Annotated in this window: 45 protein-coding genes and 2 pseudogenes (1 of these 47 running past the window's edge); 30 read left to right on the forward strand and 17 right to left on the reverse strand. The window is 58.1% G+C overall.

Going from position 1 to position 57,671, the window contains the following annotated elements:
- Positions 1–1,489: 1,489 nt before the first annotated feature.
- From BLV07_RS13640 to BLV07_RS13655, 4 genes are all read left to right on the forward strand, one after another.
- Entirely contained in the window at positions 1,490–2,656 is a 1,167-nt protein-coding gene (locus BLV07_RS13640) for an ABC transporter ATP-binding protein (protein WP_091886102.1), read from the forward strand.
- 101 nt (positions 2,657–2,757) lie between these two features.
- Positions 2,758–4,551 (forward strand): ABC transporter permease subunit, encoded by a 1,794-nt coding sequence (locus BLV07_RS13645; protein ID WP_091886105.1) that lies wholly within the window; start codon positions 2,758–2,760, stop codon positions 4,549–4,551.
- A 932-nt stretch (positions 4,552–5,483) separates the two neighbouring features.
- Entirely contained in the window at positions 5,484–5,672 is a 189-nt protein-coding gene (locus tag BLV07_RS46125) for a hypothetical protein (protein ID WP_143035403.1), read from the forward strand.
- Entirely contained in the window at positions 5,669–6,154 is a 486-nt protein-coding gene (locus tag BLV07_RS13655; protein WP_091886484.1) for an amidase family protein, read from the forward strand. Before BLV07_RS46125 ends, BLV07_RS13655 begins: the two co-directional genes overlap by 4 nt.
- Here the strand turns inward: BLV07_RS13655 and BLV07_RS13660 are convergent.
- The 6 genes and pseudogenes from BLV07_RS13660 to BLV07_RS13685 all read right to left on the reverse strand — a co-directional run.
- A pseudogene (locus BLV07_RS13660) lies at positions 6,148–6,435 on the reverse strand (IS66 family transposase); the annotation flags it as partial. The gene BLV07_RS13655 and the pseudogene BLV07_RS13660 sit on opposite strands and share 7 nt — an antisense overlap.
- 1,374 nt (positions 6,436–7,809) lie before the next feature.
- Positions 7,810–10,287, reverse strand: coding sequence for a CaiB/BaiF CoA transferase family protein (locus BLV07_RS13665; RefSeq protein ID WP_091886110.1), 2,478 nt, complete (start codon positions 10,285–10,287; stop codon positions 7,810–7,812).
- Between the two features lie 830 nt (positions 10,288–11,117).
- Positions 11,118–11,888, reverse strand: a complete 771-nt coding sequence (locus tag BLV07_RS13670; RefSeq protein ID WP_244551084.1) for an SDR family oxidoreductase — start codon at positions 11,886–11,888, stop codon at positions 11,118–11,120.
- Between the two features lie 162 nt (positions 11,889–12,050).
- Positions 12,051–13,343, reverse strand: coding sequence for an 8-amino-7-oxononanoate synthase family protein (locus BLV07_RS13675; RefSeq protein ID WP_244551085.1), 1,293 nt, complete (start codon positions 13,341–13,343; stop codon positions 12,051–12,053).
- A gap of 616 nt (positions 13,344–13,959) precedes the next feature.
- A complete protein-coding gene (locus BLV07_RS13680; protein ID WP_244551086.1) occupies positions 13,960–15,255 on the reverse strand; it encodes an aspartate aminotransferase family protein in 1,296 nt (431 codons plus the stop codon).
- 359 nt (positions 15,256–15,614) lie between these two features.
- Entirely contained in the window at positions 15,615–16,307 is a 693-nt protein-coding gene (locus BLV07_RS13685; RefSeq protein ID WP_143035404.1) for a hypothetical protein, read from the reverse strand.
- A gap of 750 nt (positions 16,308–17,057) precedes the next feature.
- On the opposite strand from BLV07_RS13685, the gene BLV07_RS13690 reads away from it, so the two are divergent.
- The gene (locus tag BLV07_RS13690) at positions 17,058–17,762 is read left to right on the forward strand and encodes a mandelate racemase/muconate lactonizing enzyme family protein (protein ID WP_091886121.1); all 705 of its coding nucleotides are present in this window, start codon (positions 17,058–17,060) and stop codon (positions 17,760–17,762) included.
- Between the two features lie 1,335 nt (positions 17,763–19,097).
- Here the strand turns inward: BLV07_RS13690 and BLV07_RS13695 are convergent.
- Positions 19,098–20,264: a M24 family metallopeptidase gene (locus BLV07_RS13695; RefSeq protein WP_091886124.1), complete on the reverse strand. Its 1,167-nt coding sequence runs from the start codon at positions 20,262–20,264 to the stop codon at positions 19,098–19,100.
- Positions 20,265–20,989: 725 nt separating this feature from the next.
- Here BLV07_RS13695 and BLV07_RS13700 point away from each other — a divergent pair.
- The 6 genes from BLV07_RS13700 to BLV07_RS48765 all read left to right on the forward strand — a co-directional run bounded on the left by BLV07_RS13700 (position 20,990) and on the right by BLV07_RS48765 (position 27,753).
- Positions 20,990–23,497 carry a CaiB/BaiF CoA-transferase family protein gene (locus tag BLV07_RS13700; RefSeq protein WP_244551087.1) on the forward strand — a complete coding sequence of 836 codons (2,508 nt, stop codon included), beginning with the start codon at positions 20,990–20,992 and terminating at the stop codon, positions 23,495–23,497.
- Between the two features lie 868 nt (positions 23,498–24,365).
- Complete coding sequence (ectB, locus tag BLV07_RS13705) at positions 24,366–25,619, forward strand: diaminobutyrate--2-oxoglutarate transaminase (RefSeq protein ID WP_091886490.1); 1,254 nt, start codon at positions 24,366–24,368, stop codon at positions 25,617–25,619.
- 55 nt (positions 25,620–25,674) lie between these two features.
- The gene (locus BLV07_RS13710; RefSeq protein WP_091886129.1) at positions 25,675–26,565 is read left to right on the forward strand and encodes a crotonase/enoyl-CoA hydratase family protein; all 891 of its coding nucleotides are present in this window, start codon (positions 25,675–25,677) and stop codon (positions 26,563–26,565) included.
- A 194-nt stretch (positions 26,566–26,759) separates the two neighbouring features.
- On the forward strand, positions 26,760–27,032 hold the full coding sequence (locus tag BLV07_RS49730; RefSeq protein ID WP_283806518.1) for an LLM class flavin-dependent oxidoreductase: 273 nt from the start codon (positions 26,760–26,762) through the stop codon (positions 27,030–27,032).
- Positions 27,033–27,064: 32 nt separating this feature from the next.
- Entirely contained in the window at positions 27,065–27,448 is a 384-nt protein-coding gene (locus BLV07_RS49735) for an LLM class flavin-dependent oxidoreductase (RefSeq protein ID WP_283806520.1), read from the forward strand.
- Positions 27,449–27,513: 65 nt separating this feature from the next.
- Entirely contained in the window at positions 27,514–27,753 is a 240-nt protein-coding gene (locus BLV07_RS48765) for a hypothetical protein (protein ID WP_244551088.1), read from the forward strand.
- Positions 27,754–27,944: 191 nt separating this feature from the next.
- Here BLV07_RS48765 and BLV07_RS13720 read toward each other — a convergent pair whose 3' ends face one another.
- Positions 27,945–28,226, reverse strand: a complete 282-nt coding sequence (locus BLV07_RS13720; RefSeq protein WP_091886132.1) for a helix-turn-helix domain-containing protein — start codon at positions 28,224–28,226, stop codon at positions 27,945–27,947.
- Positions 28,227–28,875: 649 nt separating this feature from the next.
- Here BLV07_RS13720 and BLV07_RS13725 point away from each other — a divergent pair.
- The 3 genes from BLV07_RS13725 to BLV07_RS13735 all read left to right on the forward strand — a co-directional run bounded on the left by BLV07_RS13725 (position 28,876) and on the right by BLV07_RS13735 (position 30,095).
- Entirely contained in the window at positions 28,876–29,148 is a 273-nt protein-coding gene (locus tag BLV07_RS13725) for a DNA -binding domain-containing protein (protein WP_091886135.1), read from the forward strand.
- A gap of 166 nt (positions 29,149–29,314) precedes the next feature.
- Entirely contained in the window at positions 29,315–29,509 is a 195-nt protein-coding gene (locus BLV07_RS48770; protein WP_091886138.1) for a transcriptional regulator domain-containing protein, read from the forward strand.
- 85 nt (positions 29,510–29,594) lie between these two features.
- Positions 29,595–30,095 (forward strand): DUF2285 domain-containing protein, encoded by a 501-nt coding sequence (locus tag BLV07_RS13735; RefSeq protein WP_244551089.1) that lies wholly within the window; start codon positions 29,595–29,597, stop codon positions 30,093–30,095.
- A 247-nt stretch (positions 30,096–30,342) separates the two neighbouring features.
- On the opposite strand, the gene BLV07_RS13740 is transcribed toward BLV07_RS13735, so the two are convergent.
- Entirely contained in the window at positions 30,343–31,251 is a 909-nt protein-coding gene (locus tag BLV07_RS13740; RefSeq protein WP_244551090.1) for a LysR family transcriptional regulator, read from the reverse strand.
- Positions 31,252–31,415: 164 nt separating this feature from the next.
- A complete protein-coding gene (locus BLV07_RS13745; RefSeq protein WP_091886147.1) occupies positions 31,416–31,697 on the reverse strand; it encodes a helix-turn-helix domain-containing protein in 282 nt (93 codons plus the stop codon).
- Between the two features lie 147 nt (positions 31,698–31,844).
- Here BLV07_RS13745 and BLV07_RS47485 point away from each other — a divergent pair, with 147 nt between their 5' ends.
- Positions 31,845–31,988 (forward strand): hypothetical protein, encoded by a 144-nt coding sequence (locus BLV07_RS47485; protein WP_176945521.1) that lies wholly within the window; start codon positions 31,845–31,847, stop codon positions 31,986–31,988.
- A gap of 114 nt (positions 31,989–32,102) precedes the next feature.
- Here BLV07_RS47485 and BLV07_RS13750 read toward each other — a convergent pair whose 3' ends face one another.
- Positions 32,103–32,972: an isocitrate lyase/phosphoenolpyruvate mutase family protein gene (locus BLV07_RS13750; protein ID WP_091886151.1), complete on the reverse strand. Its 870-nt coding sequence runs from the start codon at positions 32,970–32,972 to the stop codon at positions 32,103–32,105.
- 11 nt (positions 32,973–32,983) lie between these two features.
- Complete coding sequence (locus tag BLV07_RS13755; RefSeq protein ID WP_091886154.1) at positions 32,984–34,129, reverse strand: pyridoxal phosphate-dependent aminotransferase; 1,146 nt, start codon at positions 34,127–34,129, stop codon at positions 32,984–32,986.
- Between the two features lie 77 nt (positions 34,130–34,206).
- Between BLV07_RS13755 and BLV07_RS13760 the strand changes: the two genes are divergently transcribed.
- The 10 genes from BLV07_RS13760 (at position 34,207) to BLV07_RS50320 (ending at position 44,528) form a co-directional block, all read left to right on the forward strand.
- Positions 34,207–34,386, forward strand: a complete 180-nt coding sequence (locus BLV07_RS13760; RefSeq protein WP_091886157.1) for a hypothetical protein — start codon at positions 34,207–34,209, stop codon at positions 34,384–34,386.
- A 107-nt stretch (positions 34,387–34,493) separates the two neighbouring features.
- Positions 34,494–36,176, forward strand: coding sequence for an ABC transporter substrate-binding protein (locus BLV07_RS13765; protein WP_244551091.1), 1,683 nt, complete (start codon positions 34,494–34,496; stop codon positions 36,174–36,176).
- A gap of 83 nt (positions 36,177–36,259) precedes the next feature.
- On the forward strand, positions 36,260–36,754 hold the full coding sequence (locus BLV07_RS13770; protein ID WP_143035405.1) for a hypothetical protein: 495 nt from the start codon (positions 36,260–36,262) through the stop codon (positions 36,752–36,754).
- 23 nt (positions 36,755–36,777) lie between these two features.
- Complete coding sequence (locus tag BLV07_RS13775) at positions 36,778–37,764, forward strand: ABC transporter ATP-binding protein (protein WP_502689980.1); 987 nt, start codon at positions 36,778–36,780, stop codon at positions 37,762–37,764.
- Positions 37,761–38,759: an ABC transporter ATP-binding protein gene (locus tag BLV07_RS13780; protein WP_091886167.1), complete on the forward strand. Its 999-nt coding sequence runs from the start codon at positions 37,761–37,763 to the stop codon at positions 38,757–38,759. The genes BLV07_RS13775 and BLV07_RS13780 overlap by 4 nt, the downstream gene beginning before the upstream one ends.
- The gene (locus BLV07_RS13785) at positions 38,759–39,691 is read left to right on the forward strand and encodes an ABC transporter permease (protein WP_091886170.1); all 933 of its coding nucleotides are present in this window, start codon (positions 38,759–38,761) and stop codon (positions 39,689–39,691) included. The genes BLV07_RS13780 and BLV07_RS13785 overlap by 1 nt, the downstream gene beginning before the upstream one ends.
- Positions 39,692–39,733: 42 nt before the next feature.
- Positions 39,734–40,570, forward strand: coding sequence for an ABC transporter permease (locus BLV07_RS13790; protein ID WP_091886173.1), 837 nt, complete (start codon positions 39,734–39,736; stop codon positions 40,568–40,570).
- Between the two features lie 1,238 nt (positions 40,571–41,808).
- Positions 41,809–43,377, forward strand: a complete 1,569-nt coding sequence (locus BLV07_RS13795; protein WP_091886178.1) for a porin — start codon at positions 41,809–41,811, stop codon at positions 43,375–43,377.
- Positions 43,378–43,856: 479 nt separating this feature from the next.
- The gene (locus BLV07_RS46130; RefSeq protein ID WP_143035406.1) at positions 43,857–44,153 is read left to right on the forward strand and encodes a hypothetical protein; all 297 of its coding nucleotides are present in this window, start codon (positions 43,857–43,859) and stop codon (positions 44,151–44,153) included.
- A 117-nt stretch (positions 44,154–44,270) separates the two neighbouring features.
- Positions 44,271–44,528, forward strand: a complete 258-nt coding sequence (locus tag BLV07_RS50320; RefSeq protein ID WP_502689995.1) for a DUF4236 domain-containing protein — start codon at positions 44,271–44,273, stop codon at positions 44,526–44,528.
- A gap of 256 nt (positions 44,529–44,784) precedes the next feature.
- On the opposite strand, the gene BLV07_RS13810 is transcribed toward BLV07_RS50320, so the two are convergent.
- A complete protein-coding gene (locus BLV07_RS13810; protein ID WP_091886187.1) occupies positions 44,785–44,991 on the reverse strand; it encodes a cold-shock protein in 207 nt (68 codons plus the stop codon).
- Positions 44,992–45,706: 715 nt separating this feature from the next.
- On the opposite strand from BLV07_RS13810, the gene BLV07_RS13820 reads away from it, so the two are divergent.
- The 5 genes and pseudogenes from BLV07_RS13820 (at position 45,707) to BLV07_RS13840 (ending at position 53,748) form a co-directional block, all read left to right on the forward strand.
- The gene (locus tag BLV07_RS13820) at positions 45,707–48,436 is read left to right on the forward strand and encodes a DUF5695 domain-containing protein (RefSeq protein WP_244551092.1); all 2,730 of its coding nucleotides are present in this window, start codon (positions 45,707–45,709) and stop codon (positions 48,434–48,436) included.
- Between the two features lie 84 nt (positions 48,437–48,520).
- Positions 48,521–48,622, forward strand: a pseudogene (locus tag BLV07_RS13825) (transposase); the annotation flags it as partial.
- A gap of 1,249 nt (positions 48,623–49,871) precedes the next feature.
- Positions 49,872–51,281 (forward strand): MATE family efflux transporter, encoded by a 1,410-nt coding sequence (locus BLV07_RS13830; RefSeq protein ID WP_502689981.1) that lies wholly within the window; start codon positions 49,872–49,874, stop codon positions 51,279–51,281.
- 449 nt (positions 51,282–51,730) lie between these two features.
- Entirely contained in the window at positions 51,731–51,955 is a 225-nt protein-coding gene (locus tag BLV07_RS13835; RefSeq protein WP_091886192.1) for a hypothetical protein, read from the forward strand.
- A 239-nt stretch (positions 51,956–52,194) separates the two neighbouring features.
- Positions 52,195–53,748 carry an alkaline phosphatase family protein gene (locus tag BLV07_RS13840; RefSeq protein ID WP_244551093.1) on the forward strand — a complete coding sequence of 518 codons (1,554 nt, stop codon included), beginning with the start codon at positions 52,195–52,197 and terminating at the stop codon, positions 53,746–53,748.
- A 160-nt stretch (positions 53,749–53,908) separates the two neighbouring features.
- On the opposite strand, the gene BLV07_RS13845 is transcribed toward BLV07_RS13840, so the two are convergent.
- The 4 genes from BLV07_RS13845 to aepX all read right to left on the reverse strand — a co-directional run.
- Positions 53,909–55,018: a pyridoxal phosphate-dependent aminotransferase gene (locus BLV07_RS13845; protein WP_091886195.1), complete on the reverse strand. Its 1,110-nt coding sequence runs from the start codon at positions 55,016–55,018 to the stop codon at positions 53,909–53,911.
- A 234-nt stretch (positions 55,019–55,252) separates the two neighbouring features.
- Positions 55,253–55,858, reverse strand: coding sequence for a CDP-alcohol phosphatidyltransferase family protein (locus BLV07_RS13850; RefSeq protein WP_091886199.1), 606 nt, complete (start codon positions 55,856–55,858; stop codon positions 55,253–55,255).
- Between the two features lie 7 nt (positions 55,859–55,865).
- Positions 55,866–56,669 carry a phosphocholine cytidylyltransferase family protein gene (locus BLV07_RS13855; RefSeq protein WP_091886202.1) on the reverse strand — a complete coding sequence of 268 codons (804 nt, stop codon included), beginning with the start codon at positions 56,667–56,669 and terminating at the stop codon, positions 55,866–55,868.
- A gap of 361 nt (positions 56,670–57,030) precedes the next feature.
- A protein-coding gene (gene aepX / locus BLV07_RS13860) for a phosphoenolpyruvate mutase (protein ID WP_091886503.1) crosses the window boundary here: on the reverse strand, positions 57,031–57,671 show its 3' portion. Its footprint extends 232 nt past the window's final position; 641 of the gene's 873 nt are visible here — the last part of the coding sequence; its start codon lies beyond the right edge, outside the window — the gene reads right to left on this strand; the stop codon is at positions 57,031–57,033.

Below are 57,671 nucleotides of genomic sequence, written 5' to 3' on the forward strand. Positions count from 1 at the left end.
TGACGCGGGTTTACCCTCGTGAGGAGCCGGGTGCGGGAAATCCGCCCGCCCGGATCTGTGAGGGCGAAAGCCAAATGGCTGAGCTACTCGACCACCATCCATTCGATCCATTCGTGCTAAGCGATTTCCTACTTGGCGAACTATTGCCCGGCCGCGGCATGCTTGGCGGGCCCTGATGAATGGCGGACAGACAGGGACCACTCGCTGACGTGCCGGGAAACTTACACTACAGTGTTGTCACTGCTGAGGGCGAGCGCGCATATGACGACCAGACCCAAGCCGGAATTCGGAAATCCCTCGTCAAACCGGTGCCGCGGGCCGCGATCACTCCTGGGAATCTCCCTTTGGCCATGATGACACGAAAAGCTGGAGCCGCTCTGCGGCAGTTGGTCCGACCGTTGCGAAGCCTGCGCCCGAGACTCAGCTCTTTGTGCTTGCGATGGCTGGGTTGGCTGAAGAAACCGGCGGCACGCCTAGCATGTGAGTTGGCGCGGAGCTTCGGATGGCGCCAGATGGATGGTTGCCCTGTTGCGCTCTCTAGCTTCCGTCTCGCCGATGTTGTGATTGACCGAACCGGCAGCAGCATCTGCGGGCCTTAGGGAAAAATCAATCAAGATCTCGACTGTGATCGCCGCGTCGAGTCCCCCCGAAGGAAGCCATGGGGGCTTGCATGCGTAAGCTGATGTCGTCTTTCGTGGGACGTGAAGGATGGCGTCCACCTCCTTACCTGCTGAACTGCTCGCGCTTGGTCTGCGAGGGAGACGTTGCATGAGATCGGTGAACGCAGACGGGCGAGCAGGAGTACGCCGCCTGCCGAAGGCATGGCAACACACCAGGCTTGACCCATCAGGTTGCCGCGTGACGTCCGGCAAGTTGCTGCGCTACCTGCGCATGGAACGTGCTTCTCTTCAGGTCGCTGAAGAGATTCGAGAACGGCGAGGCAGTCGAAAAGTATGGTCGATGCAGTCTGCCCCGCCAGTGAGGATTAATCGTGGTTGGCAGGAGCAAGCTTGGGCGCGATCTTCTGCCGAATATCGTAGAAGGAGCGTCAAGTTTTGCAGACTTGCTTCGGTTTTTTTTAATTTCCGCGGTATTTATGCGTCAGCCGTGGCTTAACTTGGGTTTGCCCGGCTGATTGATGCCGTGAAATAATAATCGAAATGACCGGATATAAACCGGCCCGGGAGTGAAGAAACGCGAACCATGCGAATTGTTGCCAGTGAGGAGTTTTCCGGATGGTTCGATCGAGTCGCGTCCTGCGACGCTTCGCGGGACCTGTGACCAGAAGTGCGATCAGCACCGCAACCTTGAAGGAAGTGGTATCCGTCATTCCCCATAGGATTCTTGAGCGCTGCGCTCATTGGAAGAACGCTTGCGGGCTGCTTCCTAATTGATGACAATATGAGCGTGACCGAACTAACGAGTTAGCGCCCCTCGGTCGGAAGTTACCGGGCAACATTCGTTGCTAGATCACAGTAGAGATTGAAACATGACTGGCGCACAGGCTATATCGCGCGAAATTATAGTGAGCGAAACCTCGCAAACGCAGGTCGACAAGACCGCTCAAGAGGCGGGCGCTGGCTCTTTGCAACTGAAGGGGCTTACAAAGGAGTACGGCGCTATCCGAGCGGTCGATGATGTGTCCATTGATATCGCTGCCGGAGAATTCGTGACGGTGCTGGGCCCGAGCGGCTCAGGAAAAACAACGGTGCTCATGATGATTGCCGGCTTGGCGGAACCGTCGGCTGGCGCGATTTTGATCGGCGGGCATGATGTCACCTATCTCAGGCCGCAGTATCGCGACCTTGGTGTTGTGTTCCAGAGCTACGCACTCTTTCCTCATCTCACGGTTGCCGAAAATGTTGCCTTCCCCCTCAGAATGCGCCGGAAGAGCGAAGGCGAAATCCGTCGGAAAGTAGCAGAAATACTTGACCTAGTTCGGCTGCCTAAGGTTGCAGAGCGGATGCCGGCTCAGCTCTCGGGGGGGCAACAGCAGCGAGTTGCTCTTGCCAGGGCGCTCGTCTTCGACCCGCCGTTGCTGCTTCTTGATGAGCCACTGAGCGCGTTAGACAAGAAGTTGCGCGAGAGTATGCAATTTGAACTTCGCGAGCTCCATCGCAAGCTCGGCGTCACGATCATCAACGTGACACATGACCAGTCCGAAGCTCTCGTGATGTCGGATCGCGTAATCATCATGCGCGATGGACGGGTTGTGCAATCCGGTTCACCAAGCGAGCTCTACGAGCGTCCGCAATCGAGCTTTGTCGCCGACTTTCTCGGCGCATCCAACTTCCTGGAAGGCGAGCTTCAGAAGGGGGTGGATGCGAAAGGATGGCGCCTAGTCACCGCCGGCGGATTGATCTGCCGTGTCCCTGAAACCGCGCGGGGTTCGGTAGGGCGGGCGCGTTTGATGATAAGACCAGAACGCATCGCTCTCAATGACGCCATAGCCTCGCATGAGCACTTCGAGGGACGCATCAAGGAAATCGCCTACACGGGAGATCTCATTCGCTACCGTGTGTCTCTCAATGACCGAGACGTCATTGGAGTCGCATTGCAGAACAAACCTGGGAATGTGCCGCAAGCAAGTGTCGGTAGCCACGCGCAGGTTGGGTGGAGCTTGGAAGACGTCCACGTCTTCGTCGACCCAGGCTAGGAATGAATCCCACCAAGGCGGTGAGCCTCAAACCCAGTGGCTCGCGGTCAGGCATCTCCGCGTAAGAAGCACACACAGATCACGAACACCTCGAGAAACTCATGTTGGTGCGCACAAACCATCGTATTGGCATCATAGGCCTTCTGATTCCTGCGGCACTGCTTTTTGTGCCACTTTACCTTTATCCGTTAGTTCAGATCGGGCTTCGTAGCTTCGGGGACCAGGGGTGGTCAATCGCCAACTATCTCGAGCTGTTCAGCGACCCATTCATGCTGCGCGTATTATCTCAGACGTTTCGGCTTGCATTCATCATCGCTGTGCTTTGCGTTCTTGTGGGCTACCCGATCGCCTACGCGATGTGCATCGTGTCCGACCGAACAAGACGCACCATGACACTACTTATCCTTCTCCCACTCTGGACCAGCATTCTTGTCCGCGCCTTTGCGTGGATAGTAATTCTCGGGCGCAATGGCATCGTAAACACGGTGCTCACCGATCTTGGTCTCATCGATGAGCCTTTGAAGCTTGTCTACAACACTGTGGGCGTATACGTCGGCATGGTGCACATCATGCTGCCGTTCATGATCTTGCCGCTCTACAATACGCTGAGCCGAATCGACTTGCGCCTCCTGTCGGCTGCAGAAAGTCTCGGCTCGAGCCCCGTTTCAGCGTTCTTTTGGATAGTACTGCCTTTGAGCATGCCAGGGATTGTTGCTGGTGCTCTCCTGGTGTTCATGTCTTCCGTTGGCATGTTCGTCTTGCCGGCGCTGCTTGGGGGGCTATCGGATATCACCTACGTTATGCTCATAGAGAAGCAGGTCAGCGAACTGAACAATTCGGGCCTCGCCGCTGCAATGTCGGTCCTGCTGATCGCGGTGACGGGTGTTCTTGCCTTGCTCTACGAGCGCACGCTCAACGTCGAAACGTCGACCGGGATCCTCGGGCAGATAGTGCGTCATGTTTTTCAGCGCGGGCCCATCCATCTTCTCGTCTGGCGCGAGCGATTGCTGGCAATGCTCTTCCGCTCCGTGACTCCCAACGACCGCGTGACAGTCAAGCTATCCCGCTCGAAGTCGCGGCACATGTTCATCAAATGTTGGTCTTTCGCGGTGCTTGTATGCCTCGTGGCGCCGCTTGCCGTGATCTTTCCGCTCTCCCTTTCGGGCGAGTCATATCTTCACGTTCCTCCGCAGACGTACTCGCTTCGTTGGTTTGCGAACTACTTTTCCCGTGGTGATTGGATCGCGCCAACCGTCACAAGCCTAAAGGTCGGGATTCTCGCGACCATTGGTGCGGTCTTGATCGGCGTACCAGCCGCCTATGCAATCGTTCGTGGGCGATTTTCGGGAAAAGGGATCGTTTCCGCCATTCTCATCTCGCCGATGATTGTGCCGATCCTGATCTTTGCCATCTCGCTCTATGCAGTCTATGTCCGCTTCGACTTGCTTGGAACTGTGGGCGGCCTTGCTCTGGCTCACACCATTCTCGCACTTCCGTACGTCGTGGTTATCATTTCGGCGGGCCTGAGAAGCGCGGACGAATCCCTTGAGGCCGCAGCGTTGACGATGGGCGCTGGCGCCATACGCGCCTTCTGGTTCGTCACGTTACCGGTGCTCCGTCCCGCAGTCATTTCTGCTGCGTTTCTGGCGTTTCTTACCTCGTTCGACGATGTCGTCTTAGCGCTCTTCCTTTCAGGCACGAGTGCCAAGACGCTTCCTGTCAGAATGTGGGAAGGTATCCGATTTGAAATCGATCCCACGATCGCGGCGGTGTCTGTGATGCTTATGCTGATCACGATAGGGTTCAAATTCTTGACGGAATGGCCGGCCAAAAAAGGTAGCAAGTCAGCGGTTGCTGGACTGCCGGCCATGCGGATGGCCGACGAAGGCACATGATGGGGCTCGAGGCATCGAGAAGTTCGTTGATACGCAACCGATGGATCAGAATATACCTCCTACAGCGGGAGGAGCCTGGTGGCTGGAGCACGCGACCGTTCGAGTATTGCGGGCATGCTTGCCGCGCGGGTGCAGATTTCCGGCCAAGATTCTCGCGGTCTCTCGGCCGCGATCGTCTGCATCATGATCAAATCGATGCGCCCTGGTTCATCGAGGAGGCGATTGAGGGCGACCGCTTCCGGATTCACGTCCAGAATTCTCCTGCTGCCTCTAGCTCGAGCCGGTGAGCGGGATACTTGCGGCTCTTGAGACCGCGCATGGAGCAGCTGCCCCCGGTATGATTGCGGTCTACGACAAGCCAGGGAGAAGATCGCAGGCATAAGACCGTCTCGAGAGCAGCTCTGGCGGCACTGCTTACTTGAAAAGCTCATTTAAGAGTGGTGAACCATCCGGAATCTCCGCCATTTGCATCGAGCGGTAACCTCTCAATCGCATTCAAATCTGCCGGCCAATCAAGAAGAATTAACGCCAGGAAATTGGTGAAGCGCGCTGACGAAGCAGGCATCCGTGAGCCAGACACGAATCGGAGAGCGGTTGCGACAGGAAGGTACCTCTATTTGCTGGACGAGACCGCAAGCGTCAATCGCGGCTATGTAGGACCTGCGCCCAAAATGTGTGGCGGCGCCGTGCTTTGCAGTTTTTGGAGAATAGGATGGCTAAAATAGGCTCAAAACGGTCGGGGAAATCTGACAAAGTTTTTTGGTTTGGGGTGAACCGTGTTTTGGACAGGGCCGGGGCGCTCCGTCCGACCGCGCGTCGCTAGCCAACGAGTAGAGTGGAAGATCGATGGATAGGCACATTTCAAGGGAGCCGTGCGCTCCTTCTCTCGGTGCGGCCATCCTGCATGCGGATTGATTCAATGGAGGGGGACAGTGAGCATCAATATGGAAGAGTTCTCGACGCTTCTGCGAGACCGGCTGGAGTTGTCTGTGCCGGACGAGCAATTGGCGACCCTGCACGAAGGGTACATTCTGCTGGTAGCCATGCTGGCTAATCTGCGTGAAGAGATGCCCCGGACCGTCGAGCCAGCTCTCCGATTCTCAGTGGATTTGGCGTCATGATCCCGTTGACGATCGCTGAGGCAAGTCGACAGATAGCGGCAAGGACGATTTCGCCGGTGGAACTGACTAAGGAGTGCTTGCGCCAAATTGACAGGCTGGACGCGCGGATCGGCGCGTTCATCACAGTCACGCCGGAGCGCGCACTATTGGAGGCCGAAGCTGCGGAGCAGCGTATGATGCGCGACGGCCCGAGATCTGCGCTCGACGGGATTCCGATTGCTCACAAGGATATGTTCGATACCGCGGGCGACCGCACAACGGCGCACTCACGACTCCTCCAGAACAACATTCCGTCCCAAGATGCGAGTGTAGTCGCTAAACTCAAGGCCTCGGGCGCTGTCTCGCTGGGCAAGTTGGCAACTTTCGAGTTTGCCTGGGAAGGCCCCTCGTTCGATCTTCCTTGGCCACCCACGCGCAACCGGTGGAACACACAGCACTGCGCGGGAGGGTCCAGCAGGGGCACTGGGGCTGCCGGCGAATAGAAGAACACCGCTGCCGGCGGATCTGGCCCGGCAATCGGCCGGTCGTCGCGCACATAGGTCCAGAGCCGGCAGGTTCAGATCTTGCCCTCGGCCAGGACCGGCACGGTGGTGTCGTCGGCGTGGATGCGCTCGGCCGCGAAGACATGGCTCCGAATCGCATCGATCAGCGGCATCAGGGTTGCCGCGGAGCCGCCCACCGAGTCCGCCAGCGTCGAGACGTTGAGGTCGATACCTTCGCGCTGGGAGACGTCGCTCTGACGACGGAGCGGCAGGTGCAGGCCGCCTCACTCGGCAAGGCGGCCTTCACCGGCCTTCACCGGCTTCCAATTACCCACATTTCCGGCAGCTGCGATTTCGGCGCCGAGTTCGATATCTGTGAGTCTCGAGAGGCCGCGCCAGATGACAACATTTCCAGGCGGCGGATCGCCTGCCCTGGCCAGGTAGCCACCCAATCGTGCAAGTTTGGTAGGATAAAATGCAGGGGTTCCAGGGCGATATCGTCGATGGCTCGCGCCGCGGATGAGTCGATCGAGCAAATGCGATCTCGGTGTCCGTCAATGCGAGCTTCGGTGACGTCTTTTCGCAAGTACATGAAGGGGCATGCGGCCATGCCGCTAGCTGCCAACTGGTCCGCCCTGACTCCGGTAAGACGATGGGCGTTGCAATTCACACCTATGACGGTTGCTCGATCGAGACGACGTCGACATACGACGAAGCGATAGTTGTGCTTGGTGGAACGTTACGGGTCCTTACTGGCGACAACTACAGCCGTTCGATTGAAAAAAGTTAAGCGATGTAGTTTGGGTACTTAGGGGAAGCCGGTTGAAGTACCAGTGAGAAAGCCAAAGTGTATTCAATCAGACAAACCCATCGACGCGGGGCGCGAAGGGAAACGTGATGAACTCGACTAATTTCAGCTACGAAGGGATCGCGTAGCTGGTTCATTCGTGCGAAGGGTCCGAATCTACCAGACGGCTCCATGGAAGCTCTCCTGAGTAGTTTCAGGAGACACAGGAGAGGGGAAAGTCACAGAAGCAAAAGATGCGCGAATACTTGTCGCTGGGGCTCAGTGCGATCCAAAGTGGCTAAAGCTAACATACCCGACTTCGTCAAGCGCGGCGTAAGAAGCTGCGCCGGACGCTTCAAGACCGCGCTTCGAGAGGTTCCTATTGATGTTCCATACCGGGCTCCCTTGTTCAGCGAAGCTCGAACCTGCAGGTGACATGCTCAGCTGTCCGGATCAATGACGAGCGCTGGTAGTTGACTTACATGCAGCTCGGCATTCGCTTTGGAGCATGCTGTCGCTTTCGAGCGATTTTGGCCATCTGAAACAGTGCCAATCGTGTGCAAAGACGGGTGATCAACGCAGTTTCAAGCAGCTGTGCGATATCAGTGCGATCCACTCTAAGCCGGCCGGATAACCAAGCCGGCACCAATGATGAAGCCTGGATTGTGCGCTGCCGCGGCGCTGCACTCTCGTTTAGATCATGGATTGAAGCACGACGCGCTATACGATCTCAATGCAAAGCAAAGACCGACAGTTTGAGGATAGAGGGTCCTCCACCGAGCGGGCTGGCGTGTTGCTACTCCTGCATGATCGACAGCAGTTTTGGGTCCAGCGCTCGGGGCAAGCGTTGACACCCAACATGGGTTAGCTAGCAGGTCGAAGGCTCTTGAGAGCGCCATCCTTTTCTCAGCTCTACCTCCGAGAGCATTTTGCTGCCGATGATACCTTTGCTAACGAGGTCCGTGATTTCGACCTCCTCGAGCCCGAGCAAGTCTGCCAGGATCTCGCTGTTATGTTCTCCCAGAGTAGGCGCCGCTCGGCGGATTGGGCTGGGGCCTGCGCCTTCGCGAATCGGAATTGACGGCTGCAGGTGCGGCCCTATGAATGCACGTTCGACCTCTTGGAAAAATGCACGCGACCTTAGGTGCGGATCTTGGAGCAGGTCGACCGGCGCGCGGACCACTCCGGCCGCGACCCTTGCGCCCTGCAGTTGAGCCATCGCCTCATCAGCATCACGCCGGCGTGTCCAGCTTTCGATTTCGTTCTCGATTGTATCTTCAATCAAGCGGCGGCGTCTTTCGGACTTCAGCGATGGGTCGGCAGCCCACTCTGCTCGTCCGATGAGCGCCGCAAGCCGCTGCCACATGCTGGCGTCGGTGACCGCTAGCATTATCCAGTTGTCCTCACCGGCACACCGGAAGCAGCCGTGTGGGACGAATTGCGGATGTCGGTTACCATACCTTTCCGACACACCAGAAAGGGAATGGACGATAATCCATGGGGCTGTAAACGGCATCATGCATTCGACCTGCGCGAGATCAATAAACTGCCCCTGCCCAGTCTGGCGGGCGTGGATCAGTGCCACAAGAACTGCCGCGCAGCCATTCAGACCGCCTACGGCATCGCCAAAAGCGACGTGGCTCATCACTGGTGGCCCATTGCTAGTTCCTACCACGCTCGGTAGCGCTGAGCCCTGCTCCAGGGTCGAGCCGTAGGCTCGGCAGACCCGATGAACACTGTTGGTGCCAAAGGCTGACATCGACATCACCACAAGGCGCGGGTTCAGCGTCCTGAGGACCTCGTAACTAAGCCCAAGCTTTGGCAGCACGTCCACGGAGTAATTGTCAACCACGATGTCGGCGCGCGCTATGAGGCGCTTCGCAACAGAGAGGCCCTCGGGCCTGGTCAGATCAAGCGTGATGCCGCGTTTGTTGCGATTCATAATGCAGAAGCGGAGCGTCTTTTCGTACCTCTGGCCGTGCACGTAGTTCGGTCGCCGATCGACGCCGCGCCACCAGTCCGGATACTGAATAGCCTCGATCTTGATAACATCCGCACCGAGATCAGCCAGAGTTCGCGTGCAGAATGGGCCCGCCCAGCCCATCGAAAAGTCGATGGCGCGAACTCCCTCCAATGGCTGTTCGGCGAGACGGGCACCGCCGGACGGTACGGACGTCCCCCTCGCCGAGCCCATTCGTCCGTTGGTGAAAGCCTGGCGCTCCCCGGCTGCTGGAACCTTCCCGCCCCGGCGGGGCGGTGTCAACGTCAAGCGCTGCATCGAGCCTGCCGTCAGAGCTCTCTCTTCGCCCATGAGGAGGGGTACGATTGCGCCACGCTCGATCTTCTCTTGATCCTCGAGAAGATCGGATATCTCCGGTACGGGCACAATCGGGATCTTGCGTTCTAGTGCCCGGGCAAACCACTGCCGCGCAGTCCGTGTCTTGAGCTTCGGGACGATCAGTCGTTCAATTTGCTCGATATGCTTCAGACGATCAACACCGAGTACCAGAGCTGGATCATCACGCAGTTGAGGAAGATCGAGCATCTCGCAGAACGCACGCCATTGCTTTGGCGTTATTGTCGTGACGCCGAGCCAGCCCTTTTTGGTTTCATAGATGCCGGCCGGAAAGTTTGGCCAGAACCGATTGACGCCCATACGATGCATCACCTCACCGCGCTCAATGGCCTCGAACAGCTGATACTCGCTGAGCGAGATACATGCCTCGTATATGCTGAGCGAATGTGACCGGCCTGCTCTGCTCCCCAGTTGCGCAATGAGCGATGAGGCCACGGCGATAAACCCCCAGAGGCCAGCTAGGATGCCGGTCTGAAAATCCGGCGCGTGCAGAGGCGGACCTTCGATCGGCCCAACCAGCTTGATGAGCCCGGCAAGGGCACGCACGACTGAATCGCTCGCGACGAACTCACAATAGGGCCCCCCTCGACTGAACCAGCTCGCTTCGAGGTAAATCAAGCCTGAGTGCCGTTGACGGATTGCGGCGACATCAATGGACGGGCACTCCGCGCAATCGATATCGCGCCCATCGACCAGAATGTCGCAATCTTCAACCAAGCGCGTCAGTTGCTTGATCGCCTCGGGATCCGCAGGATCGATGGTAATGCTCGACTTGTTGAAGTTCAGGAACGCGAACCAGGCGCTCTGACCACTTGGGGTGAACGGAGCGCTGGAACGAAGCGGATCGGCGGCTGGCGGCTCAACCTTCGAAACGTCGGCACCAAAATCGGCAAACAGCCGCGCACAATAGCTCGTTGCAGCTGAGCTACCAATCTCAAGGACTCGTAGCTGCGACAGTGCCTCGCTGGAAGGTTGCGCTTCTCTTGCCATAAGTATGCTCCGGAATTTCTCCGCCTGCCTAAGGTAGACATTCAATCGCTACGCCGCACAAGACGGCCAGATAACTGGCGCTTTCCGCGCAAGGGGAGTGATATACGGGCTGCACAACGGATTTGTCCGATCTCACCTCCCTTCCGAAGATCCAGCAAGGACCGTGCCGGTCCGAATTGGTTCGAACAAAGTGCGTCGCGGAATGACAAGGAACGGGCTGGATTCAATGGAACAGGTAATCCCTGCCGGCCAAAGTGCAGCTACAAGCGTACACGGCTGATGGCGTCCTGCGAAGCAGCACCACTTGATCCCTCTACGCCTTACCTCCCGGTTCGCGGATGCCGCCGCGGAAGAGTATTCGCAACCGAACATTGGCCCAGAATGATTCGGTCTCGCCCTAGTTCGCTTGCTTAATTCGCAACTTACGCCGCAAATTGCAGCCCAGCTTCCACTGGACCTCGAGAACGCGGCTTGCACGTTGTGAATACCTTCTTACCGATATTTCCTGTCCGCCTCCCCGTATCTGATTGTACGTGCCGGCCACCTATGTCGCGTTACAGTTGAAGCCCGCACAATTCCTGAATGTCCACAGCACATTTCTGTCTAATACATTTCTGTCTAATAGAGAGCAAAATGCTGGGATTCGTGCATAAACTGCAGCGCTTCCGGGTTCTCAGCGGTTGTAGAATGTGTAGCACGACCGCGCAGCGCTGATCGCGCCGAGGGGCTGTTATAGTCCTTGCGCATTAGTAGAACATCTTACCGGGCTGATCGGGTCGACCGTCCCTGGTTCATATCCAGACCAACGCGTCAAACGAAACGCCTCATGGTTAGCCGCCGAATTCGCCGCCCGTCATATCAATCGTCGCTCCGGTAATGAAGCCCGCTTTCGGCGAGGCCAAAAAAGCGGCGAGGTCTGCTACCTCTTCGGCCGTTCCGAAACGGCCGATTGGAATACGGCTGAGGGCGGAGCGATTGACGGCGGCCTCCGCTGGTCCAGTGAGGTCACTAAGAATCCGTCCCGGAGCAATACAGTTGACGGTAACTCCGTGTGGAGCGAGATCCCGCGCAGCAGCGCGGGTCAAACCGATCAGTCCCGCTTTCGATGCAGCGTAATGCGGACCGGCGATTAGCGGCACGGCACGGCCGGCGAGCGACCCAATATTGACGATGCGCCCGTAGCCGTTTGCAATCATGGATGGCGCTAGGAGACGTATGAGGGTGAACGGGCCGCTGAGATTGACATCGATGACGCGCGCCCACTCCTCCCGCGACATTTGCGAAAACCAAGGTAACTTATCGTCTACACGCTTTGGCGAGATCCCCGCGTTGTTTACCAGAACAGCAATTTCACCCCATCGACTGCGGATCTGGTCAACAAATCGGTCCACCTCATTTTGGTGAGTGACGTCGACCACCCCGGCAAGCACCCGATCTTCTGGACCACTAAGACTCTCCAGCGCACGCTGTAAGTGGTTCGCGTGTGTCGCCACAAAGGCTACTCGATAGCCATCGGCCAAGAACCGGCGTACGATCGCAAGTCCGATCCCGCGTGCTCCTCCCGTGACGAGTACAGCGGAGGGATCACCTTCGGTTGCCATCGGCCTTCCTGTTGGCATTGTTTCGCCGATCATAGGTAGTGATCTCGGAGGTGCTGGGGGAGCCGCTGGGCTTTCAAAGTGAAACGAAGTGTCCAACGGCAAATGCTGAGCTTCGGATGTTCTCCAGTTACGGCAGTTGCAGCTCCAGGCTCGGAATGGCTCTCACTCCGCCACAGGCGCTGAGGCTTTGTCGGGCTCAATGATGGCCTCAGGCACCTTCTCCAAAATGCACTCACACAGCCGTTTTATGTCGTCAACCTCATGATCGGCCGTAATGCACACCCGAACGCCTGCTTTTCGTTGTGCAACGGTCGGAAAGAAGATCACGGAGGTATAAAAGCCCGCGTCGAGGAGCTCTCGGGCTAGTGCAATAGCCTTCGCTTCCGATCCAGCAGCAACCATTCTGATCGGAAGCGAATTGCCTTTTTCAGGGGTCTCGACGCGACGATCAAAGACCTGGATACGTTGTGACAGCCGCGTCTGGCGTTCGGCAAGCTCTGCGGATCGGTGAATCTTGCAAGAGCCAAGCGCGGCGCCAACCGCTGCCAAATTGGGCGGGACCGAGAATGCATACGGAATCGCGTATCGCCGAAACAGGGCTTCCTGCTCGGCCGTTCCCAACATCAACATGCCGCCCGATGCGCCGAAGCCCTTGGCTAACGAGGCTGCTATAATCGTACGGTCACCTAGGACTTCCGGGAATTGAGTGCGTGCAAACCCTTCGCCTTGGCGGCCAAACAGCGAAATCCCGTGAGCATCGTCAATATAAAGAAAGAGCCCATAACGCTCCTGGAGCTCACGAAGCTCCTTTATCGGCGCGTTTCCTCCCATCGAATAGACGCCGTCGCACACATAGGCAACTACTCTCTGTTCGCGGCACAAGCGTTCTAGTGCGTCAATATCATTGTGCTCAATCGTTTCCACTCTCGTTTCATCGGCAACCACCGGCTTATGATATGCGAGCGACAAATGCGCGATGCGATCAAACACGACAAGGGGCTTTTTACCGTCCGTAAGAAGGCCAGAAGCAAGAATGGGCATCGCACCCAGATTGGCGAGCATGACTGTCGAAAAAGCGATAACCCGCGCGCTGAACATCTCCGACAGCGCTGCTTCGAGGTCGGCCAGAAAATCGAAATTAAGCCGTGTTCGTGCGCATGACCAGTGCAGCGATCCATGCGCCTTGATGGCATCGATCGCGGCAGCCACAATTGTCGGATGATTATCCAGTCCCAAATACGAACACCGCACGAAATCGATGACCTGGCGTCGACCGCTGAGTGGACCGACGCCTAACGCAAAGGCGCGTCCAATCGTCGAACGTCCGTGTACAGCCATGAGACCAGCGCTGTGAGCTGCATTAAAATATGGCCGGCTCTTGTTAATGACATACGCGGTGTTGCGAAAGTGCTCACTCGGACGACCATGATCGGAGGCGTCGCGCTGGTGTCCCATTACGTTCTCCATTCCATGTTGGCATCACGCGCGACTCGACGCAGTCGGCCCCACCTGTCTTTGGGAACAGCCTGATCATCTCTTAGCCGCAAGTGAACTAACATCAGGTTGTTCGCCCTGACAGCTACTAGATCAAATGGGCGGCACATTAGACGACCACAACGTTAGAGGACGTCCTCCAGTCCCCCGCCTCCTTAGTGCTGCTCCGCACGGTATCTGCGGATCAGCCTTCACCCGGCCTCACTTGTAAACACGATCTTTTGTAAACAAGAGCTTGGCACGCCAGATCCATCAAACCCTTGCAATCGGGGCCGAAAAAGAGATGGTCCGCAATCGTAAGCCGGCGCTATTCCACTGCTCACGTGCGCCACATGCGTCGTCTGCAATCCCAGTCCTCTGACTTATGCGCCGAACCGATCGCTAACCACGATCGACGCGATGACACACGCCTGCGTGACCGGCTTATGCAGGCCCTTTCTCAAAGGCGAGCGACCGAGCCTCGGCTCACTTACTCACCCGCCCTGCAGCCGCAATCGCGATTGCGATCACAGCGAAAGCAAGACCTCAATCAGGTCAAATCGCCGCTGGTGAGGGCGTTGTCACGTTTAGACCACTATCAGATCCAGGATCCTCGATGGCTGTCGAGAAAGCCGGCGAACACTTCGACGACATATTCCGCGTCGGTACGATTCATCGGCGTTGAGATCGAGGCGGCACCTCCATAAGGCAGAATGATGCCGTTCTCTGCAAAGAAGTTCACGAGCTGCTTCATCAGTTTCGAGGCGTTCGGCGCGAGATAAGCTTCACGATTGTCATTTGGCGATTGGGACATCGGATGAACGCGAAAGAGTGAAGCGGCTCCCGTGACGCAGAAGGGCGCAACACCTTTTGAGATGGCTCGCGCAATCCCATTCCGGACAACGTTCCCAAGATCTTCAAGGTGTGCGAGGGCCGCGTGGTCCAAATGCCGCATCGCTGCAAGCCCGGCCGTTATGGATAGAGGATTGGCGGAAAATGTACCGCCTTGGGGGAGCAGTGGTCGACCGGCCGAGGCATCAAATACTTCCATCACCTCCTGCCGACCACCGATTGCTCCAATCGGCAGGCCGCCACCGATGATCTTCCCCATCGTGATGAGGTCCGGAACGAGACCATAAAGGGCCGACGCTCCCTCGAAGCTCTGCCTAAGATTCAGCACCTCGTCAGCAATTACCAGGACGCCGTTCATACGAGCGGTCTCTTGGACTGCCGCAATGAAGTCCGGCTTTGGTGGAATTAGTCCCGCGCGACTCGGCATCGGATCTATGATGATAGCGGCAAGATCCCTCCCGTGCAAAGACAGCAATCGGCGCGCGCCATCAGCATCATTGAACCGCATCACAATGACTTCATCTAGCACGCTCGCGGGCATTCCACGATAGGACGGCGTCGACCTAGGATCGCTCGGACTCCCCCAATCGTCCGGCGCCGCTGCAAGACTTACCTCGGCCCAGTCGTAAGCGCCATGATACGCCCCCTCGAGCTTTGCGATCTTCGAACGACCTGTGAAAGCCCGAGCGGCCTTTATCGCAAATAGCACGGCTTCAGTGCCGGTATTGACGAAGCGAACACGCTCGACGCGAGGAACGCGCTGGCAAAGCAGTTCTGCGAGGGCGATCTCGCTCTCTGTCGGATATGAGAAGCAGGTTCCCAAATGCAGCTGGCGGGTCAACGCCTCCACCACGGCTCCAAACGCGTGACCGTGAATCAGCGTCGTAAAGTTTGCGTTCAGGTCAAGAAACCGATTGCCATCCACATCGATAAGATAGCTGCCGTCTCCGCGCTCGATATAGCGAGGAACCGGACCCCGCTCGATACTTGCTCGCGACGTTCCATCAGGGAATACCAGTTGCGCGCGCGCAAACTTTTCCATGGACCTCTGCCCAACCTTCGAAGCTCCAGCCATATCCGACCCCGCACTCTCCTGCTACGCGATTGATTGGTCCTTAGTGTCCCCTTCGCCTGCCATCCTAGATGCTGGCGACTGCCTCTTCATACTCTGAACCTCCGAATTCTTTCCAGTGTTCTCCCGCTCGTCGCACTTTTGCATAAGGCTGGGCTAACTGCCCCGCGTGCCAAAGTTCCGATATGCACTCATCTCAATCGCATGACATCGTTCTGTTGCCTCCACTGCTCATCCCGGAGCCTCAGTAGAACTGGGGGTGACGCGCGCTTCTTTTTCGCTCGACAACTCGCAGTTTTGGCGAGCTAGATGACGTCGACACTCTCAGTTCACTCGTTATCGTGATGATCAACGAGTCGCCGCAATTCCTCTCCGGTCAACCAAACAAGTAGATCGTCGTCTACAATGTTTTCTTCAACGAGATGCAGCACCGATCCGCCTTGCTCGTAGTGCGCATGTCCGTATTGCGCCAGGACGCCTTTTGACAGTAGCCAGCGCTCTGCGAGTCCCACCACGAAATCCGGGGTCCACATTGCAAATGAGATACCGCGTAACACTGCAGCCATGATCTCAGGCATGCCCTGCCCTCTGAAGTCTTTGCGTAGCCAAAAATCCCCGTGATAAGCGACCTTTCCGGTAATGTTCCTTGCGGTTGGTGCGGTGCATCTGCAACGATCTTGAGGATGCGCATGTATTGCGGGATCGGCATAGAACGCCTTCAAGGACTCAAGATTCGCCGCAAAGTTGGTATTCGACAGGTCGTACAGCCGCGCGGCCTCAACGAGCACCACATCGTTATTCTTGTCGTGACCTATCATCCAATAGCCCTCGCCCCGCTTGATCGGCGAGCGATCTGGCCGAAAATTTGGGTATGTCGGCTTCTTGCCCGGAAGAGCACTGGTAATCGAGACGTACTCGCGAAAGTCGTATCCTATCGAAAGCCTGATGCCTTTCTGCGCAGCGGCATCATCATATACCCGAATGAAGCGCGAGACGCTCAACGGATTAGCTAAGCTTGCCATTGCTCCACCTTCTTGCTCACGACTGCGGCCTAGCCGAAAAGAGCTTGATAGCTAGCAATACAGTGTTAAGTAGGAGTCGAGACACTACCTGCTCTAGCAGGCTGTTGCGCTCGCAGTTAACCGGCGGCCACCATTATTGCCCCGCCGCAAGATGGCGCGTGTGCGACGACGAAAATCAAACTGGTACACTTTCCCGCACTAACGATCTAGTGGTGCTGGTCCGACTTGGTCATCCACGAAGAGTAGTCCGGTTGAAAACTATTTTCGGCCGATTTTTGGGGAGCGGTGCCTTCCAAGCACCTCCGTCTTATCATTCAACCGGTCCCCGCTTTCCCGTACCTCTGGGCTATGAGGACGAAAGCGAATATAGCAATCACCCTTGACCGGCGGAGGGGCGGTTGGTCCAATCGAACTAACCCGACTACACTGAGCGACTGTGCGACCAAAAGCTACTCGGCGAACGAAAGTTCAATCCGAAACCAATTGGTCGGTGGGGGTGTAAAGATAACCTCCCTTCAGCGCTCGTGAGCTCGGCGATGTCGATCGGGAATAGTCGATCGTAAACACTAAAGTTCTTTTCGAGGATGGCTCGAGCAACGGCTGATTCTATAGCGGTGGACGCTGCGATGCATAGATAGCCGGGTCAAATCTGCATCGGCGTCTGCAGTGGGTTCAGGCAATCGTCCAGCGACGGCAGCGTGTGCTGCCGGAAGGGAACGATGATCACCTGCCGTCCAACCCACTTGGCTTGTGCCTGTCCGCTATCTCGCCGAGGAGGCGGCGGCGGCGGGCTACGTCGCCGAAGGGTTTTCTGCGGTGAAGCTCAAAGTCGGTTTCGGCGTGGAGAAGGACGCGGCTGCAACCCGCGCAGTGCGCGAGGCGATCGGGCCAACCACTGGGTTGATGGTAGATGCAAATCAGGCCTATGACGTCGTCGCGGCAGTCCGCTTGGGACGCATGATCGAACAGCACGATATCGGCTGGTTCGAGGAGCCCGTCCGACCCGAGGATATTCAGGGCTACCGAGCGGTGAAGGAGGCGCTGTCGATACCCATTGCTGGCGGGGAACGTGAGTTCACCCGCTTCGGCTTTCGCGACCTATTGGTCGCACGTGCACTCGACATCGCACAGCCTGATACGGGCGGCGCCAGCGGTCTCTCAGAATGCAAGAAGATCGCCGACATGGCGGAAGCGTTCGGGATCCGCTACATCCCGCACACCGGCGTTGCTATTGCAGCATCCTTGCACCTGCTTGCGGTTCTGCCGCCGCATACGGTGCCTTCACTTAGCCCCATCGCGCCGATCCTTGAGCTCGACCGCACCGAGCACCCGATACGGCAGGCGATTCTCACGGAGCCAATCGAGCACGCCCGCGGTATCGTCCGCGTGCCGAACGGCGCGGGACTCGGCATTGAGATCGACCGCAAGGCACTGACACGATTTGCTGCGCGCTAACGCGGGAGCACTCCTGGCCATTGGGGGAGCCATGAGCAGCACTCGTTTGTGGGCGACCGATTTTGCGAAAAATCACGTGGGCGCAAGCAAGGGTCAACAGCAGCGTGGAAGTATAATTCTGCCCTTCGAGCTATCATGTGCATGATCTTGTTCTACTACGTATGGGACGATCCGCGAAAGAGATAGACTGGAATGCCCCGACTTCTACAATAGTTGCAAAATGAGGGAAACGATCGATATTGATTTTCTCCATCCGCTGGCTCGGATCGGGTAATGCAGCTTAATGATATCTCGCTAGAACGAGGTACAGTCTGGGTTCATTCATCATTGAGTCGCATGCGGCATCTCCTTTTTGATAGACGTCCTCATGCCGCCACAAAGAAAGGCGCCTCCGTGCTCGACCTTTCGCAGCCTACGACCGCTTATCTTTCCTGAGTTCGATTTGAGCCAACTCAGCAGCGGCCCATCGCCTACGAGCGCGAATAATAGAGGTTTGTGCCTGAGGGGGAAGGCGAATTGACAAAACTGTCGAAGCCGCTATCGCCCTCAGGTCCCAGGCAGCTCGGTCGAGATTAGTATGCGCTCGACCAGATCGACGAGCCAGGTTACGTGAAGGTTCGCTCGCGTTGCGGTTGCAGGGGGCCGGTCGCCGACTTGTTCGACACACCCAAAGCACAGGAAACTCGGCGCGCATTGACGGTAGTGCCGGAGAGCCGTGCATGCGGTTCTAGAGACGGAGAGGTCGCGATTGGAGCAGACCTGAGCGCCCGGTGTGCTTTCGATAGCAATAGATCGTGCTTAAGATTGCATCCTGAACTCTTCAGGTCGCCCTTTTGGCCAGCGATGCTCTTCAGCCTCAAAATACCATTCATCTGCTTACTAGATCGATCAATCCGCTGGTTTTCGACAGCGCAGGACTATGGCTGGCTGTGGTAAATGAGAAGATGTCCGATCGCTGTTTGGCGCAAACTAAAGATGTAAGAGTTCGAAGGTCAGCGAGTTCATCGCGTTGTAACATTGCGCTTGTCCGCGAAGCCGCCTGAGGCCCCCCGCTAAGTCCGGCCCTTAGGGTCTCTCTCGCACCTTCTAGGGCTCTTCGGCTTCTAAGACCATTAAGTGACATATTTCCTGGGTCATTCTCGTGCGCAAGCATGATAGACGGTCGTTCGATCCAACTCACGATCATCGTGAGGCATTTTCCGAGGCAAACAAGAGAGGCGTGCGATTGGCCGCTTTCAATTCACCGCCCGCTCGGCATTTCGATATGCTGGCTAAGGTCCCATCTGCCGCAGCGTCCAGCCCGTCGCCCCGCGCGCAAATGCGATACAGCGGATTTTAGGCATTGACTAGCAGGTCGCGCGGTAGGCTGCTCAGCGACTTTGCTCCATCGTCTGCCAAGCGCACAGTCTCACTGAAGACATAACCATCGCCCTTCTCCCAGACGCCGATTATTAGATGAAAGGCCATGTTGGGTTGGATTATCGTCTGGTCGTCGTCCTGCAGGCTCGCTCCGCCGTCCGGCCAATCGATTCCGATGGAGTAGCCGATTCGTGATTCTTTGCGCACGCCGCGAGGATTGAACGTGCGCCGGAACGCTCGCTCGACATCGCCGCACGTCACTCCGGGCCGCATGGTTTCAAACGCTGCCTGGAAGCCATCGACTGCCGCTTGGTGCACGTGCCGCGACCGAGCAGGCGGCTCGCCCAAGAACACCGTCCGGGACAACGCGCAGCAATAACGGTAGCGGAAGGCGCCGATCTCGAAGTTGGTTTGGCAACCTTTTGCGTAGCGCCCGTCGGCCCACTTAATATGCGGTGCAGTGGCGGGTGAGCCAACCGGCATGGTCGGGAAAAGGATACGGGAAGGGCCGCCCGGGAACTCCGGTGTGCCTGTGATTAGTGCGTGCGTTATGGACGCTGCTACATCGCAGTGGCGCGCTCCTACAGCGACCCCAAGCCGACCCACTTGCATCGCCCGATCGACGATCTTTCCGGCCTGCTCCATGTAGGCGAGCTCCGCAGGCGATTTCAACAACTTTAGCTTGGAAATCATGCCATCGGCATCACTGCTCCTCGCAAGGTCGAGGCTCTTGCCCAGAGCAGCGTGGGCCTTGATCCCATAAACCTTCGCCGATAGTTCGATCCCGATGCGGCTCGACTTGGTGCGCTCGCGGATCATATCTCCTATCGGCTGCCACGGTGTCCGTTGGTTCGAACCTATGTATCGCTCCGGATAGCCTAAGATGCGCGACTGCGGCAGGTAGGAGGTCGTGGTTGCGCATGCAACATCCATCTCTCGCAAGATCAGCCAGGGATCTTCCTCGTCTTGACACACAAGAGCGAGTTGCGGAACGTACTCCGAGTATCCGTCGTAGCCGGTGAGGTAGTTCATGTTCGATTCGTTTAGGACGAGCAGCGCGTCCGTGCAGAACTCAGCCATTTGCTGGCGTAGCCGGGCCGTGCGCTTCCGATACTCCTCTGGGCCAAATGCAGGCATGAGCATTCTCTCCGATCTTTGGCTGGTGGTTTTTAGTTGGCTCCTTCGACTACGATGGGCGGCATTGCTCCCCTGTCATGACGATATCATGCGCAGCTCGCGCGGCCACTGCCTGATTTCATAGTGGCCAATTGGCAAAGCCAGTGGTTTAACTTGCTTGCGGTCGATCAACCGGCAAGCGTCCCGTTCAGCCGGATATGAGCTGTGATGTCGTGCCGGTCTCCGCAGGCAGCGCTTACATTTGGTCACTCGGTAGTGAATGAAATGCAGCAGTACATCGTTCGACCTTGCCGCAGCGGTCGGCCCGCACACTTTTGTAACACTGAGGTCGACCGCGGTTACATCCGCCTTCATCTGGTAGAGGTTGTCAGGCGGCAGCAATCATTCGATGACATCATCAAGAACGCGCCCAGCCGACGACTTCGTTGCGAGCACTGGGACGGCCAGCGGCGCTCAATGGACTCGAGGCTTAGGTGCAGCTTGTCCTTCGTAAGGAGACTGGTATATCGCCGATCCGTTCGAGCGCGAAGGTCGTCTCACGATAGCAAGTTGCGGACCTTTATACCCCGGACCTTTATACCCTCGCCACAACGCATCTGTTGCCGCAATACGAAAACGCTTCTTTGCTGCGTCATCGGGTTACTGGATCAAGTTCGCGTTGCAATCACTTGCAGTTGCGACATTTTATCAAGCGGAACTCCTGATAAGCTGGACTACGCTCGGGGCGCTGAATGTTGGTGTCGCGTGACCGTGGCGTTCCGGTGAACCAGTGTGGCCTCGAAAATGGGAATTATCAGATGGGAGTGTTGTCGCATCTGCGAGTTGTCGAGATCGGGAGTTCGGCTCCAACCAGCTATTGCGCGCGATTGTTCGCGGATTTTGGCGCGGAGGTTCAGAAGGTTGAGCCGCCAAGTGGCGATCCGCTTCGCTGCTGCGCGCCCCTCACGGATAATGGTGGAAGCGCGTGGTTCGCATTCCTAAACTTCAACAAGTCTAGCATCATCATAAATGGCGGGGATCCCGACGCACCCACAGAGCTGACAAAACTGATCGAAGATTGCGACATTCTCGTTGATGGGCGCGACGTTGATCCTGCCGATTGCCCGCTCTTTGACATCACTGCGATCCGGCAGCGTCGTCCGGGGCTGATCTATCTTGAAGCGAGCTGGTTCGGTCGTGGTGGTCAATATACAGACTTCTGCGCGACAGACTCGACCGTCCGTGCGCTTGCTGGGCTCATCAAGCTGGTTGGACCGGTTGAAGGGCCCCCCTTGCACGCACCTGATTTTCAGACGGGTATACTCGCGGGCCTGTGGGCCTTTATCGGCGCGGCTTCGTCGGTACTTGGTCGAACAAAGGACGCGATAGGGCGGTCCTGGTCGCTCAGTATATTCGAAGCAAACCTCGCTCTTAGCGAGGAATTCATGTTAGAAGCGCCTGCGCGCGCTGATGTGATGCGCCGAATGGGTATCAACCGCTTCTGGCCGACTTTTCCGGCCGGCATTTATGAAACCAAACAGGGTTGGCTTGGCGTTACGACGATCACCCCGGCACAATGGCGTGCGTTCTGCAGCATGCTTGGCCTGTCTGAATTGGGTGATGATCCGGCTCTGCTTCTGGGGATCGGTCGTCTGCGACACTTTGAACATATCGAACGACAGTTCATCCCGAGGCTGAAGACGCGGACAGCGCAGGAATGGTTTGCGGAGGGACTGAAGCGAAAGATCCCGATCGTGCCGGTACCCGAAATATCCGATCTGCTAAAGGATGCCGAGAAAAAGGTACGCCGCGCAATTGTGCCCGTCCAGTTCGGCGCAGAGGAGTGCCTTTCCGTCGGATCGATGCAGCGGTTGACATTGACGCCGCCGCGGCCAGGCGGAAAAGTGCCGGCTCCTGGCGAGCAACAAACTTCCGCTAATAGCCAGAGACACATTGGCACTGCGTCAGGCTCGGGTGGCCGCATCGGAGGCGGCGGGTTACCATTGCATGGAGTTCGCGTCATCGACTTCACGATGGGTTGGGCGGGCCCGTTGTGTACGCGTACACTGGCCGATCTCGGCGCGGACGTCATCAAGATTGAGGCGATCCAATATCCGGACTGGTGGCGCGGTGTTGACCGTCGCCCTGCTTACGTCGACGCCCAGATGTACGAAAAGACGATACGTTTCTGCATCATGAACCGCAACAAGCGCGGTATCACACTCGACCTGAAGCGGTGGCAGGGCCGCACTCTCGCCAAACGACTTGTAAAAGGCGCCGATATTGTCGTCGACAACTATTCGGTTGATGTGCTGCCGAAGCTCGGGCTTGGCTATGACGTGCTCCGAGCGCTTAACCCTCGGCTAGTCATGATGTCGATGTCAGCCTTTGGTGTGAGCAGCGTGCGCCGCGATTGCCGGGCCTATGGCTCGACTCTCGAGCAGGGCTCGGGACTACCGAGTGTAATCGGTCATCCCGACGGGCCGCCAGTAATGGGCCACGTCGCATTCGGTGACGCTGTCGGCGGATTAAACGGCTGCGCTGCAGTGTTGGTTGCGCTGATCCACGCCCAAAACACCGGGCGCGGGCAGTTTATTGATCTGGCGCAGGTGGAATGCATGATGCCTTTTGCAGCGCCGTGGATCACTGTCCACTCCACCGGCGAGTCAGCGCCAAAGTATGGTAATCGACATCCTCAGTTCGTCCCGCATGGTTGCTTCCGCTGTGCGGGTGAGGATAACTGGATCGTAGTTGCCGCGACTAATGAGGACATGTGGCAGAGGCTCGCGATTCGTATCGGCCGACCAGACTGGGCGACAGACGCTTCGATGAAGACTGCCAAGGCTCGACGTACCGTCGAGGTTGACATCGAGAAGGCCGTCGAGGCCTGGACGATCACTCGCGATGCGGAACAAGCGATGTTCGAACTGCAGAGTGCGAAGATTGCAGCGGGCGTGGCCCGCTTGCCGAATGACTTGCTCAAGGATCGACATCTCGGCGCGCGCGGATTCCTACAGGATGTCGAACGCGCCTTCATTGGACAACATCCGCAGCCCTCGATGCCGATTCGTGAAGCAACGCGACCGTACGGGATCCGCAACCCCGCACCAACGCTGGGAGAACATAACAAGGAGATTCTATCAGGCCTCCTCGGGCTGTCCGATGCCGAGATTGCACAATTGGCAAGCGAGGGCATCATCGGTACGGCGATGCTCTCCGAAGGGGAGCTAGAAAAAGCGAACATGGCATCGTCAGACTGACAAACCGACTGACCGCCTCAAATCACGTGTCCTCGAGCTGGCATATCGGCCTTCCAGCTATGCATCCTTCTGTTCTTGCCGATTCATACCTAGCGCACCTTTGCCTTTCCCTGAATGACTCTTCGGTGCTTGTTCAGCCCGTGGCGATCCAGTGAATCGAGCAGCCAACGCCTGCGCACGCTCGCTGCGCTGTCGATCAGCCCGACAGCTTGTTCGTTCCGGCGTCGCCTCGACATGAACAGCGGGTATTCTGAGAGCGCGCACGCACGTCGCCGCCCTCGACAAAGATGTGCACGTAGTTCCTTTTCGAGGATCACGGCTGCCCAGCGTATCCCCTCTTCGAGCAATCATTCTTCCTGGCAGACCGTCAGTCAGAACAGTGAGCGTCGCTCCAAAGTCGCCGCTGGACCGCTCTCAGTATTCGACGCTCTTCGGCCGCCGTACAAGGGAGCCGTATCGCCGACAAGAGCTCGATAGGGGTGCGAGCGCTTGGCTCTGCTAAGAAGTCAAATCAATCCGACTTCTCAGCGAGATCTCTTTCGATCGCTCCAGCTCAAAAAAACAAACGGCTGAGGCGATTTGATGTTGCGAACACGACCTCGTGCGCCTTGAGCCTGAGGCTACATAATGCTGGCCACGCAGTCTACTATCAACCTCAGTAGGTTCGCAGCGCGGTGAAGGTCAGGTAAATGCTGCTGAGCGTTCTAGGAACACCCAGTCCACCACTAGGGAGGCTCATCGCGACGCGCGGCACATCCAATCCGCTCGCCGTGTCCACAGCTCGCGCCACCTTAGATGATTGCCCTTCCTTGAACTACTCGTTTGTGGAGAAAGCATCATGGGTTCGATGATTAGCGAGCAAGAAAAAATGCAGGCTCTCGAAAGTTTAGAATCAAACGTCCGCTCATACTCTCGTTCGTTTCCCGCTGTTTTTACTCGAGCGCGCGGCTCTATTATGCTCACGGAAGGCGGCCAAAGAACTATTGACTTCCTTTCCGGCGCCGGAACGCTGAATTATGGCCACAACAATCACCAAATCAAACTTGCCATTACCGAGTATCTTGCGTCGGATGCCGTAGTCCACGGCTTAGATATGGCCACACCTGCAAAGCTCCAGTTTATGGACACCTTCAGCTCTGTCATACTTCGGGAGCGGAATCTGCCATACCGCTTTCAATTTACCGGGCCTTCAGGCGCTTGCGCTGTTGAAGCAGCTCTAAAATTGTCTCGCAAAGTAACAGGGCGGCACAACATCGTTTCGTTCACGCATGGATATCATGGCATGAGCTTAGGAGCGATTGCTGCAAGCGGTAGTCGGTATTATCGAACAGCCAGCGGCGCTGCATTATCCGGCGCAACGTTCTCGCCCTACGATGGCTATCTCGGGCAAGCGGTTGATACGGCTGACTACTTGCGAAAGGTGCTGACGGACGAGAGTAGTGGCGTCGACTATCCAGCTGCCATCCTGCTCGAAACTGTGCAAGGAGAAGGTGGTATAAACGTCGCTGGCAGGGAATGGCTGCGATCAATACAGGCTCTTGCCAAAGACGTAGGTGCCCTTCTCATTGTTGATGATGTTCAGATGGGTTGTGGTCGAACGGGCGACTTTTTTAGCTTCGAGTTTGCAGGCTTATCGCCCGACATCGTCGTTCTTTCTAAATCGCTGAGCGGATACGGCTTGCCATTGTCAATGCTGTTGATCAAGGAGGAGTTCGACGCGTGGCAACCAGGAGAACACACAGGCACTTTTCGCGGAAACAACCTTGCACTTGTATCAGCAACCGCAGCTATTGAGATCTACTGGCGCTGCCGAGCCTTCTCACAGACTATTCACCACTTAGGAGACTTTACTCGGCGTCGGCTTGAGACCATTGCATCTGAGCACGGCAACAGATTTGCGGTTCGAGGGCGTGGAATGGCCTGGGGCTTTGACTGCGAAATGCCAGAGATCGCAGCCGCGACAACACGCACAGCATTTGAGAAGGGGCTCATTCTCGAACGATGTGGCCGCGTTGATGAGGTCATTAAGTTCTTGCCTGCTCTCACGATCGATTCCGAGACGCTAGATGAAGGCCTCAATATATTCGAGGAATCTTTGGTCAAAACACTGAGGCAATGTTAAGGTTGCGGCGATTTGCCGCCGCTGTTCGTCCAAGTAACACGGCAAAGGAAACATCATGTCTTACGAGACTATAAAATATGAGGTGGCCGACCAGATCCTCACTGTCACCTTGAATAGACCGGACAAGCTCAACGCCTTTTCCGTTACCATGGAGCGCGAACTGATTGACGCCGTTGATCGCGCCGACAAGGACGATGAGATCCGGGCCATAATCGTGACTGGCGAAGGCCGAGCGTTCTCTGCCGGAGCCGATCTGTCCTTGGGCGCGGACACCTTCGATCGTGACGTGCGGCGGGGGCCAGTGAGAAGGCTGCGGGACGGTACTGTGGATTACAGCGATCCCAAAGTCAGTGATAGCGGTGGCCAGATCACATTGCGGATATTCAAGTGCCTCAAACCCGTCATCGCCGCAGTCAACGGGCCGGCTGTTGGCATGGGAGTAACCATGCAGCTTGCGATGGATATTCGCATTGCATCGGAGGCCGCGCGCTTCGGATTTGTATTCTCCCGGCGTGGCCTCGTCCCCGAAGGAGATTCGAGCTGGTTCCTACCGCGCATCGTAGGCATCGCGCAGGCACTAGAGTGGTGTTACAGCGGACGGGTATTCCCCGCGCATGAAGCGCTCGCCGGTCGGCTGGTCAGCAAGATCGTGCCGCCCTCTCAACTGTTGCCCACTGCGCGTTCGCTGGCGCGCGAGATCGCCGATAATACGGCACCTGTATCGATTGCGCTGATCCGGCAGATGATGTGGCGCATGCTTGGCGCGGACGATCCGATGGAGGCGCAGAAGATTGAAAGCCGCGGCATCTATACGCGCGGTCGCTCTGCAGACGGCAAGGAGGGCGTGATGGCCTTCCTACAGAAGCGCCCCCCCGTATTCAAGGACAAGGTGTCGGCTGATATGCCGGATTATTTTCCATGGTGGACAGAGCGGGAGTATCGATAAGCATCCGTTTCGGTAACGGCTCGCGACCATCGCGCATGTCCGCGAGGCAAAGTTGCCGGGAGGTAAAAAGTGGTCCAATAAGAGTCATTGCCGTGCGTGCAGATCGATGCAAGAGTCCTCATCGTAGGAATAGCGCGGCTCAAACTCAACCTGGTGGTGCTGGTCCTGAATAACACGGCGTACGGAATGGACGTATGATCGCGTCCCTTGATCACCTCTCGCACGGACGTGCGGCTTGGAACATCGTGACCTCCGGAAATAAGTTCGAAGCGACGAATTTTGGCGATGAGGAAATTCCAGAGCATGACGCGCGATATGAGCGAGCGAGAGAGTTCGTAGGAGTCATGAAGAGGCTTTGGGATACATGGGAAGACGACGCCTTCGTTCGTGACAAGCAAAGTGGGATCTTCGCCGACACGACGAAGCTGCACGTCCTTGGAGCTATCTCTCGGTCAGAGGCCCACTAAATATCGCACGGCCGCCCCAAGGCTACCCTGTACTGGTTCAGGCCGGCTCATCCGAGGCCGGAGTCAGATTCGCTGCAGAATTTGCCGAAGTTGTGTTCACTGCGCAGCCTTTGCTTGAAAGCGGTAAGCAGTACTACGCAGACCTAAAGGAGAAGGCTCGCGGGCTGGGGCGCGAAGACAACCAGATATTGGTGATGCCGGGCATTGTCCCGATTATTGGAAAGACCAAGCAGGAGGCCTCCGATAAGCTTGAGAAACTGCAGTCCTATACACATACAGACGTCATGACGGAGACGGCAGATCGGTGGCTGGGGTTCGTCACCGACCTGCGTGCGATCGATTTGACTCTTTGGTTCCGGGCACTTTGCCGCAGACGAATTTCATTCAGAGCCGCCAAAAGGTGCTCTTCGAGCTAGCTGCGCGCCAAGGAATGACCTGGAGACAGCTGATCCGCTTGATATCGGATTCGCGCGGACACCTAATGGCGGTCGGGACGCCTAATGAGATAGCCGACATCATGATCAATGCCTTCGATCAATATGCGGCCGATGGATTCAACCTCATTCCCGCGATCGTTCCGAGCGGGCTCAAAGATTTTGTGGAGCTCGTCGTTCCTGAATTGCGTCGACGCGGCAAGTTTAGGTCGGGAAGCTCCGGACGGACGCTTAGAGAAAACCTCGGGCTCAAGCGGCCACTCAATCAGTTTACGCGAGCGGCGTAAGCGCTCATCTCGAAGATGATCTGGCTACTTGGGAGACAGATCGCGCTGGGCGCTGTTTAAGCGGAACTGCTGGTGCGGCATTGGCTGGAGCAGGAGATCGGAATCGCCGCCGCAGGATTCGAAGAGGCACGTGAGGCCGCTCCGGCTCGTCTGCTCCCATCGTTAGCTGCAAACATGGCTCTCTGGAATAGTTACTTGCTATTCCGGAACTGGCGTGCCGGCTTGCGTCCTCTAGACATCGGTTTGGGAGGTGTCGCACCCTTGGCCGGCTCAGCGAACAATTCGGACAAGTGAATACCCAGGGTCGCGGCGATACGGTCCAGGAGATCAATGGTCGGGTTCTCTTTCTTCTGCTCAATGCGCCCCATATATGAGCGGTCGATCCCGGCATCATAGGCCAATTGCTCTTGCGGAATGCCGCGCTCTACGCGGATCCGGCGTACATTCCAGGCCACAAGCGCACGAGCGTTCATGCGCAAAGCCAGCCATTATGACGATTATGAAACCACTGGTTATAGCCAGACTATTACGATAAGCTCACACCCAAGCAGTTGGCTGTCCTAGCACTGTTGCTTCTAGGAAGCAGGTCACCGTGAGACGCAGATGTCATGGAGTTTGTCGTTCTCGAATGCCGACGAGCCATCACAAGCGGGCTCACGGCGCGACAGCTCGCTACTGGCGGGAGAGCAAAATGGCTCCAGAGGTACTGCAGCTTTTTCCGGGCGCCGCGACCAAATAGGACAACCGTACAGCTGGAGCTCGAAAAGTGAGCGAATTCTTTCCACTTGGCTGCCTTTAGGCCGCGCTCTTTCACCGGCGCGCGGGCAAACGACTGGCTTCCAGTCCGTTCCCGGTAGGGGGAGGAGCAAGAACAGCCTAAGCTGTGTGGCAAATCTGCGATCAGTCGCAGTATGGACTGCGAATAGATCCAGCGCCGATCAAAGAGCAAATGCCCAGAATGGAGTCACCACGTCATTGTGAGCCGATATGCACTCGCAGTTCCGGCGTTCGGCGAAAAAGAGCTTGGGACCGCGACGATTCGAGCGGTACCAAAATGGCCCCAAGTTCGTTATCGTTGCTCCGATTTCGATAGATTTTTCAGCTTGGTAGGAGTTTCAGGCAGTGCCGGCCGATCCGAAGATCGCAGATTTGGCGCCGAGCGCGCACGAGCTCACGTCATATGACAAGGAGCACGCTATCACCTACATGCGCCTTCTCGATGCCGACGCTGACAAGGCAGATTGGCGCGAAATCGCGCGCATTGTGCTCGAGCTTGACACGACCCTTGAACCGGATCGTGCACGACGCACCTTCGAAAGTCATCTGGCTCGGGCCAAGTGGCTAGCTGGCCACGGCTATCGTGATCTGCTGCGCGGCGGTTGGCCAAAGGAATGAACACGGCCGATCTCAGGATCGGCGGAATTCCTAGCAATCGTAAAACATGATCATTGCATCGATTCAGTGCATGCAAGGCGAGTACGCGGCACGCACGCAACCGTAAAGCGCCACAATCATCGGCTGCACTTCGCTGCGTGTGTAGATCATGCGGGGAAATGGTGCGATGCCGGACACTGACTGGAGATCTGAGGAAGCATACAGCGGCCTCAAGAAGGCAGAAGCTGCCGACCTGGCCTGGGAGTGGCTGCGCCGGGATCGCAACTACCAAGAGGATTATAGACGGTTATCTCGCCGCGAACGTTCAAGCGCAGCGTCGGGCCAGTTCCGACGGAAGTGGGGGCTCTCGTTTTCCTGCTGATCCGCAAAAGACCTTCGATAAGCAAGCAGTCTTCTGGGCACCCGAGGTGCTGTCGACGGTACTGGCCGTGGGGGCGGCCAACTGCATGTCGCCCAAAAGCTACCAGCTCGATTTCGCCAATCTGCCGGGCGGCGAGCTTCGTCGCGCGCTGGATGGATGGCATGCGATCGTGCCGCTCGGAGGCGCGAAGCATCGCCTTTGGCTGAGCAAGCTTCCGGCGAGCGGGTCTGCTGTCGTCGTCGATCTGCCGCTCGATGCGAATTTCGAGCTTCGCTTGCAGGCTGCGCGTCGATTTTGGCTCGCGCTTGAGCATCGGCCGCTCGGAACGCCCCCTCTTGCTTTGCCAGCTTTGAAGCGGCGTCGGCTGATCCTCGCGCTCCGCGCACTGGATGGATGGCAGGAAGGAAATAGCTATCGCCAAATCGCCCAAGGCCTGTTTGGAAGCCATCGTATTGCCGAGCGGGGCTGGAAAACAGACGACCTGCGCAGCCGAACCATTCGACTTGTTAAGCTGGGGCGGCGCCTCATGCGCCTTCGCTGCCGCGCATTGCTCCACAAGGCCAGACGCAGCAATGACAGTTCATGAGCTCTTGGGCGATCAATGGCGTACCTCCGTTCTGTGCAGCCAATTCTTCTGGCATGGCACGATCGCGGATAGGATGAGATCTCTGCGTTCCGATCTCTCACTCTTTGGCGTCTGTATTGCTGCAACAGAGAGGCGCTATCTTCGCAAGGGTTTGATGACTCTGCTCGGATGGATTTCTCAAGTTGAGTGCTCTCGACTTGATGCATCGGTCTCCCGCTGTATCGGATTGAGGGGCGCCTGCTAGGCGTCAGGCAGCCTGCGCAAGTGCTGCCTTCTTGCAAAGACGAGCCACCCATCGGCAAAAAGAACGAGCGATCTCGGGATCCTCGCTGCGATCCACGGCATAGGCGCGATATTGCATGCCACTTGGAGTGCGTGAGCCGGGAATGATTTGCAAAGCGCCACCTCGCACCAGATCACTGACGATGATTTCTGGTGCGACAAGAAGGCATTTTCCTGTCATGACGGCCGGCAGAGCAAGATAATTGTGATCATAGCGCGCGCCCGCTCGTATGTCGTTTGAAGACATGTTCATGGCCCTCAGCCATGTCGGCAGGATGTCGGGACGTGATGTGATGTTCAGTATCGGGGTTGAGCGAACGATCGAGAGCTCTCTGCCCGCGACCAGATTTGGCGGGCCGACGCATACCAGCTCCTCATTGTAGATCTCCCAACTGTCGGCGGGTTCGATGACGGACAGGTCGCGTGTAATCAAAATATCGAAATCATCCGAAGATGTCGGCGGCGAGAGCGAGCTGACGACGTCCACGATGACGCCGCCCGCTTCAGAAGAAAACGCCTGCAGATTTGGAATCAGAAAAGAGAAAGCAAAGGTCGATAGTGACGTGCGGACGACAATCCGATTGGTTCCTGCGCCCGCACGCCGTCGCATTCTCTTCGCGGTGAAGCCGACCGTTTCGAGAGGTTCAGAGACTGCGTTTGCGAATAGCCTTCCGAACTCGGTCAAATCACTGCGCCGGCCGCGCCGCTCGATGAGGTCCGCACCGAGATAGTCCCGCAGGACGGACAAATACCGGCTGACCGAACTCTGCGTTGTTCCCAAAGTGGTGGCCGCGCGCGTGACGCTGCCTTCGCGTGCGACGGTCACAAAAGCACGGATGGCATTTAAAGGAACTTCATCGTCTTGAGCCGCCATTGTCTGCTCCGGCACCCGAATGAACATCCATCACATTATTCGATGTCCATAGCGGGATTGCCGCGTATCAACGCTGGGTTGCGCACAAAATCCGCGTGGGAGCGCATTGATACTTGGTCCAGTACCGCACAAGATCTGCGTCAACAGCTCGGTGCTGTCAGGGGCTAGGTCCTTTTGCGGCGTGCCGGCTTCGGCTTGCGACCTTTAGGTAAGGTAGCGAGTGGCGGCGCACCCTTGGATGGCCGAACAAACAGCTCGGATACAGCTACGCCGAGCGTCTCGGCAAGGCGATCGAGAAGATCGATTGTCGGGTTCGCCTGTTGGCGCTCAAGTCCGCTCATATAGGAGCGATCAACACCTGCATCATAGGCCAATTGCTCTTGCGGAATACCGCGCTGGACGCGGATCCGGCGCACATTGTAGGCCACAAGCGCACGAGCTCTCATGCGCGTAGGCAGCCATTTCGATGGTCATCAAACCACTGGCTATAACCGACCTAAAAACATCACCGAATTGGAGGTTTTCGATCGAATTATTCGATTCGTGTCACCAAATGACCCGACGCTGCTGGGCCGTGCCGCCCAAGCGCTGGTATGTCGACCGTCTATCAATTTGCGGCGGCGCAGGTTTTGCGGGCGCTGACCGGAGCTCAGCCGTTCGGCTGGCTCGGCAGCCGTTCGATTCCGCTGCCCCATTTGCGCGAATGGCCTCGAGCCAAAGGCAAAGATGCTGACTGAAACGGAGCCGATGGTCCTCCATTCAACGAAATGGAGTTGCAGCCCCGATGAATGAGCCGGCGCAAACCATCGAGATTGCAGCAATAGCCGTTCAGGCAAGGTTAGAGTTGGCCTTCAGCGCAGAAAGCGCGTTTCAGCTGCCTTAACCTCGTCCATTCGCTGGAGTCTGAAGATTTCCTCTACCGGTACAATATCCTTGTGGACGTTCTGGACGCCGCCGTCAGCGATGATCCGGCGGAAAGTCTCCTGCATGGCGGTTGCAGCAGCACGGATGCCGTAATTGCCATAGATCATCATGCAAACATTGCCCAAAGTTTTGACCCGCTTGGCGTCGAGGCCAGGGTAGGCGTTTGGTACGATCACCAGCGGCACCGATCCGGTCCAAGCGCGCGAAAAGCTTTCGATTTCGCAAGGAGTCTTCCTTTTCGAATGGATCAAGATCATGTCCGCGCCAGCCTCCGCATAAGCGTGCGCCCGATGCAGGGCCTCCGCTTCGCCGAGGCTGGCGATCAAAGCTTCGGTGCGGGCGATGACGAGGAAATCCGGATCCGATCTTGCCGTGATGGCAGCCTCGATCTTTCCCTGGAATTCTTCAATGCGCAACAGGGCCTGACGGCCGTCGGCAACAAGGCTCGTCACTTTTGGAAAAGTCTTGTCCTCGATGACAACGGCGCTGGCGCCGGCCCGCTCATATTCCGTGATAGCGTGGATGACGTTGATCGCATTGCCATAGCCCGTATCGATATCGGCAACGATCGGCAGCCTCGTGCGTCCGGCGATCGCCCGCAGCATGTCGAGATGCTGTGTCATCGAAATCAGGCTCATGTCCGGCAGCCCATAAAGCGCTGACAGCTCGAAGCCGGACGCCCACAGTCCGTCAAATCCAGCTTCTTCCGCGAGAATCGCTGAAAACGGGCTGTGGGCGGCTATGATGTGGACCAGGCCAGTCTCGGCCATGCGGGCGCGCAGGCTTTTGGGGGGCATCAGAAGATCTTTCAGGACAGGGTCGCGCAGGCGGCAATGATACGGTCGCAAGCCCGGGTGAGCTCTTCGAGCGAGGAAGCATAGGAAATCCGGATATAGGGCGATGCCATGAAGCCGCTGCCCGGCACGACAGCCACGGCGAAAGCATCAAGCAAATACATGGCAAAATCGGTGTCGCCTTCGATCACCTTGCCGTCCGGCGTGCGCTTGCCGATGACACCCGCGCAGGAGGGGAAAACATAAAAAGCGCCGTCCGGCACACGGCAAGCAAGCCCCTTGGCCTGATTCAGCTTGGCGACGACAAGGTCGCGGCGCTCCAAAAACGCGCGCGCGAACTCTTTGATATGGTCCCGGTTCCCTGACAGTGCCTCGAGCGCGGCATATTGAGAAATCGAGCTGGTGTGCGAGGAGGTCTGGCCCTGGATGAGATTCATGGCCTTGATCAGCGCCAGAGGTCCTGCACCGTAACCGACGCGCCAGCCCGTCATTGCGTCTGCCTTGGATACGCCGTTGACTGTTAAGGTGCGCTCGTAGAGGTCCGGCGCGACTGCGGCCATCGTTGCGAAGTCGGCGTCATAGGTGAGCTTTTCATAGATGTCGTCGGATAGCAGGTGCACTTGGGCATGCTCGCGCAACACCGCGGCAAGCGCGAGCAAATCACTTCGGCTGTAGACCGCACCGGTCGGATTGCATGGCGAATTCAACATCAACCATTTGGTGCGCGGCGTGATCACCTTCTCCAACGCCTCGGAGCGCAGCTTGAAGCCATGGAGTTCATCGCAGGCGACGAGCACCGGCTTGCCGCCGGCCAGGGCCACCATATCGGGATAGGAGACCCAGCACGGCGTCGGGATCACAACCTCGTCGCCCGGATCGAGGCTGGCGAATAGTACGTTGAACACAACCTGCTTGGCGCCGCAGCCCACCGTGATCTGGTCAATACCGTAGTCGAGCCCATGATCGCGACGCAGGCTCTCGCGAATTGCTTCCCGCAGTGGCTTGATTCCGGCGACCGCCGTGTATTTCGTCTGCCCGTCGCGGATTGCCCGGATGCCAGCTTCACAGATAGCGGACGGCGTGCCGAAATCAGGCTCGCCCTGGCTGAGCGTAATCACATCGGCGCCCTGATCGCGCAGCTCGGCGGCGCGAGCCGTCATGACGTTGGTTTGAGAGGGACGCACGACCTTGAGCCGTTCTGAAACGAGAGACAGGACACAATATCCTACGAGTTCGAATGAGCGGTTTCATGGGGATCTATCCGAACGCGGACGACCAAACTAACCGGGTGATCGCGGCTTTGGATAAAATCATCGAAGATTACGATAACTGTATCGCTTGTTCGTGCGGCTCTGTTGGGCGCCCTGCGCAGTGCCTTGCGTCTCAGCTCTTCCTCTTCATCAGCCTGCGCCCGTAGCGCCGACCATCGCATGTTCGCAAGCTTACATCGACTTATTCGATGAACGTCATCCTGCCGTAGCAGTTCAGGTTTTTAAGGTCGCGCACAATCGCGAATATGCCTGAATGACACAGGCGCCCAATTTCGGTGGTCCGCCAAAGTCCGTGCCAATCTTAAGAATTCACGGTCGTGACATTCGTATCAATGGAAGTGAACCGGAGGTGGTGATGACCCGTATTGATCTGACGCGACGGCAAGCCATCGCAGGCGCCGTTGCCGCAAGCGTGTTAGCCAGCACAGGCGCCGGCGCTGCGGAGGGCGAGCCGAAGACATTGACGCGTCGGCGCCTTCGGGTCGGCATGTCTGGATTTCCGCGATCCTTCGATCCGGTCATCGCGACCGATACTGCCATTCGCCGGATCATACCGCAGCTTTTCGATACGCTGATCACCTTCGACCACGCCCACGACATGGGGCTACGGCCCAGCCTGGCCGAGCGTTGGGAGCGGATCAATGCGCAGTCGCTGCGGCTGTTCTTGCGCAAGGGAGTGGCTTTCCATGACGGAACGCCTTTGACGGCCGAAGATGTTGCCTTTAGCCTTGGGCCTGACCACCTGCTGGGACCCGGACGCAGCGGAATGTCCGAGGCGCTTCAGTCGCTTGATCGGCTCGAGAAGGTCGAAATTGTCGATCCTTACACAGTCATTGTGCATGCAAAGGGCGCTGACGCGCTCCTCGAGCAGCGTCTGGCTGCTTGGGGATCGGAGATCGTCAGTCAGCGCGCCTTCGTGGCGGCGGGCTCGTGGGAGCGCTGGACCACAGCCCCTGTCGGAAGCGGTCCCTACAAGCTCGTCGATCACAAGCTGGATATTCGTGTCTCGTTGACCGCCCACGATGCGTATTGGGGCGGGCGGCCGCCGTTCGATGGCATCGAATACCGCATCATTCCCGAACTTTCCGCGCGCGTGAACGGCCTGCTCGCCAGCGAGCTCGACATTGCCACTGACATTCCGCCGGACCAGTTTGCGGGCATCCAGAAGCGTGCTGATCTTGAGGTCGTGGGTGGTGCCGTGCAGAATATCCGCTCGCTCGTCTTTGATCAGACCGATTCCCTTCTGAAGGATGCGCGTGTTCGCCGTGCGATGAGCCTTGCGCTCGACCGCAAGCTGATCGTGCGGAGCTTGTGGGAGGACCGGCTCCCGATTCCGAACGGTTACCAGTTGCCGAGCTACGGCGAAGGCTACATCCACGAGTTCCCCTCGCTTGCCTATGATCCGGGCAAAGCCAAGGAGCTGCTGGCCGAAGCGGGCTACAAGGGAGAGCAGATCACCTATCGTCTGCTCAACAATTACTACCCCAATCAGGTCTCTGGCGCGCAGACCATGATCGAGATGTGGCGTGCGGTTGGCCTGAACGTCAAACTTCAGATGATGGAAAACTTCGCGCAAATTCAGCGCCAGCCGGTGCGTGCCATCTTTGACACGTCCAATACGGCACTCTTTCTGGATCATCTCGGCCATCCCTGGCGTGAATACGGTCCGAGCGGCACCCTGCCAAAGTCAATTGGAATCTGGAGGAACGAGGAATATTTCGCGCTCGGCGCAAAGCTCCAGGACACCGTCCAGGGCGAACAGCGCCGGCCGATCATCCGTCGCATGCTCGAGATCATCAACGAGATCGATCCGCCTTGCGTGATCCTGCACGTGTCGGGCCAGTTCTATGGCAAGCGTCGCGACGTGTCGTGGCTGCCGGGGCTAACGCTCGACCTCAATTTGGGCCCGTTCAACAGAGCTCTGATCCGGACCTGATCGCGATGACGCACACCTTGAATCGACCATTGTGCGATAGCAGTCCCCCCTTGGAGCTGGCCCTCGGCCAGAGGGTCTTGGCGATGACCTGGTTTGACGACAACCTTGCCGCTGGTGATCTCGCAATCCTGTTCAAAGTCTCGCGGACGATCCGACGGGACAGCCGCGCCGCCTGGGAGGCGCGGACGCTGCGCCGCATTCATCAAAGCCTGGCTCCGAACTGCGCCGACGATCTGACAGCGCGCCGGCAAGTGACGGAGCGCCTTGAGATCGGATGCGAGGTCAAGACTGTTGGGGGTGCCCGGCCCATGTTTGAAAGCTGCACGAACATCGACCATTCCGAGGCGCATGGTACGATCTCATTTGGTGAGCATTCGTGCTCCTTTGCAGATGTTGTCGATGCCAGCAGTTCCAGGCGCGCGCGCGCACCTGTCGCGCAATTGTCCGGCTGGGTAGGCACGCTTGCCGCTGATCGCCGAATGTCGGCGGAGTTGCCACTCGAGGATGCCGCTGTAGCATCGTTTCTCTCCTGCCACGGCAAGGGCGGCGTTCCAACCGACCTGATGCGATCTCTATGATGCGGGAAGGGCAGGGACCTCGCGTGGAGGCGCTTCTTCAGATCGCAGGTTTGCGTGTGGCGTTCGACGGTGTGCCGACGCTGCGCGGAATCGATCTCACTCTACGGCGTGGCGAGTCGCTTGGCATGGTCGGCGAAAGCGGCTGCGGCAAATCCGTGACATGGCTTGCTGCGCTCGGACTGTTGACGCAGCGCGCTAAAATAACGGGCAGCGTACGCCTGGCCGGAGATGAGCTGCTCCATGCGCCAGCCTCTCGCCTCGACAAGGTGCGCGGCGGGCAGATCGCCATGATCTTCCAGGACCCGGCGAGCGCGCTTAATCCCGTGCGCACGGTGGGCGATCAGATCTCTGAAGCCCTGCGGCTCCATCGCGGCACGGACCGCCGCACGGCGCTTGCCGAAGCGCGACGTCTACTCGACCAAGTCGGCATCCCCGATGCAGCGCGCCGCCTTGGCGCCTATCCCCACGAATTATCCGGCGGGCAGAACCAGCGCGTCATGATCGCCATGGCTCTTGCAGGGCAGCCCGACATCTTGATCGCTGACGAACCTACCACCGCCTTGGATGTCACTATTCAAGCGCAGATCCTTGAGCTTCTGCGGCAGATCCAGCGTGAGACAGGCATGGCGCTGGTCCTGATCTCGCATGATCTCGGCGTCGTCAGCGAAATCTGTGAACGCGTCATGGTCCTTTACGGGGGACACATCGTCGAAGAATTGCCGGCCTACCGTCTGTTTGACCAACCTGCTCATCCATATACAAGAAGTCTTCTTGCGGCTCTTCCAAGTCTGGATGCGCCGCGGCAACGCCTCTTCGCCATTCCAGGTGTCGTGCCAAACGCAGCCGAATTTCCGCCAGGCTGCCCTTTCGCCCCTCGTTGCGATCGTCGGATCGGACGCTGCAGTGAATGGGCGATTGAGCTCGCCTCGCTCGATGGCGACATCAGACACAGGGCTGCCTGCTTGCATGTCACGAGCGAACCGCCCGCGGGCGAGGTCGCGGCTGCATGACCGCGAGTGCTCCGCCGATCCTCCAAGCCGATGGGCTTGTCCGCCGTTATCGCTTGCGACAGGGCCTTTTCCACCGTCCAGCGATGGTCCACGCGGTCAATGGGCTCTCTCTGCGGCTGGCTCGCGGCGAAACGCTCGGACTGGTTGGCGAATCTGGCTGCGGTAAGTCCACTACGGGCCGGCTCCTGATCGGCCTGGACCAGCCGGATGCCGGCACGGTGACTTTCGGCGGAGAAGCTTTGCCTGTTATGGGCGATATTCGATGGCGCCGGCTCAGGATGCGAATCCAAATGGTGTTTCAGGATCCGCTAGCTGCGCTCGATCCCCGCCTGACGATCGGGGCGCAAATGGCCGAGCCGCTGGAAATTCATCGGCTCGGTAGCAAGTCGAAACGAGAGGGGCGGGTCAATGCGCTTCTCGCGGATGTGGGGCTCAGGACCGATCACCTCAGGCGCTATCCGCACGAGCTTTCAGGCGGCCAGCGCCAGCGTGCCGTCCTGGCTCGTGCGCTTGCGACCGATCCAGATCTCATTGTCTGCGACGAGCCAGTATCGGCGCTCGACGTCTCGGTCCAGGCGCAAGTGATCAATCTTCTACGCGACCTGCAGGAGCGGCGGCACATGGCGATGATCTTCATCAGCCATGATTTGCGGGTCGTCCGACTGATCAGCGATCGGATTGCTGTGATGTATCTCGGCGCCATCGTCGAGGAAGGCGCCTCTGAGGCGGTTCTTCTGGATCCTTTGCATCCTTACTCGCGGGCGCTCGTTTCCGCGGTGCCCAGGCCGGGGAGACATCGCTCTCGCATGATCCTGCAAGGAGATCCGCCCGATCCGGCTGCGCGACGGGGCGGCTGCGCATTCCATCCGCGCTGTCCGGTAGCGCTTCCACTTTGCGCGCGGTTCGCCCCAGAGCTCAGATCCGCTCCTGACGGGCGCCGCGTCGCCTGCCATCTGATCGGCGATCATGGTGCCGAACTCAACAAGGAGGCATGATGGCTCGCTTCATAGCGGTCCGCTTGGCGCGCGCATTGCTGACCATCGGAGTTGTGGTCACATTCGCATTCGTGGTGCTGCGCGCCTCTGGCGATCCCGCCCGCGCGTTGCTGTCGCCGGAAACCCCGGCGGAAGCGGTCGAGGCCTTCCGAAAAGCCTGGGGGCTCGATGCGCCACTCTGGGTGCAATACGTCAGATACCTCTTTGCGGTCGTTCATGGAGATCTCGGCCAATCGATGCGTGATGGGCGTTCCGCGATCACCGTCGTCGCCGAGCGCATTCCTGTCACGCTGATGCTGACTGCGCCGGCGCTGATCCTCAATCTGTTGATCGGCATTCCGGCCGGCATCTACGCGGCTCTCAAACGAGATAGCATCGCGGATCAATTGGTGATGATGGTAGCGGTCGTGGGCTTCACCGTGCCATCTTTCGTGCTTGGCCTCGTGTTCGTACTGGCTTTCGCAGTCGAGCTTCCCTGGTTCCCCTCGGGCGGCGCCGGCGGTTGGCAGCATTTGGTGCTGCCTGTCATCACGCTCGGTCTGGGCGGCGCGGCCGTTTTGGCGCGTTTCAGCCGCAGCGCCATGCTCGAGGTCCTTGGGCAGCCCTATATTCGTGCCGCCAGCGCCAAGGGTGTGCCTTGGCCCCGCGTCGTGACCGGCCACGCTCTGCCGAACGCGGCAATAGCGGTGCTGACCATCGTCGGCTTCATGGTTGGCAATCTCATCGCGGGAACGGTGCTCGTCGAAAGCGTTTTTTCGTGGCCAGGCATTGGCAGCCTGCTGGTCGTCTCAGTTGCGAGTCGTGATTTGGCTGTCGTCCAGTGCATTCTGCTGGTCGTGGCCGCCGCCATGATTACCACCAATGTCACGATCGATCTGCTCTATGGCATGCTCGATCCACGTTTGCGCGAGTTGCGCTCTAGGAGGCGATAAGTGTCCAGCATTTCCGCAGGAAAAGTTCTGCCGTCTTCGAGGATGCGCAGGCTGTGGTGGTGGCGCGACCGCGCGATCGGAATAGCGGTTGTCTGGCTAGGCCTCATGCTTCTTGTCGCAATCTTTGCTGATCGCCTCGCCCCTTATGACTATGCAGCCCTCGACCTTCATCGTCGCCTCGCTGCACCTCTCGGCCTCGGCGGAACCATCGCGCATCCCTTCGGTTCGGATGAGCTCGGCCGGGACGTGCTGTCGCGCCTGGCCATATCGATCCGCATCAGCCTACTTATTGCCTTCGGGGCGACGTTGATCGGCGCCGTCCTTGGCATCACGCTTGGCATTTTAGCCGCTCACTTCCGCGGCTGGGTAGAGCAGGTCATCCTCGGTTGTGTTGATTTCCAGGCAAGCATGCCGTTTCTCGTTTTGGCACTCGCGGTGCTTGCCTGCTTCGGCAACTCTCTGCTCCTCTTCGTGGGGCTCATTGGTCTGCACGGATGGGAACGGTACGCCCGCGTCACCCGCGCGCTCGCGATGAGTTCCAACGAGCAAGCCTATGTGATCGCCGTACGCCAGCTTGGCGCAAGGCCATGGCGCGTCTACCTGCGTCACATCATGCCGAACATCGCGTCGACCTTGATCGTCACCATGACGCTCGCGTTTCCGGACATCATTCTGCTCGAGAGCGGTCTTAGCTTTCTTGGACTTGGAGTGCAGCCGCCGCTTACGTCGCTTGGCAATATGGTCGGCTACGGTCGTGACTATCTGACCCGTGCTCCCTGGATCCTTGTGCTCCCTTCGCTGGTCATCTCGCTCACGACTTTGTCAATTTCGCTCGTCGGCGATTGGCTGCGCGACCGGATCGACAAGACATTATCGTGAGGACTCCAGAACCCTGCCGTTGATCCGTCAGCCCTGCGACATCCTGCCTCTCGACTAGCTACGCATTCGAATAAAGAAGGGCACTTCGTTGCCCGGAGCCAGGATCCGCAGGAGGCCCGAGCGGCTGGGTTTGATGGACCAGCGGGGCATGTGAGCTGTTGCTGGTCGAGACATCAAGCTGTGTGCCAGCGTCCGCGAGCGTGGCGATATCACCAATCGGCTGATGAGCAAATCATACGGTGACGTACACGCGCACCATCATCTTGGGCGTGAAGGCGAAACTTCAGGACGGGTCATCGTCTATTGTCTTTCTACATGCGGGCTTGATGATGAGCTCAAGGATGATATCTGCAGCTGGCGCCGGGGCGCTCCGCGCGAGCATCACCTTTGGATTCCTGATCTTGAATCCGAGACAATGGCGGAGCTTCTCTCTCTGGTCGGAAAACGAGAGAGGATACGGATCGCGCGGGATCGGGAAGTTGACCCGAGCCAGGACACTAGGCTTGTGGCGCGACTTACGATCGGTGCTCGTGGGCGTGAATTCATATCGAGTCTCGCCGGTGCATGTTTGACTGAGTCTGCGCCGGAGTTTGGATCTGGCTACTCAACGACCAAAAGGTCGCGTTTGCCGACCTGGCCGAGTACCTGCCCCGCGTCAAGCTCATTATTGGCCGAAAGTCGCCTTGCAGAAAGAGTCGAGCTTTACGGACTTTCCGCCTGTTTTGGTGAGCCGATTTCCGGTGACCGTCATCTGCGGCGCTAACTCTGCGTCACCTGATCGACGATCGACTCTGCTTCAACGTCGTTCCTTTGGCATTGAGCGTGACCGGCAGTAATAAAGCTCCACGCCGACCCCATAGCACCCACATTAAGTGTCGGCCAACGCAACCTTAGCGCTGACCAAGCCACCCCGGCTTGGCGTGCAAATGCGACAAAGGCGGCTGAGAGCTTAGCTGCAAACGCAGTGTGCCCACATTCTATCCGCTGAGGTGCTGCATCACGGACATGCAACAGGAGGAGCCAGAAAGCTCCGTCAAGCTCTCAACGGAGTTTCTTGGGTCACTTTGGGCATCGACCCGCGATCGATATTGCGCCTGTTTTTCGAGCCGGTCGCGTTTTCTTGGAATGCCATCATTAAATCAGAACGTCCCATCGCACGATTTGATGTCTGTCACCGAAGGTTTGCGGGACGACGATACAGCCTCGCCCGCAAAAGTTCTGACCACGAGGATAGGGCAATGACATTCTCAAATTCGAGCGCTCCACATCAAACGATCAAACGGCTTGTACTGACGTCCGCGGCAAGCTTATTCGCGTTGGAAGCTGCACAAGCAGCCGACCTTCCCGCCAAGTCCAAAGCGATCGAGTACCTGAGGGTTTGCGCGCTGTATGGCGCCGGCTTCTACTACATTCCCGGCACGGACACGTGCATCAAGCTGGGTGGTTATCTGCGCGCTGACTTGGTGTTGAACAGCAACAGCGACTTTGACCCCGCAGCTAATGGTGTTGCGGGAGCTCGAAATCGCCTGAGCAATTCCTACACCTGGCGGTCGCGGGAGGGCTTGAGTATCGACACGCGCACTGCGACCGAGTACGGCGCGGTTCGCACCTTCTTCCAAGGTGTGTTCAGCTGGACCTCGGGTGGCTATATCGGTGCCGGTACAGGCGACGGTGGAGGCGCAACCATCTATAACGCTGCTGTGTCCGGAGGACAGGGCAGTGGAGCGATCGCACAGGGATCACTCGGCGTCTACTCCGCGTTTATCCAGTTCGCCGGCTTTACCGTGGGAAAGGCGGTCTCGCAGTTCTCCGCGCCTTGGACCAACTATCCGGCGAACGAATATGACGATCTACCCGGTGGCGGCGGCTGGGTCACTGGCGTGAACCAGTTGACCTATACTGCCGACTTCGGCCAAGGCATCACAGCTTCGCTCTCGGCCCAGGATCAAGTCGTTTATGGTACAACCAACATCTGGAACGTGAGCGGCGCCACGGCTGCCGGCCTCGCGACGGGGGCCTACGGCACCAACGACATCGGCGCTTCGCGCTCGCCTGACCTTATCGCGATGGCCCGCATCGATCAGGCCTGGGGCCTCTTTCAGGCGTCACTTGCTGCGCATGATAACCATGCGGCCTATTACGGTGTTGACGAAACCACCGGCCATCCAGGCGACAAATGGGGCTGGGCTGCTCAGTTGGCCTTATCACTCAAAAACATCCCGACAGGGATAGGTGACACAATCAACTTGTCCGCCGCATATACGAATGGTGCGACCCGCTACAACTTTAACGACCTCATGGCGACCACCTACACGATGTACGGCGGTACGGGCCTGGCTAGCGGTTACCAGAGCGTCGGCCTCGCCGGTCTGTCCGACTCCGTGTTCGTTGCGGGCGCCGGTCAGGAGTTGACCACGACCTACGGCTTCCGTGGTGGCTACACTCATAACTGGGATCCACAGTGGAATACGGCCGTTTATGGCGCGTGGGCCGCCGTTCGGCATGGAAGCACTGCCAAGGGCTACATCTGCGGTGCGTTCGTTGCGGGACTTGCGCTTTCGAGCGGCATGGCTGGCTGTAATCCCGATTTCAATTACGGGGTTGTTGGCCTCGTCACGCGCTGGACTCCGATCAAGAATCTGACCTTTACGGCCGATCTCGCCTACACCATGCTCGACCAAAAATACGCGAGCGAAAGCACGGTAACATTACCGCTGCTTTCGGCTGTCGCCAAACCAGCTGCGACCTACGCGTTAAAGGACCAGAGCACGCTGACACTGCTGCTCCGAGCTCAGCGCAACTGGTGAGTCTCTGCCAAACCCCAGCGATAAGGAGAAAAGAAAAGGCTCTATGGATCCACATTAACCTCCGAGGAGGCCTCCGGCATGCCCGCCGAGGGCCTCCTACATCTATGGGCAGCTTTTGGTCAGAGGGGGCACGCCCGGTCCCTTTGCGCAGATAAAGGCCTCAATCTGATCGGTGAGACACCGAAGGCACTTGGGAGATCGAGTGCGCCAGTATATGGATTACAGGCCCAACTATTGAATGTTGATTGAAAACGGACCAGGGGGCGTACTGGAACGAAACTCAAGGACTTAATTGGAGCGGCAATCCACTGGGTCCGCGGCCCGCGTGGGGATCGCCCGATTGCTGTGCTCTCTCAGAGGGGAAGGCCGAGATCAGGATCCTCAAGGCACAAATTGAGGACACTGAGGTGGATCGGCTCATTCCTGTCACCGCGTTCTGGCGCATGGTCCAGCGCCGCCCATTCTCTGGAGGTTCAGTCTTGACGAAGATCAATGTTCGAGACATTCGCGATCTCCTGGGCGAAGTCGACCGCAAGCGGCCTGCGGGCCTGAAGACGCATGTTTCACCAGCCGGCCTTTTTCCTTACCGGGCTTGTCAGTTTGACGAAGTCGTCATCAACAATGCCGCTCTGCATCCCAATAATTGCGGCATCGAAGAAGTCATCATCGGGCCCGCGTTGGGGCGACAGCAAACGATCGCAATGGAAGCCCTGTTGACCACGCATCGTATGCGTTTGACGATCAAGTGGTCGGAGATCCCTTATGTTGCGGACTGAGCGGCTTGAGCTTCCCGGTCCGGGCGGCTTTGATCTGCAGTCTCCTGTCTTGCCGCACATGAAGGCGTTCGATCTATGCGCGATAAGAAGCAAACTCACTTTGCGACCGATTTACAGATGAGTTTTCGATTTCGCCGTAGTTTTAAGACTATGCCGGGCGTCCACTTAAATCTAAGAGGCAGCGGAGCGTGCGTCTCGCTTGGCTCGCGCGGACTGCATTACACGTGCTCGCTTTATCGAGGAAGAGACGCCGCCCGACGACGCGACTGTCGTATACCAGACTTGGCGCTACGAAGGAGACCGGCGCTTCAACAACAACCGAGCTACCGATCTGCCTCTATGGTGAGATCGATCTTCGCTCGTGCAACGAAGTGAACGAGCGGATCCAGTGCTCGCGCGTTGAAGCAGCCGAGAGATTTGTCGCGTTCCCTCGCTGCAATGTCTGTTTGAGAATGCGATCCCGATAGGCGCCTTGCACGGCGCTCCGATGCGGACGACAGCGCTGATCGTCCGTCGGACAGGAAACGCCCGCAGCGGCACCGGGGGATGTGCTGAAGCCGTGTCTTCCCGCGCAAGCCAGAAGCGACTTCAGAACGCTAAAGAACCCGGCAGGTTCCTCAGGGCAAGTCGATCAGCTGATGCGCAGATTTTCGGCGCTCATCTTGCCCGAACGATCTGCCATCAGCTCATAGCTGACCCGGAGGCCTTCCGCGAGATTGGTGTAGCCGGCCTTCTCGACCGCGCTGATGTGAACGAAGACGTCAGCTCCTCCATCTTCGGGCTGGATGAAGCCGTAACCCTTGGCCGCGTTGAACCACTTCACAGTCCCCATTGCCATTGCATATCTCCAAACTGAACGTCCGCGATCCCATCGAGGGGTGCCTGACCAATAAGGACGTCCGCGCGATAGGTACATCTCCCGCTGAGCGCCCCTCACGCGTCCACAATCGTTTTCGCCGAGGACGGTTCCTGCGGGCGATTGGTCGTGGCGGAGCAGCCGGCAATGGCGGTCGCTCATCGCCAGCTGGCTCCTCGGCCTGTGCCTCGGGCTGGCTTTGTGTCACACATCGATCGAGCTTCTCGAGGGCGTCAAGGAAATTCCGTCCCTCCTCGGTGATGGTCCAGTATCCCACCTCTCGGTGGATGGGGTTTTGTCCGAAGATATCGAGGTTGGGCCCGCGGCTTTCGATGCGCTTCATGCGCGCCGGCCACTCGGGCCCGCTTGTGTAAAAAATGGCCAAGTGCTGTTTGACGAGCTCAAGACTGGCTCGGCCGTCCGATTGCCCGGCAAGCATCTTCAGTATGGACAGCTGAAAGCTCACATGCGCACGCAAAGATTCAATGAAAGCACAACAATACCGGCGCCACCCAAGGCCGGCTAGTTGCCCTTGCCAAATTCTTCTTCAGCGCCTTCTAGAGGTCATTTTGCCTCTGGCGACGATCAATTCACTCCGCATCTAGCTATTGCAGGCCTGTCGCTTTGTCGCGTTGACGTTTACGGCGCGAAACGGCATGCCTTGATGATCCGGATGGGGCAATACCGGATACGGTTGATGACGAAGACCAAAGGCATGTCCAAAGTCTGGACGTATACGCGTCGTACGATGCTGTTGGGCAGTAGCTTCTTGGCTAGCGCGTTGTTCGGAGGCGTTACGGTGCCTACACCCAATCGGCCGCAGCGCAAGGTTGCCATGGTGTTGAAGGCGGCCGACTCTCCCTTCCTCGTTGGGTGCACACAAGACGGCATTACCTCGTTGCGTTATCGTAACGATACGTATGACACGGATTATGTCCTGCCTGGAGCCGTGCTTGGGACAGCTCACGCTAGAGTTCGGCGTGCCGGATCCGAGTGGCATACGCTTCGAGCCGGCGGTGATGCAACGAAGCCGATGCATAGCGCGGCCCTTGAACTAGCAGCCCGCGATGCCGGCGTCCTTCTCACGACCCGCCTCGCAGTCGACGAGGCTGGATTGACGTGGGAGATCATGCTGCGGAACGACGGCATGGCGAGCGTGGAGGTTGGCGACCTCTATTTGCCCATGCCGATGAACACGGAATTTCGGGCAGGGCAACCGGTGTCGGTGGCTGTTTTGAAGCACAGCTTCGTCTCGGGGCATGGATCGCACATCTTCTGGATTCGCGGCAACAGCACCGGTCCCTTCCTCATGCTCTTACCGGAAGCGGACACGTCACTGGAATATTGGGATGTCCACAAGGATTCGGCCGAAGCCAGTGGGACGTGGTGCGCCTACATCTTGGGCGGGGCGGCCGCCGGCGAGGCAGTGGCGGGAGGGACTCGCTGGCGACAGCCGACCCATTCCCTGTCGCTGTCGCCGGCCGAGGAACGGCGTTACCGTCTCCGCTTTCAGTGGGTTGCCGACTATGAGGCGGCGCGCAGGGCTATCGCGGACGCCGGTCTGGTGGACGTGGAAGTAATGCCGGGCATGACGGTTCCCAACGACCTGCATGTCGACATCGCGCTTGCGTCCTCCATTCCGGTGGAACGGATCGAAGCGGAATTTACCGGCGACACGGTGGTCCAACGGTTGCCGGATCGGGCTGGCAGGCGACTGTGGCGGGTCCGGTTTTCGCGATTGGGCGAGAACCGGCTGACCCTGCACCAGCCGGGTGCGCGCCAGACCTTTCTTGAATTCTTCGCTACCGAGCCCGTCGAGACGATGATGAAGAAGCGCGCAGCCTTCATCGTGAAGCGGCAGCATCGTGACCCGTCCAAATGGTACGACGGTTTGTTTGGCGAGTGGAACATGGAGACGCAGGTCCTCCTTGGCCCGGACAATTACGACCGGATCAAGGGCTGGCGCATCTACGAGGTGACGTGCGACGATCCCGGGCTGAGCAAGCCCGCTTACCTCGCAACCAAGAATGCCGAGCATCCTGATGCGGCGGAAGTGGCGGCGCTGGACCGGTATATCGATACGTTCGTCTGGGGCGGGCTGCAACGCACCACACAGGAGGCATACGCCTACGGCCTCTACGGCATACCCGATTGGAAGCAGAACCGGGAAAGCAGCGATCCCGGCCCAAAGGGCCGCCTGCATATCTGGCGGCCTTATGACTATCCGCACATCTTCGCGATGTATTTGGCCATGCACCGCATCGCGCGTGACCATCCCGCGATACCCACCCGCCAGAGCGCACGAGATTATTTGGTACGCGCCTACGGTACGGCGCTGGCCATGTTCACGGTGCCGATGCGCGTGGTGATGTGGTCTGCCTACCGCACCGGCTTCTACAACGAATGTGTGATCCCCGAACTGGTTTCGGCGCTCACGACCGCGGGCTTGATGCGCGAGGCGGCGACGTTGGAGGCGCACTGGGCGCGTAAGGTGCGCGCCTTCGTCGATCCGAAGGCGGACCTGTTCAAATCGGAATATCCGTTCGATTCCACAGCCTTCGAATCAACGCAGGCACTGGCGCGCTCGGCCCTTGACGACCCTGACGCCATGGGGGTTTCGAAGGCGGCAGCCCGTGCCTTCGCGGAGCGTCAGATCGCTGCAAATCTGTTCTGCCGTGGCTGGCTAGAACCTGCTTATTACTACCTCGGCAGCGATTATCGCGGGACTGCGGGCGACGCCTATACGCTGACTTACATGGCGCAGATGGGCGGCTGGGCGCTGCTTGATCATGCGCTGAACGATGCAAACGACCCGCATCCGCTCCTTCGTCTCGGCTATGCCTCACAACTCAGCGCGTGGGCTTTGCTGAACAGCGGCCCTGCGTCGACCGGTTATGGCTATTGGTATCCGGACGAGGAGAACGACGGCGCGGCCGGTGGCGGCTTCGAGCCGGCGCCGAGCGGGACCACATGGCTCGGTCAGCCGCATCACCGTGGAGCGTGGTATTACTCGTGCGAGATCGACCTGGGATTTTGTGGAGCGGTCCGCGCTGCTGCGACGATCGTTGCCGACGATCCCATCTTTGGGCAGGTTTGTTACGGTGGCATCATGGAGACGTTCGCTCACACCCTGCGTATCTGGCCACGTGATGGCGTGCGGCGACGGCTCAACCTGCGGCTCCAGTCTCTCCGATTGGACTTGGTGCTGCTTGATGCCCGATTCCGGGGGGATGGACCGATCATTCTGAACTTGGGGGAGGGGTGGATCAGCCTTACGCCAGAGCCGTTTGCCCCATCTGCATCGGGAGTGACGTTCGAATTGCGGTACGATGACGGGAGGAAGCGCAAGGAAGTCGTCGACATCACGGACAGCAAGATCATCGTCCGCTTGCCTGTGGCGCGCTTACCGCGGGTTCAGGTTCGCTAGTGTTGCCGATTATCGGGTGCGATCGGCACTTATGGCCTGCTATTCCACGCGGCTTCCGAGGCGATGACGATCATCGTTGCAAATCCCGAGCCTCTCGGCGCACGTATCCGCATCACCGCGCTGCTGCATACCTCGGGTTCGGCGATGACCCACCATCCGCACATCCACATGATCGTGCCGGGTGGCATCGGCGGCAAATTCAATAATCGTTGAAATATGGAAAAAGTGATTGCCGTGGCCGCCCTCTCCCGGGAGAATCGCCTCTCTAGTCGTCGACCTTGTCAACCCCGCTTTTTGTCTGAGCGGCTAGAGCTTTTCGGGGGCGCTTGGCCGTGTGGCATGCCGGCAGAAGAGGGACCGGCCGTCTAGCTAGCCCCTTTGCCTGCCGTTCCGTGATCCGCTCGCCCCACGATTGGAGGCAGTCTGTTGCGCAAACATGACGCCATTGCACGAGCTGGTGCCGCAACAGTTCATACAATTCAAGATTAGCCCGTTCGCTCGCGCTCATGAACCATCTGCGTATTCCAGGAATGGTGATCAGCGATTCCAGGCGATCGCGATCACGGATTCCAGACGATGGTGATCACTTGCGGAGGCGAACACGACTGACGCGTTAAATGTGTGCTGAAAATAGTCTTCCTGGTCAAGACGGGCGGAAGGGCTTGGAGATCGCTCCGGCGGTCCATGGGAGAGCCCCGCGCGCGGCGCGGAGTGGCCCCCACGAGCGACGCAGCGGCGCGCGGGAGGGACCTGTGGGGCCGGTTGTGATTCAGTAGCGAGCAGGCGCGAGTGTACAGAGCTCGTGACGAATCATCCCGTCAGATATTCATAACCCCAGATCTTCATAACCGATGAAATCGCCACTCATCGTGTGGTCGCATCGCCGCCCTCAGGGGATCGAGCGTGCAATGCAGACTGTCCTATTTGCGACATGCTGTCGATCCCGCGAGAGGCCGCTTGGATGAGTAAGCATCTATAATTAAGCTGTCGCAGTTGGCATGGGCTTTGAAGGGTAGAGTCTCATCATTGCTCAGGAGTGCAGGTATGGCTTACGGGATGATGGCCCTCAGTTCATGGCGTGGATCGGGTCCGAGTTCGGGTGCTGCAATCTTCGCATCAACGGCTCGCGTATGAATTTGCCTCTGTGATCGACCTCGCTCGAGCCCGATGCGCGCCGTCACCGTTGCGCGATTGCGGCGATTGTCCAAGTCTGCGGCGGCACCTGCAGCCTCTCCTTGGCGCTTATCGCATGCGAAAATCGAGACCGCGCTGGTCGAAGCCCTGCGTCCAAGCCGTGGTCCGTTTTCGCGCCTAAACGTGCGGCCGCAGGAGGCTGCCTGTGAGCCTTCATCGCGGGCTGACCGCGAATTCCGGTCAGGAAGCGGCCCGCGAATGAGGCGGCACGTCGTTCGCCGACGCCAAGGGCGGCATGATTATGGACAAGATAGCCAAGACAAGACCGGTATCAATCTCGCGAAAAGTGACTGGACGGACGGCCATCCATCGTTTCGCTGTCGAGCTCAGCGAAACCGCGAAACTCGCGTGGCCAATGGTGCTGACGCAGGTTGGGCAGATCGCAATGATGACGACTGATCTTGCCTTCATCGGGCGCATCAGTACTGAGGCGCTCGCCGCGGCAGCGCTGGCAGGCCGGTTCTATCTCATCAGCGTCACCTTCGGCGTGGGGCTACTAAGTGCGATCGCGCCTTTGGCAGCGCAGGCGTTTGGCGCGAATAATCTAGCCGCGGTACGGCGTACGCTGCGCATGGGCTTATGGACCGCCCTGGTCCTGTCGTTCCCGATCATTGCTGTGGCGCTGCGAGCAGAGCAAATACTGCTTGCGTTAGGCCAGGCCCCAGATGTGGCGCGGCTTGCCCAGCAATACTTGTTCGGATTAGCCTTCAGCGCGGCTCCGGCACTGGCGTTTTTGGCTATCCGCAGTTTCATGGGGGCGGTCAATCGGCCACAGCCTGTCTTCTGGATTACGCTGTCAGCCATCCCCCTCAATGCCTTGCTGGTCTATATGCTGATCTATGGGAAGCTTGGGCTGCCCCGGCTGGAGCTGTTCGGGGCAGGGCTTGCGACCACGCTGGTGAACTGCGGGATGTTTTTGGCCGGTTTGTGGTTCGCTGCACTGCGCCAGCCGTTCCGTGACTACCATGTGCTTGCGCAACTCTGGCGTTTCGATTTGCGCGCAATGCGGCAGCTCATCGCAATTGGAACGCCGATCTCCATCGCGTCATTGATCGAGTCGGGACTATTTTGGGCCACGTCGCTGCTGGCCGGCTTGATCAGCACCAGTGCACTGGTCGCTCATCAGATCGTTGTTCAGATCGCCGCGATCCTGTTCATGATTTATGTCGGCGTTGCCACGGCCGCAGCCGTGCGCGTAGGCCATGCAGCCGGCCGCGACGACAGTGCAGGCGTCAAGCGGGCAAATCTGGCCGCGATGCTGATCGGTATTGTCATAGCTGCAACGCTAACCCTCGCGCTGATCGCCGCGCGTTTTGAGATCGTCGAGCTGTTCCTGGGCAGATCGGCCGGCGATTCCGAGGCAACGATCGGTCTCGCTGCAAAGCTCCTCATGGTTGGCGCAACCCTCTTTATCACTGACGCCGCCCAGTGCATTGCGGCAGGCGGCCTGCGCGGACTGAAGGACACGCGGGTGCCGCTTCTGTTTGCGGCCATTGCTTGGTGGCTGATCGGCTTTTCCCTCAGCTATTGGCTCGGCCTGAGGGTCGGTTTGGGCGCCATTGGTATATGGATTGGCTTGTCGATCGGAACCACCATCTATGCGGCGCTCCTCGTCCTGCGGTTCCGCCACTTGACAAGCCGCGTTCACTGATGCGCGCAGCATCACGCCTGGCAAACGGCGACGATACGCCAGCTTGCTTGCCGGTGCCGATGCGACCGGGTCGAACGCAAGACTGGCTGAAGAAGTGAACGTTGCGCTTCATGGCGCGACTGCAAAGATAGGTAAGAGGAGATAGCAACTAGCATCGTATTCTTCGATGATTTCGTTTCAAAAAACGATAACCAAAGTGGCTAGCTCGTTTGAGAGTGGGTAGGAATCCTTAAAATGTCCTCTGACCACTTGCAGGCTTTCAAACTTGTCACTCTTGGCAGCATGGCTCAACGAATCCCTCCCTTCGAGAACAAAGCCCGCAAATCGTGCGGCCCAGCGGCGCGCACCGGGCGTCGATGCGATCACTGTTAGTCAGGCATATCAATTTTCAACACGCCGACAGGTGTGTGCAAGCTCCACAGCTGCGGAATTCCTCCCAACTACACGAGATGGATCGCAATCGCTGGATCAAGCCGCCACGCGAAACGACCCACATCAGCCACGATTCCTGGCTCAGTCGCAATGGCGACCAGATCGGGATCGGCTACGGCGGCGAGCAGGTTCGCTTGGACGCGGGATTTGCCAATCTTGCTTGCGACGCCAAGGCGACCCTCGGTTTGTTCGATGTCCTGCCTAACGTCCCGCCGGGGTTGGGCGGCCCTCAAGGCCTGTGATAAATTCCGAGGCTTTGCGCTGCGCCCGGAGACGTGCATTAGGCGACCATGCTCAGACACTGCAGCCACTGTCCAATCCAACTCGGCCCAGACTACGGCTGAGGAGAGCTGCTGGCGCTCGCGAGCCGATAATCCCCGCTCGGGATCGGTCGACACGCTGGCCGGGCGTTGGTCAGCATAGCCGGGAGCTCCGTACCCGCATTGCGCTAGCGCTAGCGATCGGCGTCCGCTCCAAGTCGATGGCGCTGGCGCGTCAGCCAAGTCCTGGGCGCTCCGGATCCGCTACCTCCCAGCTAGACGAAAGCTTTACGATCATGTTCGAACGACCGCACCGGAATCGGGTTCTCATCGTGCTGTTCGACGGGCTTCGACCCGATCTCGTCAAGCCATCACTAACGCCGAATCTGGTCAGGCTTCAGCGCCGCGGTGCGGTGCTGGCCCGGCAGCGCACCGTCTATCCCAGCGAAACACGAATAGCGCTCACAAGCCTCGTGACGGGCGCGACGCCGGATCGCCACGGCATCGTTGGAAACTCATATCTCGACCAGCAGTCGCCGATTCCGCGCTCCGTCGACACGAGTGACGCGCGCATGATCGAGGATCTTGATGCCGCGAGCGGCGGCCATCTACTAGGTGTGCCGTCACTTGGCGAGATCCTAGCGGCGAACGGCAGGACCTTCGCGGTCCTGGCTTCCAACTCGGCGGGGGCAACGCGCCTGCTGAACCATAAGGCTCGAAAGTTCGGCCAAGTGACGCTCTCCGGTCACTTCCCTTGCATCGCGACCTCGGCCGAGATGCTCCGAGAAGTGGAGACTCTGCTGGGGCCGACGCCGGCGCCCCCGCCCACGGGCACCCCAGATCTTGCCTCTCAAGCCTTTCTTACTTCAGCGTTCCTCGACGTAATCTGGCCTCGGCTTCGGCCCGACGTCGCAATCCTCTCCTTCGGCGAGCCCGATATCTCCTCGCACGATTGTGGGACTGGCGCGCCAAAGACGCTTGAAGCAATCAGCTTTGTCGATCGGCAGTTTGGCCGCGTGTTCGATTGGTGGGAGGCTGAGGGCTTGTCCCAAGGCGTGCACCTGATCGCCGCCTCCGATCATGGACACGTGACGGTGCATGCGAGGGCCGATCTATTCGAGACGCTTGAGGCTGCCGGGCTGCGCTGCGGCCCGACACCGGCGGCCGGGATCGATGCGATCGTCATACCTGGGCAGGTCGGAGCAATTTACCTCACCGAGCCATCCGAAATCGTTATCCGCCGCGCGGTCGGGGCGATGATCGAAAGGCCCTGGTGTGGGCCGGTGTTCACCGCGGGTGGCGCGGTCGATGGCATTGCACCGGGCAGCTTTGCCCGCCATTTGGTGTTCGCCGACCATGCCCGATCGGCAGACATCCTGTTCTCGTTCCGGTCGGATGACAGACTCGATCCATTTGGCCTTAGCGGCCGCACTTGGAGTGCGGATGGGCCTGTCGGCTTCGGAGTGCACGGCGGGTTGCATGTCAAGGAGATGTCGTCGGTCGGCATTTTGGCGGGACCGCTGATCAAAGGCGACTTCGTCTCACAAGTCCCCTCGAGTATTTGCGATTTTGCGCCGACGGTGCTCGGTCTTCTGGGCCTCTCGCGGCCGGCAACGATGACCGGTCGTGCCCTCGCAGAGGTCTTTATCCATGATGGAGAGGACCTGCCTAGTACGATTGAGAAGATATACGAGACCAGCAGCGGCGCATACCGGCAGCACCTTCGTCGCGTGCAGGTCGGCGAGGCCGTCTATCTTGATTCTGCAGACGTCTAGCTCCTCCCAGCAACCTGACATAAAATGAGCGTCGATCCGCAGACCTCATCAAGGGGGGTAGTCGCGTTGCGTACCTCGGTCCGTGATCGATGGTGGAATTCGTCGAAAAATTCGATGGAGCGCGAAACTTATGCGCTGACCCCAGGGGCACTGCATCACATCAAACCGAAATGACTTTCAGTGCTTCCACCAAAAGCATATTGTCGTCTTCAGTGCGGCTTGCGATGCGCAAGAATCGTTTGCCATTCTGAAGCGTCTTGCCGCCATTGTGCCTGATCAATATCCGTCTATCTTTTAAAAGTTTTGAGGCTATCACGTCCCCATCCGGAAAATGGGGCGGGAGTTCGCAGAACACGAAATTTGCATCTGGCTTCAGAACTCTCATTCCGTCGATGCTGCGCAGGTCTGCGTACAATTTGTCCCTGTCGCTGCCCACCCTCATCCAACTCTGTTTTGCCGCGTGCGCCATGTGAGGAAGCTTGCTTAGAAAAAACTCCGCAAACGTGTTGACATTCCACGTGGGCAGGGCAGCTCTAATTTCGTTCATCGTCTGTGCATTTGCCGATGCCGCATACCCGATCCGCAAACCGCATGTCCCGTAAATCTTTCCGAGGCTTTTGAGAACGATCACATTGGGAAATTCGAGCAAGTGATTTTCCAGGCTCGCACTTCGTCCGACCTCACTAAACTCGATGAATGACTCATCGATCAATAGGAGTTGCTGTTGAGCTCGAAGCGCGGAAGCGAGATATAGCAAATCCGCATAGGGAACGATCCGCGAAGTTGGATTGTTCGGCGATATCACGACCGCGCCGTCGACACCATTTGCACGCGCAAACGCTGCATAGTCCTGCACATCGAGTTCAAAATCTGGTGGTGGCAGGATAAATCGCGACAACCGCCCAGGCAAGGCGGTGGTTTCATAGGGATTGAAGGTTGGGACCGGGACCGCAATCCTCATACCCAGTCGACCAAGAAGGATGGGAATCAGTTCAGCCACGCCATTGCAAATGACAAGATTATGCGCCGGAATCTTCACCGCATCCGCAAGAAGCTGAAGCATCTGCACATTAGGAGAGGGATAGCAGGTGATAAGCCGCGGTAGAGCGTCCTTAAGTTCGTCAAGGAACGCTTGCGGCGGAAAATATGGATTCACCAGAAGGACGAAGTCCTTGATGTCATACTTCCAATAGCCGCCGGGGAATCGGTTGACGAGATCAGAGACGTCATCCGACCTAAGCGGTACGTTGATTTGTGCAGTGCTGTTCATGAGTGAGACCAGCTGAAACGTTTCAGGGCCGACGAAAATTCCAGAACGATCGCGTTCTCTCGACTAGCTCACGGCGAACGACCATCGGTCTGCGCCGATTCGCGTGGAAATTTGCCCGGCAACTGGTACGCGCACATTGCGATTGGCGAGACTACACGTCATCACGTGACCTGCATGGTAGGGAAGCCTGCAACACGCAGCAGCTCACTCGCTGGATCATACTTCCATCCGCAATCAAAGGGACCGACTGGCCAAAGCCGCCGATGATGCGACTGCGAAGATGCTTATTGCCGCATACATTGTTGCGCTGAGTGGTGGCACACGAACAGGCGCAACATGCGCCATAGCGAGCAGCAAGAAGCCAATGCTCAAGACGTCAGAAAATGCTTCAGCAGGAATGAGAGGTTTAAGAAGAAATAAGAGCGCCAGGAACGGCACGTCGTACGACAAGGGAACGCCTAAGAAGCATTCATCGCACGACCGGCCAAAGTTCGCAAAGTAGCTAAGCCTTACTGCACCAGCGACCAGTAGCATGGTTGCGGTCGCAAGGGCGAGCGGTGAGGCTTGGCTGACTTGTACCACAATTACCGCAGGCAGAACGGCTCCATAGACAATATCGGCAAACCCGTCGAGGCTCGCTCCCATCTTTGCAACATCTGGATCGCGACCCTTCGTACGACCTGCCACAAACCCATCGAGGTGGTCCGATAGAACAGCCCAAAGCGCTACTGCCACAGATAGCTCGAGGCGCTCAGAGAGAGCAAGAAATAGGCTGGTGGAGGAAAAGAGGAGACCTGTGATTGTTATGGCGTTCGCTGGATCCCAAAGGTATTTTAGCATTGGACTCTCACCTAGTCTGCAAATCACGTGTCGGCGTGTAGGCGTTCATTCGGTTCCTGAAAATGCGCTCGGCAATTTGCAAATCCTCAGCGTTATCAATTTCGTACCAGCTGAGGCCATCGCATCGCGCCGCTGCGAGCTGTAAACCTCGTCTTTCTATCAGATAACCCAAAAGTTCTTCGGTGTAGGTCTGCCTAGCCCCGGCAGCGATGATATCGTCCAGCGTCGGAACGATCGTTGCCTTGAGTGTCGGCGCCGAGAGACGTAATAGGTTCATCGTCTTGAATAGCTTTGGGCCATCCGCAACAAGATTTGACGCCGTTTGCTTCATTCGAAAGCCTGAGATGGAGCCGTTCTGCGACAACAGAACGGCTGATCCTTCCATGGAATCATCGAAGGGAACGACTGCAGCCACGTCAGTCCCCCCGCAGATAATCAAGTATCGCAACGCATCCTCTTCGAAAAAGACGTCGCCCTCGAGAAGAAAGCAGTCTCCGGAGAGAAGAGCGTCGCGCGCCAGCCACAAAGAATAGGCGCTTCCGGTGCGGTCAAAAACAGTCGACTCGACATATTTGATTCTGAGCCCGCCAAAGCGGCTGCCGCAGGCATACTGAATGGCGTCTTTGCGGTAACCCACGACGATCGTCACCTCTTCCACGCCGACAGTTTCCAGATTGCGCAAAGCGTTGTGAAGAATCGAAGTGCCATTGACCTCGATGAGCGGCTTCGGCCTTAGATCTGTCAGAGGACGCAGGCGAGAGCCGCAGCCAGCGGCGAGAATAACGGCGTTCTTGGGAGCATCGATCACCATTTAGTTCCTTTTCGTCGCTCCGCTAAGGTGAAACACCGACGAGTGTCTTCGCCCGCAGCGTATGCTTGCTGAAGCGAAATCAAGCCTGCCGGAGCCTTGAAAATGAACCCCAAGCGCGAAGGCAGACAAATGGTCCTCGTCGGTCCTTTTCCAAAGAGGAGGGAGGCCATGGATCCGGTACCTCGAGCTGCTGTCCAGATGGCAAAATGCGTATTTCGGCCGAGTGAGGCGTGCTACGCCATCTAAGGACATCTCAGTACAACGAAAGCCATTTCAGATTGAAGTCGCACCTGGCCAGCTAGCAGGAAGTCCAGGACGGTCCGGTCTTCGGCAACGAATATGCTCCTGTGTCGACGAAACCCTATTTGCGCAATTCAGCGTCGGGCCGCAGATATAACGCTTCCGCACGGGCGAGTTCGTCGTACTTCAAAAGTTCGAAGACTTCGTCGAGAGTAGCAATATTCGGCTCAACGCTCGCGGTGTTTTCCTCAGCGATGATGCGACGGCAGACTTGCCGCATTGCCGCTATTGCCGCTCGCATGGAGTGGTTGGCCCAGATCACCGTGGAGATGCGGGCTTTACGGTATACAGAGATCGGCGTTCGGTAGTATTTCGTCGGAACGATCACGACGGGCAATGTGCACTGCCAGGCGCGCGCGAACGAAAGGATTTCGTCCGCGGTGCTCCTTCGCGAATGAATGAGGATCGCATCGGCTCCCGCGTCGGCGTAGGCGTGAGCGCGCAAAAGTGCTTCGTCCATCTCATACCCAGCGATCAACGCCTCGATCCTTGCCACCAGAACCAAGTCGTCTGCGACCGTATCCTTCACTGCCCGGAGGCGGCCCGAGAATTCGTCGATATCGGCGAGGGGGTGCCGATCCCCAACAAACGAGTTCATCTTCGGAAAACAGCTGTCTTCCAGTGCAACACCCGCGGCGCCCCGCTCACGGAGCTTGCGAGCCAGCAGGCGGGCATTGTTGAAGTTCCCGAAGCCGCCATCTC

It is taken from the genome of Bradyrhizobium sp. Rc2d (assembly GCF_900099855.1).
In the GTDB taxonomy this organism is placed as follows: domain Bacteria; phylum Pseudomonadota; class Alphaproteobacteria; order Rhizobiales; family Xanthobacteraceae; genus Bradyrhizobium.

Excerpts from the sequence above, each read along its gene's own strand:
- BLV07_RS13640 (WP_091886102.1), top strand. The coding sequence starts at position 1,490 with ATGACTGGCGCACAGGCTATATCGCGCGAAATTATAGTGAGCGAAACC.
- BLV07_RS13645 (WP_091886105.1), top strand. The coding sequence starts at position 2,758 with ATGTTGGTGCGCACAAACCATCGTATTGGCATCATAGGCCTTCTGATT.
- BLV07_RS13655 (WP_091886484.1), top strand. The coding sequence starts at position 5,669 with ATGATCCCGTTGACGATCGCTGAGGCAAGTCGACAGATAGCGGCAAGG.
- BLV07_RS13665 (WP_091886110.1), bottom strand. The coding sequence starts at position 10,287 with ATGGCAAGAGAAGCGCAACCTTCCAGCGAGGCACTGTCGCAGCTACGA.
- BLV07_RS13670 (WP_244551084.1), bottom strand. The coding sequence starts at position 11,888 with ATGGCAACCGAAGGTGATCCCTCCGCTGTACTCGTCACGGGAGGAGCA.
- BLV07_RS13675 (WP_244551085.1), bottom strand. The coding sequence starts at position 13,343 with ATGGGACACCAGCGCGACGCCTCCGATCATGGTCGTCCGAGTGAGCAC.
- BLV07_RS13680 (WP_244551086.1), bottom strand. The coding sequence starts at position 15,255 with ATGGAAAAGTTTGCGCGCGCGCAACTGGTATTCCCTGATGGAACGTCG.
- BLV07_RS13685 (WP_143035404.1), bottom strand. The coding sequence starts at position 16,307 with ATGGCAAGCTTAGCTAATCCGTTGAGCGTCTCGCGCTTCATTCGGGTA.
- BLV07_RS13695 (WP_091886124.1), bottom strand. The coding sequence starts at position 20,264 with ATGCTCATGCCTGCATTTGGCCCAGAGGAGTATCGGAAGCGCACGGCC.
- BLV07_RS13700 (WP_244551087.1), top strand. The coding sequence starts at position 20,990 with ATGTTGGTGTCGCGTGACCGTGGCGTTCCGGTGAACCAGTGTGGCCTC.
- ectB (WP_091886490.1), top strand. The coding sequence starts at position 24,366 with ATGCAGGCTCTCGAAAGTTTAGAATCAAACGTCCGCTCATACTCTCGT.
- BLV07_RS13710 (WP_091886129.1), top strand. The coding sequence starts at position 25,675 with ATGTCTTACGAGACTATAAAATATGAGGTGGCCGACCAGATCCTCACT.
- BLV07_RS49730 (WP_283806518.1), top strand. The coding sequence starts at position 26,760 with ATGATCGCGTCCCTTGATCACCTCTCGCACGGACGTGCGGCTTGGAAC.
- BLV07_RS48765 (WP_244551088.1), top strand. The coding sequence starts at position 27,514 with ATGGCGGTCGGGACGCCTAATGAGATAGCCGACATCATGATCAATGCC.
- BLV07_RS13720 (WP_091886132.1), bottom strand. The coding sequence starts at position 28,226 with ATGAACGCTCGTGCGCTTGTGGCCTGGAATGTACGCCGGATCCGCGTA.
- BLV07_RS48770 (WP_091886138.1), top strand. The coding sequence starts at position 29,315 with ATGCCGGACACTGACTGGAGATCTGAGGAAGCATACAGCGGCCTCAAG.
- BLV07_RS13735 (WP_244551089.1), top strand. The coding sequence starts at position 29,595 with ATGTCGCCCAAAAGCTACCAGCTCGATTTCGCCAATCTGCCGGGCGGC.
- BLV07_RS13740 (WP_244551090.1), bottom strand. The coding sequence starts at position 31,251 with ATGGCGGCTCAAGACGATGAAGTTCCTTTAAATGCCATCCGTGCTTTT.
- BLV07_RS13745 (WP_091886147.1), bottom strand. The coding sequence starts at position 31,697 with ATGAGAGCTCGTGCGCTTGTGGCCTACAATGTGCGCCGGATCCGCGTC.
- BLV07_RS47485 (WP_176945521.1), top strand. The coding sequence starts at position 31,845 with ATGTCGACCGTCTATCAATTTGCGGCGGCGCAGGTTTTGCGGGCGCTG.
- BLV07_RS13750 (WP_091886151.1), bottom strand. The coding sequence starts at position 32,972 with ATGCCCCCCAAAAGCCTGCGCGCCCGCATGGCCGAGACTGGCCTGGTC.
- BLV07_RS13755 (WP_091886154.1), bottom strand. The coding sequence starts at position 34,129 with ATGACGGCTCGCGCCGCCGAGCTGCGCGATCAGGGCGCCGATGTGATT.
- BLV07_RS13760 (WP_091886157.1), top strand. The coding sequence starts at position 34,207 with ATGAGCGGTTTCATGGGGATCTATCCGAACGCGGACGACCAAACTAAC.
- BLV07_RS13765 (WP_244551091.1), top strand. The coding sequence starts at position 34,494 with ATGACACAGGCGCCCAATTTCGGTGGTCCGCCAAAGTCCGTGCCAATC.
- BLV07_RS13770 (WP_143035405.1), top strand. The coding sequence starts at position 36,260 with ATGACCTGGTTTGACGACAACCTTGCCGCTGGTGATCTCGCAATCCTG.
- BLV07_RS13780 (WP_091886167.1), top strand. The coding sequence starts at position 37,761 with ATGACCGCGAGTGCTCCGCCGATCCTCCAAGCCGATGGGCTTGTCCGC.
- BLV07_RS13785 (WP_091886170.1), top strand. The coding sequence starts at position 38,759 with ATGGCTCGCTTCATAGCGGTCCGCTTGGCGCGCGCATTGCTGACCATC.
- BLV07_RS13790 (WP_091886173.1), top strand. The coding sequence starts at position 39,734 with ATGCGCAGGCTGTGGTGGTGGCGCGACCGCGCGATCGGAATAGCGGTT.
- BLV07_RS13795 (WP_091886178.1), top strand. The coding sequence starts at position 41,809 with ATGACATTCTCAAATTCGAGCGCTCCACATCAAACGATCAAACGGCTT.
- BLV07_RS50320 (WP_502689995.1), top strand. The coding sequence starts at position 44,271 with ATGAGTTTTCGATTTCGCCGTAGTTTTAAGACTATGCCGGGCGTCCAC.
- BLV07_RS13810 (WP_091886187.1), bottom strand. The coding sequence starts at position 44,991 with ATGGCAATGGGGACTGTGAAGTGGTTCAACGCGGCCAAGGGTTACGGC.
- BLV07_RS13820 (WP_244551092.1), top strand. The coding sequence starts at position 45,707 with ATGACGAAGACCAAAGGCATGTCCAAAGTCTGGACGTATACGCGTCGT.
- BLV07_RS13830 (WP_502689981.1), top strand. The coding sequence starts at position 49,872 with ATGGACAAGATAGCCAAGACAAGACCGGTATCAATCTCGCGAAAAGTG.
- BLV07_RS13835 (WP_091886192.1), top strand. The coding sequence starts at position 51,731 with ATGGATCGCAATCGCTGGATCAAGCCGCCACGCGAAACGACCCACATC.
- BLV07_RS13840 (WP_244551093.1), top strand. The coding sequence starts at position 52,195 with ATGGCGCTGGCGCGTCAGCCAAGTCCTGGGCGCTCCGGATCCGCTACC.
- BLV07_RS13845 (WP_091886195.1), bottom strand. The coding sequence starts at position 55,018 with ATGAACAGCACTGCACAAATCAACGTACCGCTTAGGTCGGATGACGTC.
- BLV07_RS13850 (WP_091886199.1), bottom strand. The coding sequence starts at position 55,858 with ATGCTAAAATACCTTTGGGATCCAGCGAACGCCATAACAATCACAGGT.
- BLV07_RS13855 (WP_091886202.1), bottom strand. The coding sequence starts at position 56,669 with ATGGTGATCGATGCTCCCAAGAACGCCGTTATTCTCGCCGCTGGCTGC.